Source organism: Tessaracoccus sp. MC1679 (genome assembly GCF_014164775.1).
GTDB lineage: Bacteria > Actinomycetota > Actinomycetes > Propionibacteriales > Propionibacteriaceae > Arachnia.
This window is the reverse complement of sequence record NZ_JACJGB010000004.1, coordinates 1-56,274: the sequence shown is the minus strand read 5'-3', so window position 1 is coordinate 56,274 and position 56,274 is coordinate 1. Positions and strand designations below refer to the sequence as shown.

At 69.1% G+C, this 56,274-nt stretch carries 53 protein-coding genes (1 of these 53 only partly in view); 16 read left to right on the top strand and 37 right to left on the bottom strand.

Annotated features, from left to right (window positions below):
• Nucleotides 1–2,579 carry the 5' portion of a translation initiation factor IF-2 gene (gene infB / locus H5398_RS07555; RefSeq protein ID WP_182783003.1) on the bottom strand. 352 nt of this gene lie to the left of the window's left edge, so only the first 2,579 of its 2,931 coding nucleotides appear in the window; the start codon lies at nt 2,577–2,579; its stop codon lies off the left edge, out of view.
• 198 nt (nt 2,580–2,777) lie between these two features.
• Entirely contained in the window at nt 2,778–3,011 is a 234-nt protein-coding gene (locus tag H5398_RS07550) for a YlxR family protein (RefSeq protein ID WP_182799601.1), read from the bottom strand.
• Nucleotides 3,012–3,138: 127 nt separating this feature from the next.
• Between H5398_RS07550 and H5398_RS07545 the strand changes: the two genes are divergently transcribed.
• On the top strand, nt 3,139–3,717 hold the full coding sequence (locus H5398_RS07545; RefSeq protein WP_182783005.1) for a hypothetical protein: 579 nt from the start codon (nt 3,139–3,141) through the stop codon (nt 3,715–3,717).
• 65 nt (nt 3,718–3,782) lie between these two features.
• Here the strand turns inward: H5398_RS07545 and H5398_RS07540 are convergent, their stop codons facing one another.
• From H5398_RS07540 to rimP, 4 genes are all read right to left on the bottom strand, one after another.
• Complete coding sequence (locus H5398_RS07540; RefSeq protein ID WP_182783006.1) at nt 3,783–4,925, bottom strand: resuscitation-promoting factor; 1,143 nt, start codon at nt 4,923–4,925, stop codon at nt 3,783–3,785.
• Between the two features lie 92 nt (nt 4,926–5,017).
• Nucleotides 5,018–6,892, bottom strand: a complete 1,875-nt coding sequence (locus H5398_RS07535) for an LTA synthase family protein (RefSeq protein WP_182799600.1) — start codon at nt 6,890–6,892, stop codon at nt 5,018–5,020.
• A gap of 12 nt (nt 6,893–6,904) precedes the next feature.
• Nucleotides 6,905–7,879, bottom strand: a complete 975-nt coding sequence (gene nusA / locus H5398_RS07530) for a transcription termination factor NusA (protein WP_182783122.1) — start codon at nt 7,877–7,879, stop codon at nt 6,905–6,907.
• Nucleotides 7,879–8,364, bottom strand: coding sequence for a ribosome maturation factor RimP (rimP, locus tag H5398_RS07525; RefSeq protein WP_182799599.1), 486 nt, complete (start codon nt 8,362–8,364; stop codon nt 7,879–7,881). Before rimP ends, nusA begins: the two co-directional genes overlap by 1 nt.
• Nucleotides 8,365–8,429: 65 nt before the next feature.
• On the opposite strand from rimP, the gene H5398_RS07520 reads away from it, so the two are divergent.
• Complete coding sequence (locus tag H5398_RS07520) at nt 8,430–9,359, top strand: hypothetical protein (RefSeq protein ID WP_182799598.1); 930 nt, start codon at nt 8,430–8,432, stop codon at nt 9,357–9,359.
• A gap of 3 nt (nt 9,360–9,362) precedes the next feature.
• On the opposite strand, the gene H5398_RS07515 is transcribed toward H5398_RS07520, so the two are convergent.
• From H5398_RS07515 to dxr, 5 genes are all read right to left on the bottom strand, one after another.
• Nucleotides 9,363–11,132: a proline--tRNA ligase gene (locus H5398_RS07515; RefSeq protein ID WP_182783010.1), complete on the bottom strand. Its 1,770-nt coding sequence runs from the start codon at nt 11,130–11,132 to the stop codon at nt 9,363–9,365.
• Nucleotides 11,133–11,346: 214 nt separating this feature from the next.
• Complete coding sequence (locus tag H5398_RS07510; RefSeq protein ID WP_182799597.1) at nt 11,347–12,183, bottom strand: GNAT family N-acetyltransferase; 837 nt, start codon at nt 12,181–12,183, stop codon at nt 11,347–11,349.
• Nucleotides 12,184–12,193: 10 nt separating this feature from the next.
• Nucleotides 12,194–13,336 (bottom strand): flavodoxin-dependent (E)-4-hydroxy-3-methylbut-2-enyl-diphosphate synthase, encoded by a 1,143-nt coding sequence (gene ispG / locus H5398_RS07505; protein ID WP_182783012.1) that lies wholly within the window; start codon nt 13,334–13,336, stop codon nt 12,194–12,196.
• A gap of 71 nt (nt 13,337–13,407) precedes the next feature.
• The gene (locus H5398_RS07500; RefSeq protein WP_182783013.1) at nt 13,408–14,694 is read right to left on the bottom strand and encodes an RIP metalloprotease; all 1,287 of its coding nucleotides are present in this window, start codon (nt 14,692–14,694) and stop codon (nt 13,408–13,410) included.
• Entirely contained in the window at nt 14,691–15,890 is a 1,200-nt protein-coding gene (gene dxr, locus H5398_RS07495) for a 1-deoxy-D-xylulose-5-phosphate reductoisomerase (protein WP_182799596.1), read from the bottom strand. Before dxr ends, H5398_RS07500 begins: the two co-directional genes overlap by 4 nt.
• Before the next feature lie 64 nt (nt 15,891–15,954).
• Between dxr and H5398_RS07490 the strand changes: the two genes are divergently transcribed.
• Entirely contained in the window at nt 15,955–16,647 is a 693-nt protein-coding gene (locus H5398_RS07490; RefSeq protein WP_182799595.1) for a phosphotransferase, read from the top strand.
• 82 nt (nt 16,648–16,729) lie between these two features.
• Here the strand turns inward: H5398_RS07490 and gdhA are convergent, their stop codons facing one another.
• From gdhA to rpsB, 7 genes are all read right to left on the bottom strand, one after another.
• A complete protein-coding gene (gdhA, locus tag H5398_RS07485; protein WP_182799594.1) occupies nt 16,730–18,067 on the bottom strand; it encodes an NADP-specific glutamate dehydrogenase in 1,338 nt (445 codons plus the stop codon).
• Between the two features lie 87 nt (nt 18,068–18,154).
• Nucleotides 18,155–19,276 (bottom strand): 23S rRNA (adenine(2503)-C(2))-methyltransferase RlmN, encoded by a 1,122-nt coding sequence (gene rlmN, locus H5398_RS07480; protein ID WP_182799593.1) that lies wholly within the window; start codon nt 19,274–19,276, stop codon nt 18,155–18,157.
• Nucleotides 19,277–19,300: 24 nt separating this feature from the next.
• Nucleotides 19,301–20,161 carry a phosphatidate cytidylyltransferase gene (locus tag H5398_RS07475; protein WP_182799592.1) on the bottom strand — a complete coding sequence of 287 codons (861 nt, stop codon included), beginning with the start codon at nt 20,159–20,161 and terminating at the stop codon, nt 19,301–19,303.
• The gene (gene frr, locus H5398_RS07470; protein WP_182799591.1) at nt 20,161–20,718 is read right to left on the bottom strand and encodes a ribosome recycling factor; all 558 of its coding nucleotides are present in this window, start codon (nt 20,716–20,718) and stop codon (nt 20,161–20,163) included. The genes H5398_RS07475 and frr overlap by 1 nt, the downstream gene beginning before the upstream one ends.
• Nucleotides 20,719–20,746: 28 nt before the next feature.
• Nucleotides 20,747–21,454, bottom strand: a complete 708-nt coding sequence (gene pyrH / locus H5398_RS07465; RefSeq protein WP_182799590.1) for a UMP kinase — start codon at nt 21,452–21,454, stop codon at nt 20,747–20,749.
• 108 nt (nt 21,455–21,562) lie between these two features.
• The gene (tsf, locus tag H5398_RS07460) at nt 21,563–22,372 is read right to left on the bottom strand and encodes a translation elongation factor Ts (protein ID WP_182783021.1); all 810 of its coding nucleotides are present in this window, start codon (nt 22,370–22,372) and stop codon (nt 21,563–21,565) included.
• Between the two features lie 30 nt (nt 22,373–22,402).
• Complete coding sequence (gene rpsB / locus H5398_RS07455) at nt 22,403–23,368, bottom strand: 30S ribosomal protein S2 (protein ID WP_182799589.1); 966 nt, start codon at nt 23,366–23,368, stop codon at nt 22,403–22,405.
• Between the two features lie 287 nt (nt 23,369–23,655).
• On the opposite strand from rpsB, the gene H5398_RS07450 reads away from it, so the two are divergent.
• Nucleotides 23,656–24,570, top strand: coding sequence for a M23 family metallopeptidase (locus H5398_RS07450; protein ID WP_182799588.1), 915 nt, complete (start codon nt 23,656–23,658; stop codon nt 24,568–24,570).
• Between the two features lie 23 nt (nt 24,571–24,593).
• On the opposite strand, the gene H5398_RS07445 is transcribed toward H5398_RS07450, so the two are convergent.
• A complete protein-coding gene (locus H5398_RS07445) occupies nt 24,594–25,499 on the bottom strand; it encodes a tyrosine recombinase XerC (protein WP_220489240.1) in 906 nt (301 codons plus the stop codon).
• 101 nt (nt 25,500–25,600) lie between these two features.
• Between H5398_RS07445 and def the strand changes: the two genes are divergently transcribed.
• The gene (gene def / locus H5398_RS07440) at nt 25,601–26,218 is read left to right on the top strand and encodes a peptide deformylase (protein WP_182799586.1); all 618 of its coding nucleotides are present in this window, start codon (nt 25,601–25,603) and stop codon (nt 26,216–26,218) included.
• 11 nt (nt 26,219–26,229) lie between these two features.
• Here the strand turns inward: def and H5398_RS07435 are convergent, their stop codons facing one another.
• Nucleotides 26,230–27,081, bottom strand: a complete 852-nt coding sequence (locus tag H5398_RS07435) for an RNA methyltransferase (RefSeq protein WP_182783026.1) — start codon at nt 27,079–27,081, stop codon at nt 26,230–26,232.
• Here H5398_RS07435 and H5398_RS07430 point away from each other — a divergent pair.
• Together H5398_RS07430 and H5398_RS07425 are read left to right on the top strand one after the other, a co-directional pair.
• Nucleotides 27,080–28,801, top strand: a complete 1,722-nt coding sequence (locus tag H5398_RS07430; protein WP_182799585.1) for a chorismate-binding protein — start codon at nt 27,080–27,082, stop codon at nt 28,799–28,801. The genes H5398_RS07435 and H5398_RS07430 overlap by 2 nt on opposite strands.
• Nucleotides 28,798–29,754 carry a bile acid:sodium symporter family protein gene (locus H5398_RS07425; RefSeq protein WP_182783028.1) on the top strand — a complete coding sequence of 319 codons (957 nt, stop codon included), beginning with the start codon at nt 28,798–28,800 and terminating at the stop codon, nt 29,752–29,754. Before H5398_RS07430 ends, H5398_RS07425 begins: the two co-directional genes overlap by 4 nt.
• Here the strand turns inward: H5398_RS07425 and H5398_RS07420 are convergent.
• From H5398_RS07420 to H5398_RS07400, 5 genes are all read right to left on the bottom strand, one after another.
• Nucleotides 29,745–30,926 (bottom strand): SPFH domain-containing protein, encoded by a 1,182-nt coding sequence (locus H5398_RS07420; RefSeq protein ID WP_370585754.1) that lies wholly within the window; start codon nt 30,924–30,926, stop codon nt 29,745–29,747. The two genes, H5398_RS07425 and H5398_RS07420, sit on opposite strands and share 10 nt — an antisense overlap.
• A 69-nt stretch (nt 30,927–30,995) precedes the next feature.
• Nucleotides 30,996–31,472 (bottom strand): NfeD family protein, encoded by a 477-nt coding sequence (locus H5398_RS07415; protein WP_370585748.1) that lies wholly within the window; start codon nt 31,470–31,472, stop codon nt 30,996–30,998.
• Nucleotides 31,469–32,254 (bottom strand): ABC transporter ATP-binding protein, encoded by a 786-nt coding sequence (locus H5398_RS07410; RefSeq protein ID WP_182783030.1) that lies wholly within the window; start codon nt 32,252–32,254, stop codon nt 31,469–31,471. Before H5398_RS07410 ends, H5398_RS07415 begins: the two co-directional genes overlap by 4 nt.
• A gap of 259 nt (nt 32,255–32,513) precedes the next feature.
• A complete protein-coding gene (gene fabI, locus H5398_RS07405; RefSeq protein WP_182799584.1) occupies nt 32,514–33,287 on the bottom strand; it encodes an enoyl-ACP reductase FabI in 774 nt (257 codons plus the stop codon).
• 14 nt (nt 33,288–33,301) lie between these two features.
• Nucleotides 33,302–34,015 (bottom strand): beta-ketoacyl-ACP reductase, encoded by a 714-nt coding sequence (locus H5398_RS07400; RefSeq protein WP_370586087.1) that lies wholly within the window; start codon nt 34,013–34,015, stop codon nt 33,302–33,304.
• A gap of 67 nt (nt 34,016–34,082) precedes the next feature.
• Here H5398_RS07400 and H5398_RS07395 point away from each other — a divergent pair, with 67 nt between their 5' ends.
• Genes H5398_RS07395 through H5398_RS07375 form a run of 5 tightly spaced genes read left to right on the top strand, consistent with a single transcriptional unit; the run spans nt 34,083 to nt 39,338 of the window.
• Nucleotides 34,083–34,403 carry a DUF3099 domain-containing protein gene (locus H5398_RS07395; protein WP_182783032.1) on the top strand — a complete coding sequence of 107 codons (321 nt, stop codon included), beginning with the start codon at nt 34,083–34,085 and terminating at the stop codon, nt 34,401–34,403.
• Entirely contained in the window at nt 34,400–35,215 is an 816-nt protein-coding gene (locus tag H5398_RS07390) for an SURF1 family protein (protein ID WP_182799583.1), read from the top strand. The genes H5398_RS07395 and H5398_RS07390 overlap by 4 nt, the downstream gene beginning before the upstream one ends.
• Entirely contained in the window at nt 35,212–36,003 is a 792-nt protein-coding gene (locus H5398_RS07385) for a putative RNA methyltransferase (RefSeq protein ID WP_182799582.1), read from the top strand. The genes H5398_RS07390 and H5398_RS07385 overlap by 4 nt, the downstream gene beginning before the upstream one ends.
• A 25-nt stretch (nt 36,004–36,028) precedes the next feature.
• Nucleotides 36,029–37,393, top strand: coding sequence for a glycoside-pentoside-hexuronide (GPH):cation symporter (locus tag H5398_RS07380; protein ID WP_182783035.1), 1,365 nt, complete (start codon nt 36,029–36,031; stop codon nt 37,391–37,393).
• Nucleotides 37,371–39,338 (top strand): alpha-glucosidase, encoded by a 1,968-nt coding sequence (locus H5398_RS07375; protein WP_182799581.1) that lies wholly within the window; start codon nt 37,371–37,373, stop codon nt 39,336–39,338. Before H5398_RS07380 ends, H5398_RS07375 begins: the two co-directional genes overlap by 23 nt.
• A 34-nt stretch (nt 39,339–39,372) precedes the next feature.
• On the opposite strand, the gene H5398_RS07370 is transcribed toward H5398_RS07375, so the two are convergent.
• The 11 genes from H5398_RS07370 to H5398_RS07320 form a co-directional block, all read right to left on the bottom strand.
• Nucleotides 39,373–40,971 (bottom strand): ABC-F family ATP-binding cassette domain-containing protein, encoded by a 1,599-nt coding sequence (locus H5398_RS07370; RefSeq protein WP_182783037.1) that lies wholly within the window; start codon nt 40,969–40,971, stop codon nt 39,373–39,375.
• 46 nt (nt 40,972–41,017) lie between these two features.
• The gene (rarD, locus tag H5398_RS07365; protein ID WP_182799580.1) at nt 41,018–41,896 is read right to left on the bottom strand and encodes an EamA family transporter RarD; all 879 of its coding nucleotides are present in this window, start codon (nt 41,894–41,896) and stop codon (nt 41,018–41,020) included.
• 55 nt (nt 41,897–41,951) lie between these two features.
• Nucleotides 41,952–42,779: an alpha/beta fold hydrolase gene (locus H5398_RS07360; RefSeq protein ID WP_182783039.1), complete on the bottom strand. Its 828-nt coding sequence runs from the start codon at nt 42,777–42,779 to the stop codon at nt 41,952–41,954.
• Nucleotides 42,780–42,837: 58 nt separating this feature from the next.
• A complete protein-coding gene (locus tag H5398_RS07355) occupies nt 42,838–43,236 on the bottom strand; it encodes a metal-sulfur cluster assembly factor (protein ID WP_182783040.1) in 399 nt (132 codons plus the stop codon).
• Nucleotides 43,237–43,298: 62 nt separating this feature from the next.
• Complete coding sequence (sufU, locus tag H5398_RS07350; RefSeq protein ID WP_182783041.1) at nt 43,299–43,745, bottom strand: Fe-S cluster assembly sulfur transfer protein SufU; 447 nt, start codon at nt 43,743–43,745, stop codon at nt 43,299–43,301.
• Nucleotide 43,746: 1 nt separating this feature from the next.
• Nucleotides 43,747–44,997 (bottom strand): cysteine desulfurase, encoded by a 1,251-nt coding sequence (locus tag H5398_RS07345; protein WP_182783042.1) that lies wholly within the window; start codon nt 44,995–44,997, stop codon nt 43,747–43,749.
• A gap of 90 nt (nt 44,998–45,087) precedes the next feature.
• Entirely contained in the window at nt 45,088–45,852 is a 765-nt protein-coding gene (sufC, locus tag H5398_RS07340) for a Fe-S cluster assembly ATPase SufC (RefSeq protein WP_182783043.1), read from the bottom strand.
• A gap of 60 nt (nt 45,853–45,912) precedes the next feature.
• Nucleotides 45,913–46,242, bottom strand: coding sequence for a non-heme iron oxygenase ferredoxin subunit (locus H5398_RS07335; RefSeq protein ID WP_182783044.1), 330 nt, complete (start codon nt 46,240–46,242; stop codon nt 45,913–45,915).
• Nucleotides 46,239–47,417, bottom strand: coding sequence for a Fe-S cluster assembly protein SufD (gene sufD / locus H5398_RS07330; protein WP_182783045.1), 1,179 nt, complete (start codon nt 47,415–47,417; stop codon nt 46,239–46,241). The genes H5398_RS07335 and sufD overlap by 4 nt, the downstream gene beginning before the upstream one ends.
• 64 nt (nt 47,418–47,481) lie before the next feature.
• Nucleotides 47,482–48,924: a Fe-S cluster assembly protein SufB gene (gene sufB, locus H5398_RS07325; RefSeq protein ID WP_182783046.1), complete on the bottom strand. Its 1,443-nt coding sequence runs from the start codon at nt 48,922–48,924 to the stop codon at nt 47,482–47,484.
• Nucleotides 48,925–48,935: 11 nt separating this feature from the next.
• Complete coding sequence (locus H5398_RS07320; protein ID WP_182799579.1) at nt 48,936–49,616, bottom strand: metalloregulator ArsR/SmtB family transcription factor; 681 nt, start codon at nt 49,614–49,616, stop codon at nt 48,936–48,938.
• A gap of 149 nt (nt 49,617–49,765) precedes the next feature.
• Between H5398_RS07320 and H5398_RS07315 the strand changes: the two genes are divergently transcribed.
• The 4 genes from H5398_RS07315 to H5398_RS07300 are packed head-to-tail and all read left to right on the top strand — an operon-like array spanning nt 49,766 to nt 54,063.
• Nucleotides 49,766–50,467 carry an ABC transporter ATP-binding protein gene (locus H5398_RS07315; RefSeq protein WP_182799578.1) on the top strand — a complete coding sequence of 234 codons (702 nt, stop codon included), beginning with the start codon at nt 49,766–49,768 and terminating at the stop codon, nt 50,465–50,467.
• Complete coding sequence (locus H5398_RS07310) at nt 50,464–51,222, top strand: ABC transporter permease (protein WP_182799577.1); 759 nt, start codon at nt 50,464–50,466, stop codon at nt 51,220–51,222. Before H5398_RS07315 ends, H5398_RS07310 begins: the two co-directional genes overlap by 4 nt.
• Nucleotides 51,210–52,136: a heme A synthase gene (locus tag H5398_RS07305; RefSeq protein WP_370585750.1), complete on the top strand. Its 927-nt coding sequence runs from the start codon at nt 51,210–51,212 to the stop codon at nt 52,134–52,136. Before H5398_RS07310 ends, H5398_RS07305 begins: the two co-directional genes overlap by 13 nt.
• Nucleotides 52,087–54,063, top strand: coding sequence for a M3 family metallopeptidase (locus H5398_RS07300; protein WP_182799576.1), 1,977 nt, complete (start codon nt 52,087–52,089; stop codon nt 54,061–54,063). Before H5398_RS07305 ends, H5398_RS07300 begins: the two co-directional genes overlap by 50 nt.
• A gap of 622 nt (nt 54,064–54,685) precedes the next feature.
• Here the strand turns inward: H5398_RS07300 and H5398_RS07295 are convergent.
• A complete protein-coding gene (locus H5398_RS07295; protein ID WP_182799575.1) occupies nt 54,686–56,122 on the bottom strand; it encodes an HNH endonuclease signature motif containing protein in 1,437 nt (478 codons plus the stop codon).
• Nucleotides 56,123–56,274 lie beyond the last annotated feature (152 nt).

Here is a 56,274-nt window from a genome sequence, read left to right as displayed (position 1 = left end):
TAGATGACCGAGTAGAACCGCATGTCCACGTTCTCGCGGTCCGCCATCTGCGCCGCGTGCGGCGTGGGCCGCACGTTGAAGCCGATGATGACAGCCTTCGAGGCCGCAGCCAGCGAAACGTTGGTCTCGGTGATGGCACCGACACCGCGGTCGATGACACGCAGCGACACCTCGTCGTTGACCTCGATCTTGGACAGTGCATCCTCGAGCGCCTCGACCGAGCCCGCGCCGTCGCCCTTGAGGATGAGCAGCAGCTCCTGCGCCTCGCCCTTCTCCAGCTGCTCGAACAGCTGGTCGAGGGTCTTGCGACGGCTCGTCTTGGCCTGCTGGGCGGCGCGCATGCGGGCCTCCCGCTTGTCGGCGATCTGACGCGCCATGCGATCGTCCTCGACGACCAGGACGTTGTCACCGGCCCCGGGCACGGACGTGAGTCCGAGTACCTGAACGGGCATCGACGGCGGGGCGGAGTCCATGATCTCGCCCTGATCGTTGATCAGGGCGCGGACACGCCCGTGAGCCGAACCGGCCACGATCGAGTCGCCGATCCGCAGCGTGCCACGGTGCACCAGCACCGTCGCCACGGGACCACGGCCCTTGTCCAGGTGCGCCTCGATGGCCACACCCTGGGCGGGCATGTCCGGGTTGGCACGCAGGTCCAGAGCGGCATCCGCGGTCAGGACGATGGCCTCGAGGAGTTCGTCCAGACCCTGGTGCGTGATGGCGGAGACGTCAACGAACTGGGTGTCGCCGCCGTACTCCTCCGGCACGAGGCCGTACTCGGAGAGCTGCCCGCGAACCCGCGTGGGATCCGCCGCCTCCTTGTCGACCTTGTTGACCGCCACCACGATCGGCACGTTCGCCGCCAAAGCGTGGTTGAGCGCCTCGATGGTCTGGGGCATCACGCCGTCATCCGCCGCCACCACCAGCACGGCGATGTCGGTGGACTTCGCGCCGCGGGCACGCATGGCGGTGAACGCCTCGTGGCCCGGGGTGTCGATGAACGTGATGGGACGGACGTTGCCGTCCACCTCGGTGACCACCTGGTAGGCGCCGATGGCCTGCGTGATGCCGCCGGCCTCCTTGGCCACGATGTTGGTGTCACGCAGGGCGTCCAGCAGCTTGGTCTTGCCGTGGTCCACGTGACCCATCACCGTGACGACGGGGGGACGGGCTTCAAGGTCGTCCTCGTCGCCGATGTTCTCGCCGAACTCCAGATCGAAGCTCTCCAACAGCTCGCGATCCTCGTCCTCGGGCGAGACGACCTCGATTCGGTAATCGAGCTCGGCACCCAACACCTCGAGGGTGTCGTCTGCCACGGACTGGGTGGCCGTGACCATCTCACCGAGGTGGAACAGCACCTGCACCAGCGACGCGGGCTCGACGCCGATCTTCTCGGCGAGGTCCGTCAGGGATGCGCCGCGGCGCAGGCGCACGGTGGCTCCGTCGCCCTTGCGCAGACGCACGCCGCCGATCGCCGGCGCCTCCATCTGGTCGAACTCTTGCCTACGCTGCTTCTTCGACTTGCGTCCACGGCGACCGGCCGCGCCACCGCGACCGAAGGCTCCCTGCGTACCGCCGGTACGGCCGCGACCGCCACCGCGACCGCCACCGCCTCCAGCCGGGGCACCCATGCCGCCGCCCATGCCGGGACCGCCGGCTCCACCGGCTCCACCGGGCCCACCCGGACGGCCACCACCGGGGCGACCACGGCCGGGGCCGCCAGGCCCAGCGGGCCGACCGCCACGGGCGGCGGGGGCGCCGAGCTGGGTGTTGGATGTCTTGGGCATCATCGCCGGGTTGGGGCGGGGCATGCCCGGCACCCCTCCGGTGCCGCCGGGACGCGGCATCCGGTCACCGGCACCGGCAGGTGCGCCTGGGCGGGCACCTGGAGCGCCTGGGCGTGCGCCGGGCGCGTCGGGGCGACGACGCTGCTGCGTGCCCATCCCCTGGGCGGGAGCGAACGGGTTGTTACCGGGCCGAGGGGCGCCCGGCTTGCGGGAACCGGCCCCTGGTGTGGGGGCTCCGGGCCTGGGACCAGGGACGCCTGGGCGGGGGGCTGACGAGCCGGGTCCGGGACGCTGTCCGGGGGCGGCAGGCCGCTGCGGGGCCGGCGTAGCCGGGCGGGCCGCCTGGGGCGCCGGAGTCACGGGCGCCGCGGGGGGCGTCGTCGGCCGAGGGCCAGGGGCCGGCGCGGGTGCTGGGGTGGGCGCCGGCGGGATGGGTGCCGGTGCCGGGGTGGGCCTTGGTGCCGCGGGGCGCGGGGCATCCGTGGACGGGGCGGGCGCGGGGGCTGCCGGGGCCACGGGAGCTGACGGGGTGGCGGCGGCGGGCGTGGCGTCCGACGCAGCCGGGGCGGGCTTCGGGCGCGCTGCCGGAGCCGGGGCGGGCTTCGGAGCGGTCGTCGGGTCGGCGGGGGCGGGCGCGCTACCCAGCGCTTCCCGGATGCGGCGCACGACTGGTGCCTCCAGCGTGGAGGACGGTCCGCGAACGTACTCGCCGTTCTCTCCCAGCCAGGCCAGAAGGTCTTTGCTTGTCTTACCGATTTCCTTGGCGATCTCGTGGACGCGAGGCTTTGCCACTACTCTCCTTTGCGGCCCGACCTCCAAGGGGCGAACCTTTAGTTGTGCTGAATCATCGTTGGGTTCTCATCGAGTGGTCATGAGCGTGAGCCCACCTTCTGGTTGTCGCCCTGTCGGGCGTGGAACGATGCGGCCACGACAAAGACGTGGGCCGCTGGACATCATATCCTCCCGAAGAGGCTTGATCCAGCCAGAGTGTCAAGCCGCAGGCCAGTGCGCAGCCGGGTCCAGCTCGACGGCTGCACCGAAGGCCCTCCGGACCGCCCGGCGGCGGATCGCCAGTTCCAGGCAGCCGGCGTGAACGTAGGCTCCGCGTCCCGGGAGGCGCGGTCGGGTGCCGTCGACGGCGAGGTCGCCTCGTCGGACGAGCCGAAGGAGCCGGTCCTGATCGTCACGGCCTCGACAGCCGATGCAGGTGCGTTGGGGAGTCATCGGACCCAAGCCTACGGCCACATTGCCAGCAACACCCCAGGCACCGCACAGCGTCCTGACAGGGGGCGGCGGGAAGGTTGATCCATCGGGCATCAGGCCCGAGATCTACTCACCATCAGGAGGACACATGCAGAACAAACTGATCGCCGGCATTTCCGCCGCCGCCATGGCCGCGGGCCTGGGCTTCGGCGTCTCACAGATCGCCACCGCCGACACCACCACCCCCACCCCGAGCGCGTCGGCATCGGCCAGCGAGGACTCCTCGGCCCCCCTCGGATCACGCGAGGGCAAGGGCCGCCACGGCGACCGCGGAATGCCCGGTGCCGACGCGGCCACCCTCGCCGAGAAGCTCGGCGTGGAGGAGGACGCGCTCGAGGTCGCGATGGATGCGGCCCGCGAGGGCCTGGAGTTCGTCCAACCCTCAACGGATGCCACCGACGAGGAACGCGAGGCGGCGCGGACGGAGCGGCAGGCTGCGTACGTGAGCGCGCTCGCGGGCGAACTCGGCATCGACGAATCGAGGGTGCAGGCCGCCCTCGACGAGATCCAGGCCACCCGCACAGCCGAGCGGGCAGAGGCCGACACTGCGATCCTGGACCAGGCTGTCACGGACGGGAAGCTGACCCAGGCCGAAGCGGACACAGTGCAGAAGGCGATCGACGCCGGCATCGTCTCCACCCGCGGCGGTGGGCACCGGGGCCGCTGATCGACACAGACAAGACCCGGTGGCTCAGGCCACCGGGTCTTGTCTGTGCGCCGAGGCGCAGGGTGTCAGGCGCAGCTCCACGGCTGGGTGCCGCGGATCGCGTAGAGGCGGTTCGCCACGGTGATCTGCTCCGCGCGGCTGGCCTGGTGGGGGTAGGACGCGAAGTCCTGGCCGTTGACCGAGCGCCAGGTGGCAAGGTTGAACTGCAGGCCCCCGTAGTAGCCGTTGCCCGTGTTGATGTCCCAGCGGCCGCCCGACTCGCACTGGGCGATCCGGTCCCACATGTCCGCACGGGCGAGGTTGATGGCACCGCCGGATGACGACGTCGAGGAGGACGTGGACGAGGATGACGTGGACGAGATGGCAGGGGCGGACACCTTGGTGCCCACCGTGGTGACCTGCGTCACGGGCTTACGGGTGACCACCCGCTCGTCGAGGGCGGAGCTGACCAGTGTGCCGTCCTCATACACCTCGGTGTAGGTCTCGCTGGCGAGGCCGTTGACTCCCTTGGTGGTGATCTTGCTGGTTCCCTTGGCCAGGTCCGCGGACTTCACCGAGGTCTTCTCGAAGGGCACCGCCACCTCTTTGGTGGCCTGCTTGACCTCAACAGCGACCACGGTGATGGCTAGTCCGTCCTCCAGAACGGTGCCGGCCGCGGGGGTCACCTTGTCGTCGGAATCCGGCTTGACGCCGGCCTGGGCCAGCGCATCCGCGACAGTACCGGCCACGGTCAGCTGGGCGGGCGTCCCCGCCACCGTCAGCGTGACGTCCTTGGCGGTGGCCAGCTCCATCGTCAGCCCCTGGCGGGAGATCGTGGTGGAACGGGACGTGGAGAGCTTCGAGTCGGCGGCGCCCAGGTTGAGCATCGACAGCGCCTCGCCAACGGTGCGGGCGGTGGTCCAGACGGTCCGCTTCTCGCCGTCGACCGTCACTTCAAGCTCGCGGCCGAAGGCGACGCTGATCTCCATGTCGTCGTCGACCTCGGTGTCCGGCCCGGGCAGGACCACATCATGCCGGCCCAGCTCGATGTTCTCCAGCTGCAGCACCTCGGCGACTGTGTCCTCACGCACCGCAATGGTGCGAGAGACGCCGTCGACGACGAGGGTGACGTCGTTCTTGTGCAGGGCTGTCGCGACTCCCGCCGCGGTCACGAGCGCGAGCGCGCAGCCGCCGGCCGCCACGGGGATCCAGAACTTCTTCGCCTTCAACACGAACTCCTCAAGTTTCAGCAGTGTGCTATCAGGCTAACCCGGAAGTTGAGAGAAAACCAAAAATAACCTGAGATTCTCTCAGTAGTGGGCTACTGTCCGGCGCGGTGTGCCTCGTACATCGCCTCGGTGTCGACGTACCACGCCAGCGCGACGTCGCGGAACTCGCCCATCCACGCCTCATCCGCCGTCGCGGCGAGGTCGTTGAGCTCGAAGGGGTCCGCCGCGAGGTCGAAGACCTCGTCGCGCCGGTCTCCGAAGTGGTGGATGAGCTTGCGGTCACCGTCGATGACCGCCGTGCAGCGCCCCCGCGCGAGGCAGGTGGCCACCAACGGACCTTGGGGCTCTCCGCTGTAGAGCGACGGCTGATACGCGTGCCCGGAGACCAGGTCGAAGCCGAGAGCGTCGACGGCGGTGGGCAGGACTGCCAGCTGGTTCGCCGGCTGCCCCAGCTGCTCTCCCTCCCGCTGGGGGTCGTGCACCAGGAAGGGGATCCTGACGCCCTCGTCGTAGATCGTGTTGTCGTGCTGGAAGACGCGGTGCTCGCCGAAGCCCTCGCCATGATCGCCTGTCACCACGAAGACGGTGTCCTCGTAGAGTCCGAGCTCCTTGAACATGTCGATCACGCGGCCGACGAAGGCATCCTGGTAGTGGATGCCGTTGAGGTACGAGTTGAGGAGCGGATCCTCCACGAAGTCGATCGGCTCGTGGCCCTCGAGCACGTAGTCGTGGTGCCCCGTGACTGTCAGCATGCCGAGCATGAACGGCTCGCCGTCGGTGGTGGCCAGCCAGTCACGAGCGGGTCCGAGCATGATGTCGTCTTCGTAGCCGAAGTAGTTGGCCTTCCCGAAGCCGACCTTCGGCATGCTGTCCACGGAGCGGAAGAAATCGAAGCCGAGGTTGTCCACCGTCCCGCGCCTGCGCTCGAAGTGTTCGGTGGCCGACTGGAGGAACGCGGTCTCGTAGCCCTGGTCCCCCAGCAGTTCGGCCAGGCACGGCATCGGCATGCTGCCTGCCTCGGCCTCGGTGTTGTCGTGGTCAGGAGGTGCGGCGACCCCGCAGTGGACGGCTGTGAGGGCCTTCGAGGTGTGCGGAAGGAGCGAGTAGCCGCGCGACGGCGTGAGGCTGGACTCCGCAAGCGCATCGAGGACAGGGGTCACGGGTTGGCTCGTGGGAGGCAGCGTCGAGGTGGCGCGCTGCGACTCGAGGGTGATCACCACGAGGTTGCGCCCGGAGGCATCGGGCCGGGGCACCAACCGGGTCTCACCGACAGCCTGAGCGACGGCGACCGCACTGGCCGGCTCCGGATAGGCGTCCGCCTCACGGATCGGGGCGACGACGAGCTGAACGGGCGGCGCGAGCGCGAAGGCGGCCGAGACGGTGGGCGCGCTCCAGGCCGAGGCGGCCAGCAACAGAGCGGCCACTGCCACCACCACGAGCCGACGCACCAGCCGCGAGGGCTTCCTCAGGGCCCGCGAGACCAGGGGCCCCAGCAGCAGGGGCGCGACGAGGGTGTTCACCAGCACCCCGACGGCCAGGGCGATCATGCCGGGGGTGATCTGGGATTCCAGGAGACCGTGCAGCTCTCCCCCGCCGCGCCACGCGTACTCGATCTGCATCCAGGTGAGCGGGTTGCCAGTCGTCATCACATAGCTGTGGCTGACCACCAGGAAGAGCCCCAGCACCAGCGTGGCGGCGTGGGCCAGATAGAACGCGATGGTACGCAACCACCCTGGGCCGACCGCCGACAGCACCCCCCACAGGAGCACCCATGCGGACCCGAAGGCCACATCGGACCACACGCGGGCGGCCACCTCGCCGAGGTCGGCGTCCGGGAAGTACGCGCCGGTGCGCGCGAACTTCAGCCACACCCCCATGAGCGCGACGGGCAGCAGGAGCACGACGAGGCGGCCCCACTTGTGGCGGGGCTTGAGTAAACGGGAACCAAACGGGCGGTGAACAGGCATCGTTGGGACATGTTACGCCCCCGGTGCGGTATCGGGCTGAATGTCGATTCGCCACCCGGTGAGGCGGGCGGCCAACCGCGCGTTCTGCCCCTCGCGCCCGATGGCCAGCGAGAGCTGGTAATCGGGAACGATCGCGCGGCAGGCGCGCGCCTGGAGATCCATCACCGTCACCGACAGGACCTTGGCCGGCGACAGGGCCGCCGCGACAAACTTCGCCGGGTCCTCGGAGTAGTCGACGATGTCGATCTTCTCCTCCCCCAACTCGTTGGTCACGGCGCGGACGCGTTGTCCCATGGGTCCGATGAAGGCGCCCTTGGCGGAGACATCCGGGTGGTTCGAGCGCACCGCGATCTTGGTCCGGTGCCCGGCCTCGCGCGCGATCTCCATGATCTCCACCATCCCCTGCCCGAGCTCGGGCACCTCCATGGCGAAGAGCTTCTTGACCAGGTTGGGGTGCGTGCGCGACACGATCACCTGGGGACCGCGCAGTTCACGGCGGACCGCCACCACGTAGACCCTGAGCCGACGGCCGTGCGAGTAGTCCTCCCCCGGAACCTGCTCGGCCAGCGGCATCATCGCCTCGAGCGAACCGAGGTCCACCCGCACCGCCCTGGTGTCGCGGTCCTGCTGGATGGTGCCCACCACGATGTCGCCCTCGGTGCCGGCGAAGTGGCCGTACTTCTGATCATCCTCGGCCTCCCTGAGCCGCTGGAAGATCACCTGACGAGCAGTGGCCGCCGCGATCCGGCCGAAGTCATCAGGCGTGTCGTCGAAGTAGCCGATGATCTTGTCGTCGTCGTCGAACTCGGGGGCGAGCACACTCACCTTGCCGGTCTTGCGGTTGACCTCGACCTTGACCCCGCGCAGGGCGTGCGGGGTCTTGTTGTACGCGTTGAGCAGTGCGTCTTCAAGGGTCTTGATGAGGTAGTCCTCGGAGATCTCCTTGTCCCGCTCGATTGCGCGCAGCGCTGCCAGATCGACGTCCATCATGCTTCCTCTCCGTCATCGTCGGCCAGGGAGCGGTTGAGCTCCACCTGGACGACGGCCTTCCTGATGTCGCTGAGCGCGACGGTGCGGTGCGTCCCCTCGACGTCCAGAGTGACCCCCTCCTCGGTGACGTCGACGATCCGGCCGGTGGTGTCCCCCTCCGCCAGCCACAGCTTGACGAGCCGGCCGGTGTTTCTGCGGTAGTGCTTGGCGGCGGTGAGGGGGGTGCTGACGCCACGCGAGCTCACCTCGAGGGTGTAGGGACGTGTGCCCACGGCGTCGCTCTCGTCGAGCGCCGCCGAGATGGACGAGGCTGCGCGGGCGATGTCGTCGAGCAGCGGTCCCCGACCCAGCGGTCCGTCGCCGTCGACGCTGATCCGTAGTACGGAGCGCTTGCCGAGAGGTGTGACCTCCATGCTGTCGAGCTCGAGTCCGTGCTCCGCGAGGATCGGTTCAATGACCGACGCGAGCGTGTTCTCCTGCATCTTCGGCTCCATATCCGGTTGTTGGCCTAATTGTGAAGACCAAGCATACCGATAGGCTGAAGTCCATGAGATGTGGCAGGCGCGCGGTCCTGGCGGCCCTGCTCGTTGCGGGCTGCGGCCTGGACCCCACCATTTCCCAGCCGTCGCTCCCTGCGCCCGAGCCGGATCCGACCCCCAGCCAGACCGCCGAGGCCGCTGAGGCCGCAGCCGCGGTGGCGGGGCTGGTTGCCGCCATCGAGGCGGGTCGTTCCGCCGAGGGCGCCCCGGCGACTTATCCCGCCTGGGCCGACGCCGCCGTAACCGCTCTGGGCGCCGTGCTGGACCGCCTGCGGGCAGCTGACCCGGTGGCGGGGGGAGAGCCCGTCTTCGACCTGCCACCGCACTCCCCCGCGACCCCGCCGCCCGCGGGGCTTGAGGAGTCGCTGGCGGCGGCGTCGACGGCGGCGGAGACCTCGCTGCGCCGCGCCGCGCTGGCCGCACAGGCCCAGCCGCTCAGGCTGCTGTACGCCTCCGCGGCGTGCACGTCCCGCGGATTGACGACGGTGGGGGCAGCACCCGTCGAAGGCGAGGCGGAGCCGCGTCACTTTCAGGGCACCACCGTGGCCGCGTCGCTCCCCATCGCCCTCAGCCACTCCTGGGCGCTGATCTACGGGCTCGGCGTGGGGATCGGCCGACTCGACGGCGACGACCCCCTGCGCGACCTCGGAACAGCCCGGCTGGCCACCGCGAAGGAGTTGCGCAACGAGCTGCGCAACGCGCTCCCGGCGGTCGCACCTGTGCAGCCCGCGACGTTCGAGCTGCCCACGGCGATGACCACCAGCGAGGAGATCCGGGCGGGATGGGGGGCGCTGGAGCTGGGGCTCCTGGAGGGCCTCGGCCGGCTGGTGGCAGCGGGAGGGCCGGGCCGTGAGCGTTGGCTGGAGCTCATGGTCGGGGCCGCCGATTCCGTGGGGGCCATGGGCCGGCCCCTCCCCCACTGGCCAGGCTGGGTCTGAGGCTCAGCGCCCGGCTGCCAGCAGAACCTGGGCAACGATCTCGGCCACGGGCAGCTCCTGCCGCCCGCCGGTTCGCCGGTCGCGCAGCTCCACCACACCGTCGGCCAGTCCGCGACCCACCACGACGATGATGGGCATCCCCATGATCTCGGCGTCGGCGAACTTCACGCCCGGGCTTGCCTTGCGGTCATCGAGGAGGACGTCGACCCCGCGGCCCGACAGCTCTCCCGCGATCCGCTCGGCCTCGGCGAACACCGCCGCATCCTTGCCTGTGGCCACCACCTGTACCTGGAACGGCGCCAGCGCCAGCGGCCAGCAGAGGCCCTTGTCGTCGCAGGTGGTCTCTGCCACCGCGGCCACGGCTCGCGAGACGCCCACGCCGTAGGAGCCCATCGTGACCGTGACCAGCTTCCCGTTGGAATCCAGGACCTTCAGACCCAGCGCGTCGGCGTACTTGCGCCCGAGCTGGAAGATGTGGCCCATCTCGATTCCCCTGGCCAGGGTCAGCGGCCCGGAGCCGTCCGGCGCGGGATCGCCCTCTCGGACCTCCGCCACGTCCAGGACCCCATCGGCCACGAAGTCGCGGCCCGCGGTGACGCCCACCAGGTGCGTGTCCTTGAGGTTGGCGCCGGTGGCCCAGAACGTGCCCTCCACCACCCGGGGGTCCACGAGGTACTCGATGCCGGTGGCCGAATCCTTGCCGAGCACCCGGGTCCCGTCCAGCGACACCGGGGAGATGTAGCCCACCACCAGGTCTGGGAACTTCGCGAAGTCCTCGGCGCCGAAGGGCTCGGCGACGGACGGCTCGAGGGCTGCGGCCAACCGCTTGAGGTCCACCTCCCGATCCCCGGGGAGCCCGACGGCGAGCGCGCGCGTGGACCCGTCGGCGTCAGTGACCCGGAACAGGATGTTCTTGAGCGTGTCGGCACCGGTCCAGGAGCGATCGGGACGGTCGCGGTTGAGGATGTCGACAACGGCGGCGATCGATCCGGCGTCCGGGGTGTCGATCGGCGCCATGGCGGGTGCGTCCTCGACCGGCAGCGGCGCGGGAGCGGCGAACCGCACGGCCTCCACGTTGGCCGCGTAGCCGGCGGGCGAGCGGACGAAGGTGTCCTCGCCGTTGTCGGCCACTGCCAGGAATTCCTCCGAGCGTGAGCCGCCCATGGCGCCCGCCATGGCGGAGACGATGACGAATTCGAGGCCGAGGCGCTCGAAGATCCGCTGGTAGGCGTCGCGGTGCCGGAGGTAGCTCGCCTCGAGGCCGGCGTCGTCGACATCGAAGGAGTAGGAGTCCTTCATGATGAACTCGCGACCCCGGAGCAGGCCGGCCCGCGGGCGGGCCTCGTCGCGGTACTTGGTCTGGATCTGGTACAGCGACAACGGCAGGTCCTTGTAGGAGCTGTAGAGGTCCTTGACCATGAGGGTGAACATCTCCTCATGCGTGGGGCCGAGCAACAGATCCGCGCCCTTGCGGTCCTGCAGCCGGAACAGGTTGTCGCCGTAGTCAGACCAGCGGCCGGTGAGCTCATAGGGCTCACGGGGCAGCAGCGCCGGGAAGCGGACCTCCTGGGCGCCGATGGCGTCCATCTCCTCCCGGACGACGGCCTCCACCTTCTGCAGCACCTTCAGGCCCAGCGGCAGCCAGGAGTACACCCCGGGGGCGGCCCGGCGGATGTAGCCGGCGCGCACCAGCCAGCGGTGGCTGGGCACCTCTGCGTCGGCTGGGTCGTCGCGGAGGGTGCGGACGAACAGGCTCGACAGGCGAGTGAGCATGGGTGGCGCCTTTCTCGGGGTGGACCGGGGGTCAGCCTAGACCATGGCCCTAGGGAACCACTGACCAATCATGTCCCGGCTGCGGCGCACCGGATCGGGCGATCTGCCACCCCTCCATCTGGATATGGACGTCGAGTACACGCACCAGATGTAGTGGCGCCATCTCTTCCCGCCCGGCACGTCCTCACCGAGAACAGCATTGATCAGTGGTTCCCTAGAAGTGGACCGTGGCCAGTGCCCCCACCTCGACGAACCCCAGCCGCTCGTACGCCCTGATTGCGGGGGTGTTGAAGTCGTTGACGTAGAGGCTGATCCGCGGGAAGCGCCGCATCGCCAGGTGGAGCATGCCGGAGAGCGCGGGGACGCTCAGCCCCTGCCCGCGCAACTCCGGATCCACCCAGACCCCCTGGAGTTGCGCCTGTCCCCCCAGCTTGGGGCCGAGGTCCGCCTTGAAGATCACCTTGCCACGCTCGTCGACGATGCCGTAGGCGTCTCCCTCGACGAGGCGCTGCCTCACGAAACGCTCATAACCGGATCCGTACTTGAACGGCGAGCTGCCGATCTCGTCGGTGTACATGTGGACCGAGGCGTCGAGATAGCTGGCGTAGTCGTCGACGGTCAGCTTCCGGACCCGCTCATCCGCGGCAACCTGCGGGTCGGCATCCAGCAGCATGAGGGGTTGGCGCGCCCTGATGTTGGCGACGGGGCCCCACGAACCACGCCAGCGCTCGGTCAGGCCGAGGTGGAGCCCGAGCACCGAGATGGCCGGACCCAGAATGGAGGTGCAGCGACGCACCGGGCCGAGCTGCCCCACGAACGCGGGCAGGGCCCCGGGATCGAAGCCGGCGACGAAGACGGTGCCGCCGTCCAGCAAGAGGGCTGAGACCTCTCCGCCGCGCTGATAGGCGTAGACAGTTCCGAGGCGACGACGGTCTATCCCGTAGGTGGCCACCTTGGAGGCGAGGAACAGGTTCTCCACCGGGCTCCGGGCGAGGAACTCCAGGGCCTCATCCCGGTCGGCGCTGCCCAACGCGCGCACCCGGGAAGCCATGGGCGACAGCTTAGGAGACGGAGACGCTCGGCGCGCCCACCTCGCCCATCTCTGCGGCCAGGCGCTGCGCCTCGATGATCAGGGTCTCGACGATCTCGTCCTCAGGTACCGTCTTGATCACCTCGCCCTTGACGAAGATCTGGCCCTTGCCGTTACCCGAGGCCACACCCAGGTCCGCCTCGCGGGCCTCGCCCGGGCCGTTGACGACACAGCCCATGACCGCCACGCGCAGCGGCGCCTGCATGCCCTCGAGCCCCTTGGTCACCTGCTCGGCGAGCGTGTACACATCCACCTGGGCCCGGCCGCAGGACGGGCACGACACGATATCGAGCTTGCGGGGCTTGAGGTTGAGCGACTCGAGGATCTTGAGGCCCACCTTGACCTCTTCCGCCGGAGGGGCGGACAGCGAGACGCGGATGGTGTCGCCGATGCCGCGGCTGAGCAACGCCCCGAACGCGACCGACGACTTGATGGTGCCCTGGAAAGCCGGCCCGGCCTCCGTGACGCCGAGGTGCAACGGGTAGTCGCACTTCTCCGACAGCATCTCGTAGGCGCGCACCATCACCACCGGGTCGTTGTGCTTGACCGAGATCTTGAAGTCGTGGAAGCCGACGTCCTCGAACAGCGAGGCCTCCCACAGCGCCGACTCGACCAGCGCCTCCGCGGTGGGTGCGCCATGCTTGGCGAGCAGGCGCCTGTCGAGCGAGCCCGCGTTGACGCCGATCCGCAGTGACACCCCGGAGTCAGCCGCCGCCTTCGCGATCTCCGCGACCTTGTCGTCGAACTGCTTGATGTTGCCCGGGTTCACGCGCACCGCGGCGCACCCCGCGTCGATGGCCGCGAACACGTAGCGCGGCTGGAAGTGGATGTCGGCGATGACGGGGATCTGCGACTTCATCGCGATGATGGGCAGCGCCTCGGCGTCGTCCTGGCTGGGCACCGCGACGCGGACGATGTCGCATCCCGTGGCCGTCAGCTCCGCGATCTGCTGGAGCGTGGCGTTGATGTCCGTGGTTTTTGTGGTGGTCATCGACTGGACGCTGATCGGCGCGTCGCCGCCAACCATGACCTTGCCCACCTTGATCTGCCGGGTCTTGCGGCGGGGGGTGAGAACGGGGGCCGGCGCGGGGGGCATACCGAGGTTCACGGGCATGGCGCACAGCCTACCCGCATCGCGCACACCGCTGGTCGCACGGCGATGCGGTCCGGATCACCGCACCCCTCCTAGAGGATCTGGATCGGCGAGATGATGTCTGCAAGGATCAGCACCACGCCGCCGAGCAGGAGGAAACCGCCGACGAGGTAGGTGACGGGTAGGCCCTTGGCCGTGTCCGTGTGGCCGGGGTCCGGCCGGCCCATCAGGCGGGCTGTGTGCCTGCGGAGCCACTCCCAGATAGCCGCGGCCACGTGGCCGCCATCGAGTGGCAGCAGCGGCACGAGATTGAGCAGCGCGACGAACAGGTTCACAGATCCCAGCAGCGACAGCCAGGTGGCCGCCTTGTCCGCCACCTCGAGCTCGTCGCTGGCACCGATCTCCCCTGCCACGCGGGAGGCGCCCACGATCGACAGAGGCGAGTTGAGGTCACGCGGCTGCCCGGTCACCAGGTCAGCCGCAACGTTGTAGACCCGCACGGGGAAGCTGGCGAGTGCGACGACCGACTGTTTCGTCATGGTCCACATCTGGGCGGCCGTCGCCGCCACACCTCCACGCCGCTGCTCGATGGTTGGGCTCACCCCCAGGAACCCGGCCTCGACGGTGCGGGAGGGGTCCAACCGGTCAGGCACGAAATTCAGGACGGTGCGGACCTCTGGCAGCTCGATCCGTTGGCCATCGCGCTCGACGACGACGCGCGCCGCGCCGTCGCGGTTGTCCCGGATCAGGTCGCCCATCTGCTCCCAGCCGGTGAGCTCGGCGCCGTTGAACGCGAGCAGGATGTCGCCCGGCTGCACCCCGGCCAGGACAGCGGGGGTCTCCGGGTCACCGGGGCGGCAGGTGCGGTCCGCGCGGTCCACCGGGACGGCGCATTCGGAGACCGAGGCCACCGTCAGGGTTGCCGTCGGGACCCCGTAGGCCAGGTTGATCCCGAGGAAGATGGCGAAGGCGATCAGGATGTTCATCAGTGGCCCGCCCAGCATCACCACGATCTTCTGCCAGGTCTTCTTCTCGTAGAGCAGCCTGCCCTTGTCAGCCGCGGTGATGTCCTCGTACTCGACGGCGCGGGCCTCATCAGCCATCCGGGTCAGCCACCCACCCGGCTTGGCTGAGGGACGCCGGGGCGGGTACATGCCCATCAACCGCACGTAGCCGCCGAGCGGGATGGCCTTGATGCCGTACTCCGTCTCGCCCCGGGTGGTGGACCACAGCGTCTTGCCGAACCCGACGAAGTACTTGCTGACCCGGACCCCGAACAGCTTGGCGGGCACCAGGTGCCCCACCTCGTGGAGAGCGATCGAGGCCATGATGAGGGCGAAGAAGAGGATGGCGAACAGGACCGTGAGCACGGCGGTCATCGCGCGACCGCCAGCTCGGACGCCCTGGTGCGCCCCCACCGGTCCGCGGCGAGGACCGCCGGCACCGTGAGCGCGTCGTCGCCCACGTGTCCGGTCTGCAGGTGCTCCTCGACGCACGCGGCCACGATCCTGGTGATGTCCGGGAAACCGATGGTCCCTGCGCAGAAGGCGTCGACGCACGCCTCGTTGGCGGCGTTGTACACGGCGGGTGCGGTACCGGCCGCCTTGCCGGCCCTGCGAGCGAGCTCGACGGCGGGAAAGGTCTCATGGTCCAGGGGCTCGAACGTCCAGGTGGCCGCGCTGGTCCAGTCGCACGGGGCGGCGGCGTCAGCGAGCCGCTCCGGCCAGGTCAGCGCGATACCGATGGGCAGGCGCATGTCCGGCGGCGACGCCTGGGCGATCGTGGAACCGTCGTGGAACTCCACCATCGAGTGCACGATGGACTGCGGGTGCACGGTGACGACGATGTCGTCGAAGCCGACGCCGTACAGCAGCGCGGCCTCGATCAGCTCGAGGCCCTTGTTGACCAGGGTGGCGGAGTTGATGGTGATCACCCGTCCCATGTTCCAGGTGGGGTGCGCCATCGCCTGCTCCGGAGTGACCTCAGCGATCTGCTCCTGGTTCCAGCCTCGGAACGGGCCGCCGGAGGCGGTGAGGATCAGCCGGCGCACCTCGTCTGCCCGTCCGGCTCTCAGCGCCTGGGCGAACGCCGAGTGCTCGGAATCCACAGCGACGATCTGGCCTGGGGCAGCGGCCTGCACGACCAACCTGCCGCCGATCACCAGCGACTCCTTGTTGGCCAGCGCCAGCGTGCTTCCCGCGGCCAGCGCCGCGAGCGTGGGGCCGAGACCGGCCGCCCCGGTGATGGCGTTGACCACGACGTCGACGCCCGCCCCGGCGAGCTGCGTGGAGGACTCTGGGCCGAGCAGCAGCTTCGGCAGCTGGTACTGGCCGGTGCTCCATCCGCGACGGTCCGCCTCGGCATACAGCGCACGTTGGAGCTCCTGGGCGGCGCTGGCCCTGGCCAGCCCCACGGTCTCCGGCTCGAACTCGATGATCTGGCGTGCGAGCAGCTCCAGATTGCCTCCCGAGGCCGAGAGCGCCAGCACCCGGAACTGGTCCCTCCTGCTGGAGATCACCCCCAGGGTCTGGGTGCCGATGGATCCGGTGGAGCCCAGCAGGGCGATGGTGCGCACCAGGTAAGTCTATGCGCCCGCCGTCGGCTGAGATCCGGCGGCGATGTCGTGCCAAGATCGTCCCATGCCCCTTGCCACCCCTCCCCCCGCCGGAACCCCGGTCCCGTTCGCCATCACCCGATGGGCCGCGCAGAACCGGCGCCGCGTCGACGAGTTGGTCTGGCTCAACGAGCTCGGCGGGCTCACCGCCCGCGTCGTCGGTCCTGACACCACCCCCTTGTTCGCCAAGTGGAGCCCTCAAGACCTCCTCCCGGAGGCCGAGCGGCTCTCGTGGTTGGCCAGCCGGTTCCCATCCCCCCGGATGGTGGAATACGAAGAACTCGACGCCGGCTGGTTGATCGTCACCATGGGGCTGCCCGGTCACTCCGCGGTGGACGCGCGTGGGCAGGCACACCCCGACCGTGCGGCGGCCGCCATCGGGGAGGGGCTGGCGATGCTGCACAGCCTTGATCCGAGCGACTGCCCCTTCGGTCCGGCCGACTGGATCGGTGTGCAGGACGACGTCGATGTGCTGGTGGTGGCTCACGGCGACCCGTGCGCCCCGAACACGCTGGTCGCCGACGACGGAAGGTTCGTAGGCATCGTCGACGTCGGCGACCTGGGCGTGGCGGACCGCTGGGCTGATCTCGCCATCGCGTCATGGTCGCTGGAGTGGAACTTCGGCCCCGGCCACGAAGACGCGTTCTGGGCCGGGTACGGCGAAGCGCCGGACCCTGAACGGATCCGGCGCTACCGCACCCTGTGGGGCGAGCCGTGACTGGGGAACCACTGATCAATCATGTCCTGGCTGCGGCGCACCGGCTCGGGCGATCTGCCACCCCTCCATCTGGATATGGACTTCAGACCAGACCGAAGGCCTGCATCGCTGATGCGACGCGCTCGAAACCCGTGATGTTGGCGCCCAGGACGTAGTCCCCGGGCGAACCGTAGGATTCGGCCGTCTCGGCACACAGATCGTGGATGTTGCGCATGATCGCCGTCAGACGCTCCTCGGTGTACTCGAAGCTCCAGGAGTCACGCGAGGCGTTCTGCTGCATCTCCAGCGCCGAGGTGGCCACGCCACCGGCGTTGGCCGCCTTGCCCGGCCCATAGAGGATCTTCGCTTCCTGGAAGGCGCGGATGCCATCAGGAGTGGTGGGCATGTTCGCGCCCTCGGCGACGGCCTTGACACCGTTGCGGATCAAGGTCACCGCGTGCTTACCGTTGAGCTCGTTCTGGGTGGCCGACGGCAGAGCGACCTCCACCGGAACATCCCAGATGGAGCCGTCTGCCACGTAGGTGGCCGAGCTGCGGCGCTCGGCGTAGTCGCTGACGCGTCCGCGCTCAATCTCCTTGATCTGCTTGAGCAGGTCGAGATCGACGCCCGCCTCGTCGATGACATAGCCCGTCGAATCGGAGAACGTGATGACCTTTCCGCCGATCTGGTGAACCTTCTCGATGGCGTAGATGGCCACGTTGCCGGAGCCGGAGACGCTGACCAGCTTGCCGTCGAACGACTCGCCCCGTGTCTTGAGCATCTCGTCGGCGAAGACCACTGTGCCGTAGCCCGTGGCTTCGGTCCGCACCAGCGATCCGCCCCAGGCGATGCCCTTGCCGGTCAGGACGCCTGACTCGTAGCGGTTGGTGATGCGCTTGTACTGGCCGAACATGTAGCCGATCTCGCGACCGCCGACGCCGATGTCTCCTGCTGGGACGTCGGTGTATTCGCCGAGGTGGCGGTACAGCTCGGTCATGAAGGACTGGCAGAAGCGCATGACCTCGGAGTCGGACCGGCCGCGCGGGTCGAAGTCGGAGCCGCCCTTACCGCCGCCGATGGGCAGCCCGGTGAGCGAGTTCTTGAAGATCTGCTCGAAGCCCAGGAACTTGATCACGCCGAGGTAGACGCTCGGATGGAAGCGCAGGCCGCCCTTGAAGGGGCCGAGGGCGGAGTTGAACTCCACGCGGAAGCCGCGGTTGACGTGCACCTCGCCCTTGTCGTCCATCCACGGCACGCGGAAGATGATCTGGCGCTCAGGCTCACAGATGCGCTGAAGGACCTTGGAGTCGAGGTACTCAGGGTGCCGCTTGATGACGGGCTCGAGGCTCTCGAAGACCTCGCGGACGGCCTGGTGGAACTCGGCCTCCCCGGGGTTGCGGGCTACGACACTCTGGAAGACGCCCTCCAGTTGTTGCTCCATCGTTACTCCTTCGGATTGAGTTCAGCGGGACGATAGTAGCCACCCAGGAGGTGCGTGTGGGGGCGGGTCCCCCATCTGGTCATCGAGCTACTGGCTGACCGAGGCGGCCAGCTGGCCGCAGGCGCCGTCGATCTCGGAGCCGCGGGTGTCGCGGAGGGTGACCGGGACGCCTCGCCGCTCCAGGGTCTGCATGAAGGCGCGTTCGTCCTCCTTGCGGGAGGCCGTCCACTTCGAGCCCGGCGTGGGATTCAGCGGGATGAGGTTGACGTGTACCCAGCCCCAGTCGCCGCGCTTCTTCAGTAGCGTGGCCAACAGGTCGGCCCGTGCGACGGAATCATTGATGTCGCGCATCAGCGCGTACTCGATCGACACCCGACGCTTCGTGGTGCGCGCGTACTCCCACGCGGCGTCGACTACCTCGCCCACCTTCCATCTGGTGTTGATGGGCACGATCTCGTCGCGCAACTCGTCGTCCGGGGCATGCAGCGACACGGCAAGGGTGAGGGGCAGCCCTTCGGCCGTCAGCTGTTGGATCTTGGGTACCAGGCCGACGGTGGAGACCGTGATGCCGCGGGCGCTCATCCCGAATCCGTCCGGGCTGGGTGCGAGGAGGGTACGGATGGAGCCCAACACCGCCTTGTAGTTGGCCAGCGGCTCCCCCATGCCCATGAACACGATGTTGTTGAGACGTCCTGACGCCCCGGGCACCACGCCGGATGCGAGCATCTGGTTGGCCGCGAGGGCCTGCACCGTGATCTCGGCCTGGCTCAGGTTGCGCTGCAGGCCTCCCTGCCCAGTGGCGCAGAACGGGCAGGCCATCCCGCAGCCGGCCTGCGACGAGATGCACAGTGTTGAGCGGCCTGGGTAGCGCATGAGCACGGACTCGAGAAGGGAGCCGTCGTGCAGGCGCCACAGGGTCTTGATGGTGGTGCCGCGGTCCGCGGTGCGCTGGGTCACCTGCTCGAGCAGGCGCGGGAACAGCTGCTCCCCCAGATCGTCACGGATGGCGGCCGGAATGTCGGAGAAGCCGGCCACGCTGTCGTCGAGCCTGTCGAAGAGGTGCCGCGAGATCTGGTTGGCACGGAACCTGGGCAGGCCGAGCCTCTGGGTGGCATCGATCCGCTCGTCGACGCTCAGATCCAGCCAATGCTTGGGGGCCTTACCCCTGGCGGGCGCATCGAAGACGATGGGCAGCTGTGTTCCGGACATTGGTCACCTTTTCGATGGAGAGCCTCAGCCGCCGAGGGCGAGGTGGAGAACGAGCCAGCCGACGGGGACGGCCACGAGCATCGAGTCCAGACGATCCATGACACCCCCGTGGCCAGGGAGGAAGTTGGACATGTCCTTGATCCCGGCGTCGCGCTTCAGCAGGGACTCGACCAGATCACCGACGGTGGCTGCCAGACTCACCAGTACTCCGAGCGGGACACCGACCCACCACGGCGCTCCGAGGAGGAACACCGAGGCCAGGACGGCCACTGCGGTGGTCACCGCGACACCGCCGGCCAGGCCTTCCCAGGTCTTGCCCGGGCTGATGTGCGGGGCGAGCTTGTGCCGTCCGATGAGGGAGCCGACGCCGTAGGCGCCGGTATCTGAGGCGACGACACATGCGATGACGGTCAGGATCCGCAGTTGACCATCCGGCGCCGCCATCAGGAGCGGCACGAACATGCCCAGCAACGGGATGTACGCGATCACAAGGGCGCTGGCCGCGACGTCGCGGATGAAGCCCTCGGCCCCGCGGAACAGCCGCCATGCCAGAGCGACGATGGTGGTGGCGCCCAGGCAGATGATGACGAACGAGGTCGGGGTGACCCGCATGTCAGTGACGGCCGCGAGGTAGCCGCCGACCACGCTGAGGGCCGTGCCCGCCACGATGGGCAGGATCTCGGCGCGCATCCCCTTCCTGAGGAGCGCCCGATGAACCTCGACGGCCGCGGCACTCAGCCCGACGGCGACCAGCCCGATGAACAGCCAGGGGAACCAGATGAGCCCCACGGCGAAGGACACGAACAACGCGACGCCCACCCCGATGGCCACCGGGAGGTCCCGGCCCGCCTTCGGGGTGTGCGTCTGGTTGTCGCTGGTGGTCATCAGACCTCGAGCAGCTCAGCTTCCTTGTGCTTGAACAACTCGTCGATGCTCTCGACGAACTTCTTCGTGGTGGCGTCGAGCGCCTTCTCGGCGCGCGCCAGGTCGTCCTCGCTGATCTCGCCGTCCTTCTGGGCCTTCTTCAGATGGTCCATAGCGTGCCGACGGACGTTGCGCACCGCGATGCGGCCGTCCTCGGCCTTGGCCTTGGCCATCTTGATGTACTCGCGGCGACGCTCCTCAGTCAGCTGGGGGACGAGGATACGCACGGAGTTGCCGTCGTTGCTGGGATTGACGCCGAGGTCCGCGTCGCGGATGGCTCGCTCGATGGCGCCGATGGCGCTCCTGTCGAAGGGGGTGATGACCATGGAGCGCGGGTCAGGTGAGGTGAAGCTGGCCAGCTGCTGCAGGGGCGTGGGCGCTCCGTAGTAGTCCGCGGTGATCTTGTTGAACATGGCGGGATGGGCCCGCCCCGTGCGGATCGTGGACATGTCCTCGCGGGTGTGGTCCACGGCGTGCTGCATCCTGGTGGACGCGTCGTTCTGGGTTTCGACGATCATGACAGTGCTCCTGAGGTGACTGGGGTGGCTAGCGCGAGACCAGGGTGCCGATCGGCTCCCCGGCGACGACTCGCCCGATGTTGCCCGGTGTGGAGAGGTTGAAGAAGACGATACTGAGGTTGTTGTCGCGCGCCAGCGAAATGGCTGTGGCGTCCGCGACCTTCAGGTCCTCCATGAGGAACTGGTCGTAGGAGAGGCGGTCGAACTTCGTGGCCTCTGGGTGGGTCTTGGGATCTTTGTTGTAGACGCCGTCGACGCCCTGCTTGCCCATCAGCAGCACCTCCGCCCCGATCTCGAGGGCCCGCTGGGCGGCCACCGTGTCGGTCGAGAAGTAGGGCATGCCGGAGCCGGCGCCGAAGATGACCAGCCGCCCCTTCTCCAGGTGTCGTTCGGCGCGCCTCGGAATGTAGGGCTCCGCCACCTGGGCCATGTTGATCGCCGACTGCACGCGGGTCTCGATGCCTGCCTTCTCGCAGAAGTCCTGCAACGCGATGCTGTTCATCACAGTGCCGAGCATGCCCATGTAGTCCGCCCGGTCCCGCGCCATCCCGTTCTGCGACAGCTCGGCGCCGCGGAAGTAGTTGCCGCCGCCGACGACCACCGCCACCTGGGTGCCGGAACGCACCACCTCAGCGATCTGCTCAGCGATGTTGGCCACCACGATGGGATCCACGCCGAGCTTTCCTCCACCGAACACCTCCCCCGACAGCTTCAGAAGGACTCGTCGATAAGCCACTGGGCCTCCTCGTTCTGGCTGGGTCGCCTCATGCGCGTGCGCCGCGACCCGAGCGGGTCGCGGCGCACGTCACTCTACTTCACTGTGCAGCGGGCTGCTTGTCCTGGGTCAGGCGCCGACCGCGAACCGCACGAAACGCACGATCTCGGTGTTGCCGGCCTTGAGCGCGTCACCGACGGACTTCTTGTCCTCCCACACGGCAGCCTGGTCGACCAGGACGACGTCCTTGAAGAAGCCACCGACGCGACCCTCGACGATCCGCGGGAGGGCACCCTCGGGCTTGCCCTCCTCCTTCGCGGTGGCCTCAGCGATCCGCCGCTCGTTCTCGACGACATCCGCCGGCACCTCGTCGCGAGTGACCCACTGGGGCGACATGGCGGCGATCTGCATCGCGACCTGGTGCGCCAGCGCCTCGTCGCCCTGGTACTCGACCAGGACGCCGACCTGCGGAGGCAGATCCGCGGCACGGCGGTGCAGGTACAGGTGGGTGGCGCCGTCGAAGTTGGCCGCATTGACCACGGAGAGGTTCTCTCCGATCTTGGCACCCAACTCCTGGACCGCGTCCAGGACCTTGGCGCCCGATGCGAGGGACGCATCGTTGGTGGAGGCGACGTCCGTGGCACCGGAGGTGAGGACAGCGGAGAGGATGTCGTCGGCGAGGGAGACGAACTCGGCGTTCTTGGCGACGAAATCGGTCTCGGAGGCGAACTGGATGAGTGCCCCGTCGCGGCCTGCGACGATGCCGTTGGTGGCCTCGCGGTCTGCCCGCTTGGCGGCCTTCGCCAGGCCGGAGATGCGCAGCAACTCGATGGCCTTCTCGAAGTCGCCCTCGGCCTCGGTGAGGGCCCTCTTCGCGTCCATCATCCCCGCGCCGGTGGCGTCGCGGAGCTTCTTCACGTCAGCGGCAGCAATTGCCATGAGTGGTGTTTCCCGTCTTGTTGGTGTGGATCAGTTGGCGGCGGTGGTGTCGTCAGAGGAGGGAGCCTCGGCGTCGACAGCAGGGGCCTCGGACTCGACGACGGGGGCAGCCTCAGCCTCAACGGCCGGGGCCTCCTCGACTGCGGGGGCGGCGACCTCGGCCTCGGCGACGGGGGCCTCGGCCTCGACGACGGGGGCCTCGGCCTCGACGACGGGGGCCTCCGCCGGGGTGGCCTCGGCGCCGAGGAGCTCCAGCTCCCAGTCAGGCATCGGCTCTGCGGCGACCTGCTCGCCACTGCGGCCGGCGGAGCGCTCGATGAGGCCCTCGGCGACGGCGTCGGCGATGATGCGGGTCAGCAGCGCGACGGAACGGATGGCGTCGTCGTTGCCCGGCACCGCGAAGTCCACCTCATCGGGATCGCAGTTGGTGTCCAGGATGCCCACCACAGGGATGTGCAGCTTGCGGGCCTCGTCGACGGCGAGGTGCTCCTTCTTGGTGTCCACGATCCAGACCGCCTGCGGGGTCTTGGCCATGTCGCGGATGCCGCCGAGGGTCTTGTCCAGCTTGATCTTCTCGCGCTCGAGCTGCAGGAGCTCCTTCTTCGTGAGCCCGGAGCCGGGGACGTCGGCGAAGTCCATGCCCTCCAGCTCCTTCAGGCGCTGGATGCGCTTGGTGACCGTGTGGAAGTTGGTGAGCATGCCGCCCAGCCAGCGCTGGTTCACGTACGGCATGCCGACGCGGGTGGCCTGCTCGGCGATGGCCTCCTGGGCCTGCTTCTTGGTGCCGACGAAGAGCACCTGGCCGCCGCGTGCCACGGTGGACTTGACGAAGTGGTACGCCTTGTCGATGTAGCTTAGCGAGAGCTGGAGGTCGATGATGTAGATGCCGTTGCGCTCGGTGAAGATGAACCGCTTCATCTTGGGGTTCCAACGACGGGTCTGGTGCCCGAAGTGAACGCCCGACTCGAGCAGCTGGCGGGTGGAGACGACGGCCATGGCCGGTCCTTTCGCGGCAGGGCTCCGCCCCGCCTGACTTCGGTGGGCCGAGGCCCACGGTGGTTACGATGACCCCAGCGGGGCCAATGCCTGATGCGCCCGGCGCCGCACCCGCTCCGGAGATCGGGACCACGCGGCCACCGGCGGTCCCCCGCGCGGCGCATGCGATGTCAACCCAGAGGTTGCAGGGTCATCTTAGACGGGTGCGTCCAACCGCGACAAACGCACCTGTCCACAGCTGGCAGCGCCAGCGGGAGATCGGGGCGACCGCTGACGAACAAGAAGGCATGCGCCCACTTCTGGTCTCCTTCGCCCTGTTCGCCGTGCTGCTCACCTGCGTCTCCCCCGCGGCCGCTGCTGCCGGCCTGCTCCTGGAGCCTCCGGTTCAGGGACGCCTCGTCCGCGGCTTCGACGCGCCCGCATCGCCCTACGCTGCCGGTCATCGCGGGGTGGACCTGGCAGGCACGGCTGGGACGGCTGTGAGGGCCGCGGCGGCTGGGCGCGTGCACTTCTCGGGCTTCGTGGCCGGCCGCGGCACGGTCTCCATCGACCATGGGAACGGCTGGCGGACCACGTACCAACCGGTCTCCCCAGGGGTGGGCGAGGGCGAGGTGGTCGCCGCCGGGGACCGCATCGGCACGCTCGCCTCCGGGCATTGCGACGGGGAATCGTGCCTGCACTGGGGACTGACCGACGGCGAACGCTACCTCGACCCTCTGCTCTACCTCGAGACTGCGGTGGTCAGGCTGCTGCCCGCCGGTTCGGAGCCCAGGCCGATGCCGGAGCTCCCCGCGGCCCGTGCCAGCACCGTCGGGACCCTGCCCGTGGACGGGCCCGTGTCGTCTCCGTTCGGGATGCGCCGCCATCCCGTCACGGGCGTGGTCAAGCTGCACGACGGCGTGGACCTGGCCGCCTCCTGCGGCACCCCTGTCAACGCCCCCAGCGGCGGCGTGGTGGTGGACGCGTCCTTCCACGTGGCCTACGGCTACCGGGTCAGGATCGATCACGGAGGAGGGCTGACCATGTCGTACACCCACCTGCCGGGGCTGGAGGTGCGTGAGGGCCAGCAGGTGGCCGCCGGGGCGCGCATCGGGCGCGTCGGCAACACCGGACTCTCCACCGGGTGTCACCTGCACTGGATGGCGTGGCTGAACGGCAGCCTGACCGATCCGCTTACATTGCGCTCCGGCTCCGGTGGGTGACCGGCTCACCGGCCCGCCATGAGTCAGGCGCGCGGATGCGCCTGACGGAAGGCGTCGCGGAGGCGCTCGGAGGTGACATGTGTGTAGATCTGGGTGGTGGCCACCGACGCGTGGCCCAGCATCTCCTGCACGCTGCGCAGGTCAGCTCCGCCCTCGATGAGGTGGGTGGCCATCGCGTGGCGGAGCCCGTGGGGTCCCACGTCCATCCCTGGGCCGGCGGCCGAGGTGAGGTCATGGACCACCCTGCGGGCCACCCGCGGATCCAGCGCCCCGCCCCTTGCGCCCAGGAACACGGTCTCCGGGCTGCCCACCCGTGCCAGCTGCGGACGCAGGTCGAGCCAGGAGTCGATCGCGCGGAGGGCGGGCAGCCCCACCGGCACTGTGCGCTGCTTGCCGCCCTTGCCCAGCACGCTCAGGGATTGACGCTCCCGGTCGACGTCGCGCAGCAACAGGCCGCACGCCTCCGAGACGCGCAGGCCGCTGGAGTAGAGGACCTCCACCAGCGCGAGATCCCTTCTCGCGAGCGGAGAATCCTCCCCGCCTACGCGCGCCTCCGCCCCGAGGATGCCCGCCTCCACGGCACCCACAGGCAGCACGGTGGGCAGCAGCTGCCTCCGCTTCGGCGCTCGGAGCCGCGCGGCGGGATTCATCGCCACGGGCACCTCGCGCTGCGCCCAGGCGAAGAAACCCCGCGCGCACGCCACCCGGCGCTGCACTGTGGCGGTCGCGGCCCCATCGTCGGTCATCCGGGCGAGCCACCCACGGAGCCGCCCGAGGGTGACGCGGCCCACCTCGACGTCGACGAAGCGGGCCAGATCGGCCAGATCGGTGCGGTAGGCGCGCACCGTGTGGGGCGACAGGCCACGCTCGGCGCGAAGGTGCGCCGAGTACTCGTCCAGCAGGGCGGACCACCCCGGGGGAAGCTCCATACCTGTCAGTGTCGCGCACCGCGCACGCGGGGGCGCAGCACGACACCCGTGCGGCATACTGGGCACCCGAAAGAGCGTGGACGAGCACTGCTGGAGGACACATGGCGCAGGACGATCTCACCCAGGGCGGCTCCGTCCGCCCGATGACCAGGTGGGGAACCCCCGTCATGCACGCCAGAACCGAGCCGGTGACCGAGTTCGGCGAGGAGCTGCACACGCTCATCCGTGACATGTTCGCCACCATGCGCGCCTCGGAGGGCGTGGGCCTGGCCGCCACCCAGGTGGGAGTGGGGCTCGCCGTGTTCATCTACGAATGCCCAGACGGCGACGACCGGCTCCAGACCGGCGTCGTGTGCAACCCGGTGGTCACCATGCCCGAGGGAAGCGACCGCCAGCTGGACGCAGCGGACGAGGGCTGCCTCTCGTTCCCAGGCGGCTACGCCATGCTGGCGCGGCCGGACAAGGCCCGTTGCGTCGGTCAGGACCCGTGGGGCAACGAGATCGTCGTGGAGGGCACGGGTCTGCTCGCCCGCTGTCTCCAGCACGAGACCGATCACCTCAACGGAACGGTCTTCGGCGATCGCCTCTCCGCGCGCTCCCGCAGGCAGCTGGACCGCAAGGTGGCCGAGTTGGCCTGGCGCTATCCGGATGACTGGCCGATCTCCCCGAAGGCCGCCCACGCCACTCCTGTCGGAGAGACTGAGCCCCCGCGGACCTGAGCTCTTCCCCTTCACCGGGACTGGACGCCCGGGCGCAGTCCGTAGGCCAGGATCGCGGCGGCCGCGGCCACGTTCAACGAGTCCACGCCCTGGGCCATGGGAATGGTCACGTGGTGATCCGCGGCGGCCTGCCACGCGTCGCTCAGGCCGCGGCCCTCGGTGCCGAGCAGGAGGGCCACCCTCTCGGGCGTCTCGAACTCGGCCAGGTCCACAGCAGCGGTCGACAGCGTCGAGGCGACGAGCGAGAAGCCGGCCTCGCGGAGGCCGATGAGGTCCGCATCGGAGTCCATCCGGCGCCACGGCAGCGCGAGCGACGCTCCCATCGAGGCCTTGATCGCCCGCCGGTAGAGCGGGTCGGCACTGCCTGGGGAGACGATGACCGCGTCCCAGCCGAGCCCGGCCGCCACCCTGATGATTGCGCCGATGTTGGCGTGATCGACGATCTCCTCGCACACGATGACGCGCCGGGACCCGGCGATCTGCTCCCATGACGCCTCCGCCGGGCGGTCGAAGGAGCCGAGCGCTCCCCTGTGGACGTGGAAGCCGCTGATCCTCTCGATGAGCGCCTCCGTCGACACGTAGACCGGCACCTCTGGCCAGCGCTCCAACAGCGGCTCCACGCCCGGCAACCATCTCGGCTGCACCAGGAGTGACCGGGGGCGGCACCCGGCAGCGAAGGCCCGCTCGATGATCTTGACGCCCTCGGCGATGAATCGCCTCTCATCGGAGCGCCTCAACTGGGCGTCACGGAGGCCCGCGAAGTCCAAGAGCCGTTCGTCGGCGGGGTCGGTCACGTCGATCAGCACGGCCCGACGATACCGCCCGACACCGGGGAGGCCGATCGGGATAGCCTTGTGCGCCATGGACCCGTTCGTGCTGCTCGACGACGCCCGTCGGGGCAGCGCGACCCTCCTCACCGGACTCCGTCGGGTGGACCCGGTCACGCTGGAGAGCCTCGACGAGACGCTGCGCCACGGCTGGGCGGAAGGGCTGCACGCCTTCGCCTGGCTCCCCTACGACCTGGGCGAGGCACACGCCGGGCTCCAGGACACCGCGCCGGGCGCTGTCTACTGGTTCCAGGATCGGGCGGCCGCGGACCCCGTCGACGTGCTGCCCGACGATGGCCACGCATGGCTGGCCGATGTTGCCCACGACGTGGACCGCGCACACTTCGGCCTGGCGGTGGCTGACCTCCAGGAGGTCATCGCCGCCGGCACCAGCTATCAGATCAACTACACGCATCGGGTCACCGGACGCCTCGTCGGCGACCCGATGGCCCTCTACGCCAGGCTGCGCCGGCGGCAGCCGGCCGCGTACGGGGCACTGGCGCGCCTTCCCGCGCCGGCGGCGCCCTGGACGCTCAGCCTCTCCCCCGAGTTGTTCATCCGCGTGGCCGATGGTTCGGCGGTGGCCAGGCCGATGAAGGGCACGGCGCCGGCCTGGACGGACCCCGTCGCCCTGCGCGAGGACCCCAAGAACCGGGCAGAGAACCTGATGATCGTCGACCTCCTCCGCAACGACCTCAGCCGCGTCGCGGTGCCCGGAACAGTGGCGGTGTCAAGGTTGTTCGAGGTGGAGCGGGTCGGTGACCTGTGGCAGATGACCAGCACGGTCAGCGGCCGCCTGGTCCCCGGCACGACGCCGGCGGACCTCCTCGCCGCCACCTTCCCCTGCGGGTCGATCACCGGGGCGCCCAAGCTGGCCAGCATGCGCCTCATCCGCGGCGCGGAGCTGGACGGTCGCGGGCTCTACACCGGTAGCCTCGGCCTGATCGATCCTGCCACCGACGAACTGGGCTGGGCCATGAACCTCAGCATCGCCATCCGCACCCTGGAGGTCGACGGCGAGGGCAGGGTGCGGCTCGGCATCGGCTCCGGGGTGGTCGCGGACAGCACCCCTGACGGCGAGTGGGCCGAGTGCCTCGCGAAGGCCGCCTTCGCCACCGGCCTGAGACCCACCGTGACATTGAAGGAGACCCTGCGCGTGGTCGATGGCGTCGCGCCGCTCGGCACCAGGCATCAGGCACGGCTGACCGCCTCGGCCCGCGAGCTGGGCTTCGGCCCCGTCGAGGCGGTGGTGGAGGCGGCAGTCCGCGACACTCCAACCGGTGCCTGGCGGGTGGCCATCGACGTGGCCCCCACGGGCGCGGCGTCGGTGACCCGGACCCCGCTGGAGCCCCCGCTCTCCCAGGTGCGGCTCAGGCTGGCCGAAGCGCCGTGGGTCCCCGGGCCGCTGGCCAGGCACAAGACCTCGGCGCGCGGACTCTACGACGACGCCGTGCGTGCGGCCTCCGCGGCTGGGGCCTTCGACACCATCGGTTTCGACGCCCATGGCCGCATCCTGGAAGGGGGACGCACTTCGGTGTTCGCTCTCCTCGACGGCCGTTGGGTCACCCCGCCGCTCGACCTGAGAATTCTCGACGGCGTCCAACGCTCAGCGGTCCTCTCCGACCCCGCGCTGCTCGGAGCAGGGTCTGTGGCGGAGTACCCCGTGACGGTGGCGGAACTCCGCCGGGCCGACGCCATCACCGTCACCAACGCCGTGCGCGGGGTCCTGGCGGCCCGTCTGGAGGAGAGTCAGTGAAACTGAAGGTCGACCCCATCCTCGTGATCATCCTCGGCACCTTGGCCCTCGGCCTGCTGCTGCCGGTGAGCGGGCGTCCCGCCGAGATCCTGGACCTGGTCACCCGGGTGGGCGTCTTCGTGCTCTTCTTCGGCTACGGCGCGCGGCTGTCCGCTGCCGAGACCCGATCGGGGTTGAAGAACTGGAGGCTGCACCTGGCCATCCTCAGCACCACGTTCGTCGTCTTCCCACTGTTGGCGGTCCCCGTGCTGGCCATCCCCGACGCCGTGTTGTCGGCCCCCATCCGGGTTGGGCTGATCTTCCTGTGCCTGGTGCCCTCGACTGTGCAGTCGTCGATCACCTTCACCTCGCTGGCCGGCGGCAACGTGGCCGCCGCCATGGTCTCGGCGACGGCCTCGAACGTCCTGGGGGTGGTGATCACCCCGCTGCTGGCCATCGTGTTCATCCCCACAGCCAGCGGCGGATCGATCGGCTTCGAGCAGGTGTGGGGCGTGGTGGTGCAACTCTTGCTGCCCTTCGTGCTGGGGCAGCTGTCGCGGGTGGTGACGGCCGGATTCATGGCCCGGCACAAGGCGCGCCTCAAGTTCCTGGACCAGGCGGTGATCATGCTGATCGTCTACGGCGCCTTCTCCGAACTGCGCGTCTCCGGCGTCTGGCAGCAGCTGGCGCTCACCGAACTCCTGCTGCTGGTTCCCCTTGCGCTGGCACTCCTAGCCCTGATGTTCTCCTACACGTGGGCGCTGGGCGGGTGGCTCGGCTTCCCGCGCGAGGACCGGATCGCGCTCATGTTCTGCGGCACCAAGAAGTCGCTGGCCACGGGCGTGCCCATGGCCAGCGTGCTGTTCCCCGGCGCCACCGTCGGTGTGCTGGTGATCCCGCTCATGCTGTACCACCAGGCGCAACTGCTGGCCAGCTCGGTGCTGGCCACGAGGCTACGCGAGGCTCAGGACTGAGGCCCCCACGGGCTGGACTGCTCCTCGCCGGCCTGCTGGGGTGAGGAGGACGGCTGGGGTGAGGAGGACGAGTTACCGTCCCCGATGGACAGCGGTTCCTCACCGGAGGGCGCCAACGATCTGGGCGTGGTGCTGATGTGCGCCCGCCTCGACGCGGCGCGCCCCGCATCAAGGGCCTGCGCATCGGCGATCGCCTGCTCGACGGTGGCGTTGGAACGCTGACGATCACGCACGGCCTGTTCCTCGATCTCCGCCTGCACGTCCACCATCTCGGGTGCCTCGAACTTCTGCGCGGCCTGAGACACGTAGTCGCGGACCCCGCCAGTCTCGGCCACCTGGCCCAGGCCCTTGAGGGCATCGTTGAGCTCGCTGGGGATGACCCACACCTTGTTCGAATCGCCCTTGGCGAGCTTCGGCAGCATCTGCATGTACTGGTAGGCCAGCAGCGCCTGATCGGGTTCTGCGGCGTGAATGGCGTTGAACACCTTGGTGATGGCCTGCGCCTCACCCTCGGCGTGCAGCATCTGCGCCTGCCTGTCGGCCTGGGCACGCAGCACAGCGGCCTCACGGTCGCCCTGTGCGCGCAGGATCGCCGCCTCCCTGTCGCCACCCGCAGACAGGATCTGAGACTGACGCTGCCCCTCGGCGATGAGGATGGAGGCCCTCTTGTCGCGCTCGGCGCGGGCGCCCTTCTCCATCGCGTCACGGATGGTGGGAGGCGGCTCGATGGCGCGCAGCTCCACCCGGTTGACCTTGATGCCCCACTTGCCGGTGGCCTCGTCGAGCACGGCACGAAGCCGCTGGTTGATCTCCTCGCGTGAGGTCAGCGCCGCCTCGAGGTCCATGCCGCCGATGATGTTGCGCAGCGTGGTCATGGTGAGCTGTTCGATGGCGGCGCGGTAGTTCTGCGCCTCGTAGGCGGCGCGCACCGGATCGACGATCTGGAAGTAGATGACCGAGTCGATGGAGACCATCAGGTTGTCCTCGGTGATGACGCCCTGCGGCGGGAACGGCACCACCTCCTCGCGCATGTCCAGCACGTAGCGGACCTGGTCGAAGAACGGGACGACGAGGTGGGGGCCCGGCTCAAGCGCCTTGCGGAACTTGCCCAGCCGTTCGACCAGCGCAACCTTCTGCTGCCGGATGATCTTGAGCGTGGCCGCCAGCGTCATGACGATGAGGATGACGAGTGCGATGAGTACCCAGAGAGTGATGTCGGGCATGGTTTTTCTCCTAGGAGGTTAGCTGCCGAGCTGACGATGGGTGGGATAGACGATGAGTGTGATGCCGTCGAGGCCGAACACCTCGACGTCCTCGTCGGGGCCGATCACGACGTTCGGGTCGAAGGAGCGCGCCTCCCAGATCTGACCCTCGACCTTCACCTCGCCCCGGCTGCCGGTGATCTCTCCCTGCGAGCGTCCAGATGCCCCCACCAGCTTGTCCAGCGAGGAACGGTAGCCGGGGGCCCGCCGGACGCGTTCGAGGAGGGTGGGGCGCAGCACGAACAGGGTGAGGACGGCGGTGGTGAGCGCGACGAGGACCTGCAGCCAGACGAGACCGGGAAAGATCAGCGCGGTGACGCCGCCCATCACCGCCCCCGAGGCGAGCATGAGGAGGGTGAGGTCCATGGTGAGGAGCTCGGCCGCGGCGAGGAGGGCGGCCAGAATGCCCCAGCCTGCCCACAGGTTGGTCCGGATCCATTCCAGCCACTCGTTCACATGCGGCTCCTCGCGCTCCAGCGTCCGCCGTCGTGGGTGACGCGCAGCGGCATGTCGAAGGTGCGGCTGAGGTTTTCGTCGGTGAGCGTGGAGCTGATCGGCCCGTCGGCCACGATGCGCCCGTCGCGCATCAGGAGGCAGTGCGTGACACCCTGCGGGATCTCCTCCACGTGGTGGGTGACCAGCACCGTCGCCGGGGAGTCGGGGTCCACGCAGAGGGCGGACAAGGTGTCCACCAGCGCCTCCCGCCCGGCGAGATCCAGGCCGCCAGCGGGCTCGTCCAACAGCAGCAGCTCGGGGTCCGTCATCAGCGCCCGGGCGATCTGCACCCGCTTGCGCTCGCCCTCGCTGAGGGTGCCGAACGTGCGCTCACGAAGGTGGGCGACGCGCATCGACGACAGCAGGTGGTCCGCCTGGGCCACGTCGTACTCGTCGTACTCCTCGCGCCACCGGCCGACGATGGCGTAGGCGGCCGAGAGCACCACGTCGCTGACCCGCTCGTCGGCGGGGATCCGGTCCGCGAGCGCGGAGGACGTGAGCCCGATGCGGGGCCGAAGCTCGAACACGTCGACGGTGCCCACCACCTCCCCGAGGATGCCGACGATGCCGTCGCTGGGGTACAGCTGGGCCGACAGGAGCTGGAGCAGCGTGGTCTTCCCGGCGCCGTTGGGGCCGATGACCACCCAGCGCTGCGCCTCGCCGATCACGAGGCTCACATCGTCGAGGAGGGTGGCCCCGCCACGCTTGATCGTCACGCCCGCTAGTTCTGCCACCGCTGCCATGCCACCCAACCTACCGGACGCCGGCGGCGCCCAGAGCCTGGCCGTGAGTGGTGGGGGGTGCGGGCCTGGCCGGGTTGGTCGGGCCTGCGCGAAGAAGCGGACGATGAAGCGCGCTGGGTGGTGGGGGCCGGGGCAGGTTGGGTGGGCGTTGATGACGGGCCGGCAGCGCGTAGCGCCGCGGCCGGAATCATGGGCGGCCCGGCCCCCACCACCCAGTGCGGACACAACCCGCCACCCGCGACCCGCGACCCGCGACTGCTCAGGCTCCGGTGGAGTGCAACCCGCCGTCGACGTGGATCATCTCGCCGGTGGTGGCGGGGAACCAGTCGCTCAGCAGCGCCACGACGGCCTTCGCGGAGGGGACGGCGTCCGAGGTGTCCCAGGGCAGGGGGGAGCGCGTCGACCAGGTGTCGTTGAAGGACGATGCTCCCGGGATGGCCTTCTTCGCCACGGTGTCCAGGGGGCCTGCGGCCACCAGGTTGCAGCGGATGCCGTCCGGGCCGAGGTACCGGGCCAGGTAACGCGAGGTGGACTCCAGCGCCGCCTTGGCCACGCCCATCCAGTCGTAGGTGGGCCAGCTGATCCGGGCGTCGAAGGTGAGGCCCACCACGCTGGCGCCGCGGTTGAGCAGCGGCTTGCAGGCCATGGTCAGCGACTGCAGCGAGTATGCGGAGATGTGCAGGGCGGCTCCGACCGTCTCCCAGTCCGTGGTGAGAAACGCGCCCCCCAGGGCCTTCTCCGGGTGGGCGTAGGCGATCGAGTGCACGATGCCGTCCAGGCCGCCGTCGAAGTGCTCGGCCAACACGCCCGGAAGCGCAGCGAGGTGCTCGGGGGCCGTGACGTCCAGCTCAATCAGCGGCGGCACCGGGTCCAGCTTGGAGATGGCCCGCTGGGCCGGGCCGATGGCGCGACCGGCCGCCGAGACCACGATCGTGGCGCCCTCGCGCTGCGCGATCTCTGCGACCGCGTACGCGATCGAGGTCCGCATGGTCACGCCGGTGACCAGGATGTTCTTGCCTTCAAGGAGACCCATCGTCAGGTCCTTTCTCAGTGACCCATGCCGAGGCCGCCGTCAACGGGGATGACGGCGCCGGAGATGTAGCCGGCGTGCTCGCCGGCCAGGAAAAGAGCGGCCTGGGCCACGTCGTCGACGCTGCCGAGGCGACCCGCAGGGATCCGCTTGGTGTAATCCGCGATGGCGCCCTCGGGCAGGACGGCGGTCATGTCGGTCTCGATGAACCCCGGCGCGATCACGTTGGTGGTCACGTTGCGGGACCCGATCTCCCGGGTCAGGCTGCGGGCCATCCCGACGAGAGCCGCCTTCGACGAGGAGTAATTGATCTGCCCTGGCGAACCGAGAAGGCCCACCACGGACGAGATGAGGATGATCCGGCCGAAGCGGGACCGCATCATGGGGCGGCTGGCGCGGCGCACCACACGGAAGGTGCCGGTGAGGTTGGTGTCGATGACCGACTGCCAATCCTCGTCCGACATGCGCATGAGCAAGGTGTCCTTGGTCACCCCTGCGTTGGCCACCAGGATCTCCACCGGGCCGAGTTCGGCCTCGACGGTGGTGAACGCCTGGTCCACCTGTCCCTGATCCGTGATGTCGCACGGGACGCCGAGGACGCCTTCCGGTACGCCGCCTGAGCGGTAGGTGGCGGCGACGCGGTAGCCGGCGTCGCGGAACGCCTCCGCCATCGCGCGCCCGATGCCCTTGGATCCGCCGGTGACGAGGACCACTCTAGATTCTGAAACCACGGGAGCAACCTACCGCACGCCCCCCGTTTCGAGGGGGTCTCCCGCGGCCCGGACTATGCTGGCGGGCATGGCCAAGGGAGACGACTCGACGCTGATCACCAGCGCCGGTCGCGGACGCACCCTTGAGCTGGAGGAACGCCAGCGGCGTTATCTCATCACCATGGCGGTGCGCACCGCCTGCTTCCTGTTGTTTCTGGTGGTGCCGGGCTGGTGGAAGGTGGTGGCGCTGGGCGCGGCCGCCCTCCTACCTGCCTTCGCGGTGCTGTTCGCCAACAGCGCGGATCATCGCCCCCCTCCGGTGGTGGCGGCAGACGACGACAGGGGTGAGGTCCGGGGCGCCATCACGGGCGGGGACGTGGTGCCCGGCACCGTCGAGGAGGATCATTGAGCAGGCAGGTCAAGCGGTGGATCGCCATGGGCGTCTTCGCCGCGGTGCTGGCCACCGTGTTCGTCATGCTCGGACAGTGGCAGCTGCGGCGGCTCGACGAGCGACGCGAGAACAACGCCGTCGTCGAGGCCCATCGTGCGCTACCTGTGGTGTCCTACGACGAAGTGATGACCGGCGCCATCGACGACGCGGACCAGTGGTACCGGGTCACGGCCACCGGCACCTACACGGGCGAGCAGTTCCAGGTGCGCTACCGCTCGCTCGACGGCGCCTACGGCAGCGAGGCTGTCGCGGTGCTGGACACCACCCAGGGCGAGTCCCTGCTGATCAACCGCGGCTTCCTGGTGCGGCAGCCCGGGTATCCGGACGGGGCGCTGCCTGCCCCGCCCGAGGGTGAGGTCACCGTCACCGGCTTCGTGCGCCGCAACGACCGGGGCGACGAGGGTGCGATGACCCCGCACGAGAACCAGATCCGGCTGATCAGCTCTGAGGCACTCGGCACGGCGCTCGGGAGGGACGTGGTCAACGGCTACGTGGCCCTGCTCGAGTCCACTCCGCCCGAGACGGACGTCCTGCGGCCTCTGGGTGAACCGGACCTGGATGAGGGACCGCATCTGAGCTATGCGCTGCAGTGGTTCGCGTTCACGCTGATCGGGGTGGTCGGGATGGTGGTGCTGGTGCGGGCGGACCTCCGCGACCGCAGGGAGGCACGCGGACAGACGCCGCAGCAGACAGAGACGCAACCTCTCGAGTCGCAGCACGCGCCTCCCGCGACAGCGGCCCCTCAGGGGCAGGAGACGCCCCCTCAGTGAGCGGTCTCGACTGGCTGCGCTGCCCACATTGCGCGCTCCCGTTGGCTCGCACCGACCAGACCCTCCGCTGCCAGGCCGGGCATTCCTTCGACATTGCACGCCAGGGCTACGTCAACCTGCTGGGCCGCGCCGCGCCGCGCAACGCCGACACCCCGTCCATGCTGGAGGCGCGAGCACGGTTTCTCGGCGCCGGCCACTACGCCCCGCTGGCGGAGGCGGTGGCAGCCCAAGTCTCGGGCGCAGCCCGCATCGCAGAGGTGGGCGCCGGGACCGGCTACTACCTCAGCCGGGCGCTGGACGCGAACCCTTCCGCTGAGGGCCTGGCCACCGACGTCTCCGCGGCGGCCGCCCGACGCGCCGCCAAGGCGCACCCCCGGGCGTCGTCGATCGTGGCCGACACCTGGGCGGGTCTCCCCCTCCGCGACGGCGCGGTCGACACCCTCCTCTGCGTGTTCGCCCCTCGCAACCCGGCCGAGTTCACCCGTGTCCTCGCCCCCGGCGGCCGGCTCGTCGTGGCTGTGCCGACTCCCGCCCACCTCGGCGAGGTGCGCGCAGAGTACGGCCTGCTCGGGGTGGCCGACGACAAGGCCGACGCCGTCCTGGCCTCGCTGCCCGGCTGGAGCCTGGAGGCTCTCGACACCCTCGTCCAGCCACTCCACCTGGCGCCCGAGGAGGTGGCGGACCTCATCGCGATGGGCCCTAATGCGTTCCACGGCCGACACGGCGTCACCGTCGCGGCGTCGACCACCCTCGCAGTGAGCATCCTGACTCTGACGCACCCTTCGTGATCTGAGTTGGCCCTAGGGTGGGCCCATGACCGCGACACGCTGGGGTTTCGGGCTCGGCACTCTCGGCCGCGACATGCTTGCGGCGCTGGTGTCGCTGTACCTCATGTTCTACCTCACCGACGTGCTGGACGTCTCTGGCGCGCAACTCGCCGCCGTCACCGCCATCCTGGTGGCGATGCGCGTCTTCGACGCCGTCAATGATCCCGTCATGGGGGTGGTGGTGGACAACACACGCAGCCGGTGGGGGAAGTTCAAGCCGTGGATCCTCGTGGGTGCGGTGCTGTGGGGGGCGGCAAGTCTGCTGATGTTCGCGGACCTGGGCGTCGACGGGTGGGGCTACGTGGTGCTATTCACCGCGGTCTACCTCGTCTACGAGGTGGCCTACACCATCAACGACATCTCCTACTGGTCGATGCTGCCGTCTCTGACGCAGGATCAGAAGGAGCGAGAGAAGATCGGGGTGGTGGCCCGCATCTGCGCCAACATCGGCCTCTTCGCGATCGTGGTGGCGCTGGTGCCGATCACGGCGTGGCTGACGGGCGTCTTCGGCGATGCCCGGACGGCGTGGTTCGTGCTTGCGGCCGGGCTGGTGGTTCTCATGTTGCTGTTCCAGTCCGTGACCCTGGTATTCACGCGAGAACGTGTGGCGGGCCACCGGGAGACCACGCCGCTGCGCGAGCTGTTCTCCGTGATCGCCCGCAACGACCAGCTCCTGTGGGTGACGTTGGCGATGGTGGCGTTCATGGCCGGCTACCTCACCACCGCGTCGTTCGGGCTGTACTACTTCAAGTACTACTTCCTCGATGAGGGCGCCTACGCGATCTTCGCCGCCATCCTGGGCATCTCCCAGATTGCGGCCCTTGCCCTGTTCCCCCTGGCGTCCAAGGTGCTGACTCGGTCGCAGATCCACCTGCTCGCCACGGCGCTGTGCGCCGCGGGCTACCTCGTGTTCCTGGTGTCCGGCAGATCCCTCCTGGTGGTGGGTGTCGCGGGGGTGCTGCTGTTTGCGGGGCAAGGAGCCATCCAGCTGCTGATGGTGATGTTCATCGCGGACTCGGTCGAGTACGGCGAGTGGAAGCTGGGCCGTCGCAACGAGTCCGTCACCTTCTCGCTGCAGCCCTTCATCTACAAGCTCAGCAACGCCATCGCCAGCGGCGTGGTGGGCGTGACGCTGATCTGGTCCGGCATCGACGTGGCGACAACCCCAGATGACGTCACCGAGGAAGGGCTCGGCATCCTGCGCATGTCCATGCTGGGCCTCCCCCTGGCGCTCGTCCTCGTCAGCTACCTTGTGCTCCGCGCACGGTACAAGCTGAACGAGGAATTTTACGCCACCGTCGTCAAGGACCTGGCCGAGAGGAACGCACGTGCCGAACAAGCTGTTGACTAAGAGCCACACCGTCCGCCAGCTGTACAAGCATCCCGTCGGACGCGACGTCATCGACAAGCTGCTGCTGCAGACCGCGCTGCCCCGCCGTCTCGTCTACACCGTGGAGTGGATGCAGCTGAAGTGGATCGAGCGGCTGCTGCAGCCCCTCACCGGCCCTGGGATGTTGGACGTGATCCTGGACCTGGTCAACTCGGAACGCGACCGCCCCCTGGATGGCCGCGCCCCGCACCCCACGCCCTGGTGGCGCGAGGCCGTGTTCTACCAGGTCTATCCGCGCTCCTTCGCTGACGCCTCAGGCGACGGCGTGGGCGATATCCAGGGCGTGATCGGGAAGCTGGACTACCTCCAGAAACTGGGGGTGGACTGCGTCTGGCTCTCCCCCATCTTCAAGTCCCCCAACGAGGACATGGGCTACGACGTCAGCGACTACCGCGACATCAACGACGAGATGGGCACCCTGGAGGACGTCGACCAGCTGATCGCCGCCTGTCACGAACGCGGCATGCGGCTCATCCTCGACCTCGTCGTGAACCACACCTCGGCGGAGCACGAGTGGTTCCGGAAGGCGGTGGCGGATCCCACCGGCCGGTACGGCGGCTACTACTTCATGGTGGAGGGGGACCCGGACACCCCACCCAACAACTGGACCTCCTTCTTCTCGGGCTCCGCCTGGTCGTGGGTGCCGGAGGCTGAGCGGTGGGTGCTGCACCTCTTCGCCGACGGGCAGGTGGACCTCAACTGGGACAACGAGGACGTGCGCGACGAGGTGGCCGACATCGTCCGGTACTGGATGCAGCGCGGCATCGACGGCTTCCGGCTGGACGTCATCAACTACATCTCGAAGAAGCCCGGTCTGCCGGACGGGCACCCATTCATCGGCAAGCTGTTGGAGTTCGTCGGTGTGGAGCACTACTTTTACGGCCCGCGGCTGCACGAGTTCCTGCGCGGCCTGCGTCGCGACGGGTTCACGCGCCGCGAGCAGCCCGTCTCGAGCCCCCGTCGACGCCGGCCCGACGGCACCCTCGACGAGCCACTCCCCCCGGACATGATCGGGGTGATGGTGGGAGAGACCCCCGGCATCGGCATGGAGCTGGGGCGACTGTTGAGCGGATACGGTCGCGGGGAACTGGATCTGATCTTCAACTTCGACGTGCTCGACAACCCGGGCCACGTGCGGTGGGACTCCTACAGGTACCAGCTCTACTACCTCAAACGGTTCTACCGCGCCTACGACTCGCACCTGGCACCCAGCGACTGGATCGCGGTGTTCCTGGACAACCACGACAATCCCAGGATGCTCAGCAAGTTCGGCATGGGCCTGGAGAAGGACCCGGCGGTGCGCAGCGCGATCGGCAAGATGCTGGCGACCATCCAGCTCACCATGCGCGGCACCCCGTTCCTGTTCCAGGGGCAGGAGTTGGCGGCCATCAACCAGTCGTTCGCAGGCGTCGAGGAGCTCCGCGACGTGGAGTCGATCAACCGCCACCAGGCGCTCATCGACGGTGGGATGGCGCCCGAGACGGCATGGGCACAGATCCTGGCAGGGTCGCGGGACCACTCCCGGGTGCCGATCCGGTGGAGTCCCGACGGCGGCTTCACCGAGGGCACCGCGTGGCTGATGGGCACCGACACCGAGCCGGGGTTCTCCGCCGAGGAGCAGGTTGCGGACCCCGACTCGGTGTTCTCGTGGCACAAGGCGCTCATCCGGCTGCGGCGGAACCACCGCGCCCTGACCATCGGGGCGTTGAAGTGGGTGCACCCGCACCACAAGTTCTACTTCGCCTACTACCGCAAGCTGGCCGGTGAGGTGTTCCTGATCGAATGCAACACCTCGGCCAAGCAGCGACCGCGGCCGCATGTGGGCGGGACGATCGTGCCGGTGATGGGGGGCCCCCGCCGCCCCGTGATGGAGCCGTGGGAGGCGACCGTCAGCCGCGTGTTCTGAGCGGCGCTCCTCCGGGGCGTACCGCTAGACCTCGCTAGGCCAGGTCGATCAGCTCGGCGTACTCGTCGCTCCAGAGGTCTTCGACGCCGTCGGGCATCACCAGCACCCGGTCCGGCTCCAGTGCCTCGACCGCTCCCGGATCGTGGGTGACCAGGATCACGGCACCCGCATAGGTGCGGATCGCGTTGAGCACCTCGCCGCGGGAGGCCGGGTCCAGGTTGTTCGTGGGCTCGTCGAGCAGCAGGACGTTGGCGGCCGACACCACCAGCATCGCGAGCGCCAGGCGCGTCTTCTCGCCGCCGGAGAGCACGCCCGCGGGCTTCTGCACGTCGTCCCCGGTGAACAGGAACGAGCCGAGGACCTTGCGCACCTCGGTGTCGTTGAGGTTGGGCGAGGCGGACTTCATGTTGTCCAACACGCTGCGCTTCACGTCCAGGGTCTCGTGCTCCTGCGCGTAGTAGCCGAGCTTCGCGCCGTGCCCCAGCTCGACCCGCCCGGCGGACGGGTCCTCCATCTTGGCCAGAAGGCGCAGCATGGTGGTCTTTCCTGCGCCGTTGAGGCCGAGGATCACCACCTTGGATCCCTTGTCGATGGCCAGATCGACGGCGGTGAACACCTCCAGGGATCCGTAGGACTTACTGAGGTCATGGCCGCGGAGCGGGGTCTTGCCGCACGGGGCGGGCTCCGGGAAGCGGATCTTGGCGACGGCGTCGACCCGACGCTCACCCTCGACGCCCGCCATGAGCTTCTCGGCGCGCTTGGCCATGTTCTGCGCGGCGACGGCCTTGGTGGCCTTGGCGCGCATCTTGTCCGCCTGCAGCATCAGCTGGGAGGCCTTGCGCTCGGCGTTGGCGAGCTCACGCTTGCGTCGCTTCTCGTCGGTCTCGCGCTGGAGGAGGTACCGCTTCCAGTTCATGGAGTAGATGTCCAGTTCAGCACGGTTGGCGTCGAGGTGGTACACCTTGTTGACCACCGCGTTCAGCAGTTCGGTGTCGTGGGAGATCACGATCAGGCCGCCGGGGAAGGCCTGAAGGTAGCTGCGCAACCAGACCACGGAATCCGCGTCGAGGTGGTTGGTGGGCTCGTCGAGGAGCAGCGTCTCGGCGTCCGAGAAGAGGATCCGCGCCAACTCGATGCGGCGTCGCTGGCCCCCGGAGAGTGTCTTCAACGGCTGGCCCAGCACCCGGTCCGCCAGGCCCAGGTTGGCCGCGATGCGCGCCGCATCGGCCTCCGCGGCGTAGCCGCCCGCCGCCACCAGGTCGGCCTCGGCGCGCGAATAGGCCGCCATGGCATCCTCACGCACCGAATCGCTGTGGCTGCCCATGCCCTCCTCGGCGCGGCGCATCCGCTGGATCACCTGGTCCAGCCCGCGGGCGCCCAGAATACGGTCGCGGGCGATCTGTTCCGGGTCCCCGGACCGCGGGTCCTGCGGCAGGTAACCCAGCTGACCGGCGCGCGTCACGGTGCCCGCGGCCGGCAGCGACTCGCCGGCCAGGATGCGGGTGAGGGTGGTCTTCCCGGCGCCGTTGCGGCCCACCAGGCCGATCCGGTCTCCCCCGATCACCTGGAAGGACACCGGCGACAGCAGCAGCCTGGCGCCCGCGCGCACCTCGATGTCCTTGACCTGTAGCACCTTGACAGTCTCCCTGCCAGGCGCGCGCAGGGCAAACCGAGGATGGTCAGCGGCGCCTACGGCTGGCCAGGAGCGCATCGGCGATGAACAACGCCACCGCCGCCCACACCAGGGTGAAGCCGGCCCAGCGCGCGGCCGGCATCGGTTCGTCGAAGGCGAGCCAGCCCACCAGGAACTGCCCGATGGGGGCCAGGTACTGCAGGATCGCGATGGTGATCATGGAGATGCGCCGGGCCGCGGCGGCGAACAGCAGCAGCGGGATCGCCGTGACGATGCCGGTGGTGGCGAGCAGCGCTCCGTAGCCACCGGTCGCGGTCGATCCCCCGGTCGCCGCGAGGTAGGTCAGGTAGGCCGCTGCCACCGGGGCGACGGCGGCGGTCTCGATCGCCAGGCCCGGCAGGGCACCCACAGAGCGTCCTGCGAGCTTCTTCACCAGCGAATAGAGCCCGAACGAGCCCGCGAGAGTCAGGGCGATCCAGGGAACCTGCCCGTACCCCACCACCATCACTGCGACGGAGGCCACCCCGAACGCCATGGCCACCCGCTGAAGGCGTCGCAGCCGTTCCCCCAACACGAGGATGCCGAGCCCCGCCACCGCGAGTGGGTTGATGAAGTAGCCGAGAGCCGTCTCCAGGGTCCGCTCAGTCATGACCGCGAAGACGTAGGTGGTCCAGTTGACGACGATGAGGCCGCCCGCCAGGGCGAGCGCCGCGACCGTGCGCCTGTCCGCCAGCGCGGCGCGCAGCAGCCCCCACTGCCGCAGCAGCGCGATGAGGAGCAGGCAGAACCCCAGCGACCACAGCGCCCGGTGCGCCACCACCTCGAGCGCGCCGGAGCGGCCGAAGAACTGGAAGTACAGCGGAAACAGGCCCCACAGGATGTAGGCCGCCAGCCCGTAGCCCAGTCCGGCCCTGTTGTCGCGCACCGGCTGAGCCTATCGCGGGCTGCCCGGCCGGACCCCGGCAGTCGACGCCTGGCGGCTAGAGCATCCCGATGAACCCGATGATCTCCCGCTCCCAGTGCTCGGCGTGCGAGTCGTTGACGCCGTGTGGGCCGCCGTGGATGACCACGAGCTCGGAGTCCGGCACGAACTCGGCCATCCGACGGCTCGACTTGTCGATGGGAACGTTGATGTCTCCGTCGCCGTGGATGACGAGCGTTGGCACGTCGATGGCGCGGCAGTCGTCCCGCAGGTCGGTTGCCCAGATCAGGATCGTCTGCGCCGCGGCATGGGGGCTGGACTGGTGGGCTATCTTCAGTGCCGCCTGACGGGTGTCCTCATCGACCTGGAGGCCGCCGTCGGCGGTGCTGTAGAACCAGGTGATGAACTGGTCGAGGAAACCGTCGCGGTCCGTTGCGCACTGGTCGGACATCCCCTGGAAGCCGTCCATGGGCATAGCGCCGTCCGGGTTGTCGTCGGAGATGCACAGCGCGGGTGTGATGGAGCCGGAGAAGATCGCGGCGGCGATGCGCTCGGAGCCGTGCCTGCTGAAGTAGCGCGCCACCTCGCCGCCACCCATGGAGAAGCCGAGGAGGACGGCGCCCTGCAGGTCCAGGTCCTGGATGAGCGCCTCGAGGTCGTCGGCGAGGACGTCGTAGTCGACGTCGCCGGCGGGCTTGTCGGACTGTCCGAACCCCCGCCTGTCGTAGGTGATCACGCGGTGACCGGCCTCGACGAAGGCCGGGAGGTTGCGTGCGAACGCCTCCCCCGAGAGGGGCCAGCCGTGGACGAGGACCAGGGGTCGGCCCCGGCCGCCCGTGTCGGTGTAGTGGAGCGTCACGTCATCTGCGGTCGTGAACGTGGGCATCGTCGCCTCCTGGTCTCAGTGATCCTTGATCTGAGGCTAGCCCGCGGGAGGCCCGCCGTCAGAGGTTGTAGCCGATTGCGCGCAGCTGCTCGCGGCCGTCCTCGGTGATCGCCTCGAGCGACCACGGCGGCAGCCACACCCAGTTGATGGTCACCGACGACACGAGGCCATCGAGCACGTACTTGGTGTCGTACTCGATCTTGTCGGTGAGGGGGCAGGTGGGTGAGGTGAGCGTCATGTCGATCGTCGCGTTGCCGTACTCGTCGACCTGGACGCCGTAGACGAGGCCCAGGTCGACGACGTTGACCATCAGCTCGGGGTCGACGACGTCCTTCATCGCCTCGAGGACCTCATCCTCCGTGGCCGCGGCTGACGCCGGGGCTGCGGGCTGGGACAGGTCCACGTCGGGGAGCTGGTCCTTGACCAGATCGCTGGGCCGCTGTTCTGGGGTGTACATGGTTCTCCTTGAGGTCGAGGGGGTTTCGACACGATGATCCGGGCTCGAGCCGGATCGTCGGCTCAACCAGCGGGGTGGGCGGTGGCTTGCAGGGTGGCGTCCCGGACCGCGGACCAGCCGAGGAGCGCGCACTTGACGCGTGCGGGGAACTTGGAGACTCCGGCGAACGCGATGGCGTCTTCGAAGATGTCTTCGTCGGGCTCGATGCGGCCTTGACTCTGCATCATCTCCAGGAACTTGTCGTGCAGGTCCAGGGCGTGACTGGCGGGCTTGCCGATCAGCAGGTCCGTCATCACCGAGGTGGAGGCCTGCGAGATCGAGCAGCCTTCGGCGTGGTAGGAGATGTCGGTGATCGTGTCGCCGTCGACGTGCACACGCAGGGTGAGCTCGTCGCCGCACGACGGGTTCACGTGGTGCACCTCCACCTCGTACGGCTCGCGCAGCCCTGAGTGATGCTTCTCGCGGTAGTGGTCGAGGATGATCGTCTGGTACAGCTCGTCGATGTTCACGTCAGCCTCCGAATCGTGGCGCGAAGTAGTTGCGGGTGAACACCAGGGCGTCGGCCAGCGCGTCGATCTCGGCGGGTGTGGTGTAGAGGTACGACGACGCCCGCGTTGAACTCTGGTGGCCGAGCCGCTTGTGAAGGGGGCGCGCGCAGTGATGGCCGCCGCGGATCGCGACCCCGCGGGAGTCCAGGACCTGCATCACGTCGTGGGGGTGCACCCCGGCGATGTTGAACGACACGGCGCTGCCGCGGTCCACCGCCTCGCCCGGACCGAGCAGCACGAGGCCGTCGATGCTGGTCAGCTTCGCCAGGGCGTACTCGGTGAGCTGCTGCTCATGCGCGGCAACCCGCTCCATGCCGACGCCCATGAGGTAGTCGACGGCGGCGCCGAGCCCCACGGCCTGGGCGATCGGCGGGGTGCCGGCCTCGAAGCGGTGCGGCGGCGGGGCGTAGGTGGAGTGGCTCATCTCGACGACCTCGATCATCTCGCCGCCACCCATGTAGGGGGGCAGGTCGGCGAGGAGGTCGTAGCGGCCCCAGAGGACACCGATGCCGGTGGGCCCGCACAACTTGTGTCCTGTGAACGCCACCAGATCTGCCCCCAGTGCCGCGACGTCGGTGGCCTGGTGCGGGACGCCCTGGGAGGCGTCCACCACCATGACGGCGCCGACGGCGTGGGCCTGGGCCGCGATCTGCGCGATCGGGTTGCGGGTGCCGAGCACGTTGGACACCCACGTCAGAGACACCACCTTCGTGCGCTCGTTGATGAGCCCGTCCCGTTCGGCGGCCTCGCGGTCGAGGCGGCCCTCGTCGGTGACGTCGAACCACCGCAGAGTGGCACCGGAACGCTGGCAGGCGAGCTGCCACGGCACGATGTTGGAGTGGTGCTCCATCACGGAGACGACCACCTCGTCGCCCGGCTTCAGCCGGGATCCCAATGTGTGCGCGGCCAGGTTGAGGGCCTCCGAGGCGTTCTTCGTGAAGACGATTTCCTCGGTCCGCCCCGCCCCGATGAACCCCGCGACCTTGGACCGGGCACCCTCGAACGCCTCCGTCGCCTCAGCGCCGAGAAGGTGCATGGCGCGGGCAACGTTCGCGTTGTGCTGCAGGTAGTGCTCGGCGATCGCGTCCACCACCTGCCGCGGCTTCTGGGAGGTGTTGGCCGAGTCGAGGTAGACCAGCGGCCACTCCCCCACCCCGCGCTGCAGGATCGGGAAGTCCGCGCGGATCTCCTCGACGTCCAGGGCGTCAGTCATCAGCGATCAGCTCTCCAGCGGGGGACGTGGGTTTCGACGCAGCAGCGGGCGCTACGCGCCGCGGCTGGCTCAACCTGCGCGGGGGCGTCATCATGCGTTCGCGGACGCCTTCACGTAGGCCTCATAGCCGGTGGCCTCGAGGTCATCGGCCAGCTCCTTGCCGCCCTCGGCGACGATGCGGCCGTCGACGAACACGTGCACGAACGTGGGCTCGATGTAGCGCAGGATGCGGGTGTAGTGCGTGATGAGGATCACCGCGCGGTCACCCTGCTCGGAGTAGCGGTTGACGCCCTCGGCGACGATCTTCAGCGCGTCGATGTCGAGGCCGGAGTCGGTCTCGTCGAGGATCGCGGCCTTCGGGTTGAGCAGCTCCAGCTGGGTGATCTCGTGGCGCTTCTTCTCGCCGCCGGAGAAGCCCTCGTTCACGGAACGCGCCGAGAACGTCTTGTCGAGCTGCATCCGGCCGAGCGCGGCCTCGACCTCCTTGACCCAGGTGCGGACCTTCGGCGCGGCGCCGTCGAGCGCGGTCTTGGCCGTGCGGAGGAAGTTGGCGACGGAGACGCCGGGCACCTCGACGGGGTACTGCATGGCGAGGAACAGACCCGCTCGGGCGCGCTCATCAACCTTCAGCTCGGTGAGCTCCACGCCGTCGAGGGTGACGGAACCCTGCGTGATGACGTACTTGGGGTGGCCCGCGATGGCGTAGGCCAGCGTGGACTTGCCGGAGCCGTTGGGGCCCATGATGGCGTGGATCTCGCCCGGCTTCACGGTGAGGTTGACGCCCTTGAGGATGGGCTTGTTGCCCTCCTCGGTGATGACGTCGACGTGCAGGTCGGAGATGACAAGAGTGGACATGGGTGCTGGTTCTCCTGAGTGAATCGAGTTGGGGGTCCGCGGGGGGCTCGCCCCCGTGCGTCAGTAGGTGGTGGCGGGGGCGTCGACGTCGATCTGGACGTCGCCTCCCTCGATGCGGCACGCGAACACCCGAACGGGTGCGGTGGCGGGCAGGTTGAGCGGGCGGCCGGTGGCGAGGTCGAACGTGGAGCCGTGCAGATAGCACTCGATGGTGCCGCCGACGACGTCGCCCTCGCTGAGCGCGACCTTGCCGTGGCTGCACTGATCCTCGATGGCGTAGACCTCGGTGCCGTGGAGGACGAGGGCCACGGTCAGCTCGTCGTCGACGTCCACCGCGAGCGGCTTGGCCTGATCGAGCTGAACGACCTGGGCGACGGTGACGAAGCTCACTCGTGCTCCTTCGTCGCGGTGCTCCCGTGGACCAGCTCCAGCTCCCGCTCCACCTGGGCCAGCAGGCGCTGCTCGATGGCGGGAACACCGATCCGGCGGATGATGTCGTTGAAGAAGCCGTGCACGATGAGGCGCCGCGCCTCGTCCTCAGTGATGCCGCGGCTCATCAGGTAGAACAGCTGATTGTCGTCGAAGCGACCCGTGGTCGACGAGTGGCCGGCGCCGGCGATCTCGCCGGTCTCGATCTCGAGGTTGGGCACCGAGTCCGCCTGGCAGCCGTCGGTCAGCACCAGGTTCTTGTTGGACTCGTAGGTCTCGATCTGTTTGGCGACCTTGCGGATCAGGACATCGCCGATCCACACCGAGTGCGCGCCCTTGCCCTGCAGCGCGCCGCGGTAGTCCACGTTGCTCTTGGTGTGGGGCTCGTTGTGGTCGACGAACATGCGGTGCTCGACGTGCTGGCCGCCGTTGACGAAGTACAGGCCGAACTGCTCCACGGAGCCGCCCGGGCCGGCGAAGCTGGCGCGCTCCGCGATGCGGATGGCCTTGCCGCCCAGGGAGGTGTGGATGGTGCGGACGTGCGCGTCGCGGCCCACCTGGACGGAGATCTGGGCGCCGTGCACCGTGTCCTCGGCCCAGTCGTTGACGTAGACGAGGTTGATCTCGGCGCCGTCTGCGACGCGGAAGTCGTACTTGGCGGCGTACTGGGCGGAGCCCTCGAAGTGCAGCACGAGGGTGGCGCGGGAGTGCCGCCCGAAGTCCGCGATGAACGACTCGGCGGCGGGGCCGCCGCTGCCGGTGGCGGTGAACACGATGGGCTCGGCGATGACGGCCTCGGCGGGCACGTTCAGGTAGACCGCCTCGCCGGTGCGCTGCGCCGCGATAGCTGCGATCCGGTCGACGGGGGGCTCAATGGCGCGTTCCCGCGCCTCAGCCGCCGGGATTGCGCGCATCTCGACGCCGTCGGGAACCTCGCCCGCCCAGTCGAGGCCGCCCAGCGCGTCGCCCTCGGCCAGGAGCGGACGGAGAGCCTTGAGTGGTGAGAAGCGCCAGATCTCCTCGCGGCCGGTGGGCATGGGGTGCTTGGCCACGTCGAAGCTGGGCTCCGGGTGGAGGTGCGACTCGATGGTCTCGATGGCCCCGGCGACGTTGGCGGCGCCGTCGAGGGTGGGCATGGTTGCAGTGGTCAATGCAGCAGTCACTTTCTGGAAAGGTGGGGGTGCGGTCTGAGGGCGGGCGTCAGCCGACCGCGCCTTCCATCTGCAGTTCGATGAGCCGGTTGAGCTCCAGCGCGTACTCCATGGGCAGCTCGCGGGCGATGGGCTCGACGAAGCCGCGCACGATCATGGCCATCGCCTCGTCCTCGCCCATGCCGCGGCTCATCAGGTAGAACAGCTGATCCTCCGACACCTTGGACACGGTGGCTTCGTGGGCCATCGAGACGTCGTCCTCGCGGACGTCGACGTAGGGGTAGGTGTCCGAGCGCGAGATGTTGTCCACCAGCAGCGCGTCGCACTTCACCGACGACGCCGAGTGTGAAGCGCCCGGCTCCACCTTGACCAGCCCTCGGTAGGAGGAACGGCCGCCGCCTCGGGCCACGGACTTGGAGATGATCGAGCTCGACGTGTGCGGGGCGCAGTGGACCATCTTCGAGCCGGCGTCCTGGTGCTGCCCGGCGCCTGCGAAGGCGATCGACAGCGTCTCGCCGCGGGAGTGCTCACCCATCAGGTAGACCGCCGGGTACTTCATGGTGACCTTGGAGCCGATGTTGCCGTCGATCCACTCCATCGTGGCGCCCTCTTCGCAGATGGCGCGCTTGGTCACCAGGTTGTAGACGTTGGTGGACCAGTTCTGGATGGTGGTGTAGCGGCAGCGCGCGTTCTTCTTCACGATGATCTCCACCACGGCGGAGTGCAGCGAGTCGGAGGAGTAGATCGGCGCGGTGCAGCCCTCGACGTAGTGCACGTAGGCGCCCTCGTCGACGATGATCAGGGTCCGCTCGAACTGGCCCATGTTCTCGGTGTTGATCCGGAAGTAGGCCTGCAGCGGGATGGTGACGTGGACGCCCTTGGGCACGTAGATGAACGAGCCACCGGACCACACCGCCGTGTTGAGGGAGGCGAACTTGTTGTCGCCCACCGGGATGACGGTGCCGAAGTACTCCTGGAACATCTCCGGGTACTCCTTCAGCGCGGTGTCGGTGTCCAGGAAGATGACCCCCTGGCGCTCGAGCTCCTCGTTGATCTTGTGGTAGACCACCTCGGACTCGTACTGGGCCGCGACACCGGAGACCAGGCGGGCCTTCTCCGCCTCAGGGATGCCCAGGCGGTCATAGGTGTTCTTGATCTCGTCGGGAAGGTCCTCCCAGGTCTGGGCCTGCTTCTCGGTGGAGCGCACGAAGTACTTGATGTTGTCGAAGTCGATGCCGCTGAGGTCCGCGCCCCAGGTGGGCATGGGCTTCTTCTCGAACAGCTTGAGCCCCTTGAGCCGAAGGTCGCGCATCCAGTCGGGCTCGCTCTTGAGCCCTGAGATGTTGGTCACGACGCCCTCGTTGAGGCCGCGCTTGGCCGTGGAGCCGGCGGAGTCGCTGTCGTGCCACCCCCACTGGTAGTTGGACAGTGCCTCGATGTGTTCGTCCTGCGTGGACCCCAGTCCGGGGGCCAACGGTGCGGTCTGAGTCATATGAGTTGCCGTCACTTTCTTCTCGGGATTTGAGGGGTGGGCAGGCGGTGGGGCACGTTGGTGGTGCACACCCCGTCGCCGTGGGCAATGGTGGCCAGCCGCTGGACGTGGGTGCCGAGCAGCTTGGCGAAGAGCTGGGTCTCGATCTCACAGAGGATCGGGAACTCGGCCGCCACGTGGGCGATCGGGCAGTGGTGCTGAAGCAGCTGTTCGCCGCTGTGGAGCGGCCGGATGGAGGGCGCGTAGCCGTCCGCGGCCAGAGCTTCGACGAGGATCTCCACCGCCGGTCGCTCCGGGTCCGCCTCGCGGGCTGCGCTGAACCGCTCCTCGATGCAGGCGACCCGGTCCTCGGCGATTCCCCGGATGGCGCTGGGACCCGCGGCGACTGCGAGCCTCCTGAGTGCGGCGATGGCGAGGTCGTCGTAGGCCTGCCGGAACTCGGCGCGGCCTGCGTCGGTGAGCACGAACACCTTCGATGGCCGGCCTCGGCCCCGTGCGCCGAACACCCGCTGCTCATGGGAGGTCAGAGCGCCGCTGGTGAGGAGCACCGCCAGGTGACGCCGCACTGCGGCCGGGGTCAGGTGCAGGCGCTCCGCCAGCTGCTTGGCTGTCTGCGGGCCGTCGTTGAGGATGAGGTCCACGACGCGGCGACGGGTGGGAAGATCGACCGTCTCGATGGTTTCAACAGACATGACGCTCCTCCCGCTCGAATTACCCTACGTCAGTCTTTCCAATTCTCCTCCAAGTTTCAAGCAAGGACACCCTAAGTCCACTGTGCGAGACCCCCGGGGGGTGCGCACCGCGAAACAATCGGCTGTGTGGGCGGCGCTAGGCTGTCCCGGTGCCCGTCCTCGATGCCCGCGATCTCACGGTGTCGTTCGGCCAGACCCAGGCCCTTGCCGGCCTCACCCTGCAGGCCGACGCGGGGCGGATCACTGCCCTCCTCGGCCCGAACGGGGCGGGAAAGACCACGTTCATCCGCTGCTGCACGGGGCTCGCGCACCCCGACGCCGGCGAGCTGACGCTCTTCGGCGAGTCGCCCGGCTCGCCCCGGGTCCTGCCCCGGATCGGCCTGATGCCCCAGGCCACCGGCGCCTGGTCCGGCATCACCCCCGAGCACCTCCTGCGGTACCTCTCGAAGCTGTATGCCACGCCACAGCCGGTGGACGAGCTCATCGGCCTGCTGGGCATCGACGGCTTCGCCCGCACGCCCTACCGGCGGCTGTCGGGCGGCCAACAGCAGGCCGTCAACCTGGCCGGCGCCTTGATCGGACGCCCTGACCTGGTCTTCCTCGACGAGCCCTCGGCAGGCCTGGACCCGCGGGGCCGGCGCGCCACGTGGCAGCTGTTGGAGCGGCTCCGCGACGCCGGTGTCGCCGTGGTCCTCACCACCCACGACATGCACGAGGCCGAGGCGTTGGCGGACCACGTCTACATCGTCGACCGCGGGCGCGTCACCGCCCAGGGAACCGTGGCGGCCCTGACGGTCAACGGCAGCCTCGAGGACGCCTTCCTCCACCACACCACCGGAGACCGCCCATGACACTGGACTTCACCCCCTCAGCCGTCGCGGCACCGCTCGGGCACCGGGTGTGGGCGCACGCTACGACCGAGGCCTCGCTGATCCTGCGCAACGGCGAGCAGGCGCTGCTGGCCGTGGTCATCCCGGTGGCCATCCTGGTGGGCGGACGGTTCTTCGGCGACAGGCTGGGGCTGACCCTCCAGAACACCGCCCCCTCGGTGCTCGCGCTGGCCATGTGGAGCTCCTGCCTCACCACCCTGGCGATCGCCACCGGGTTCGAGCGCCGCTACAACGTCCTCGAGCGGATGGCCGCCACGCCACTCGGCAAGCCGGGCATCCTCGTCGGCAAGGGACTGGGCATCAGCCTGATCACCGCCGGCCAGGTGACGGTCCTGGCACTGATCGCCGCAGCCTTGGGGTGGCGGCCGGCGTTGACGCCCCTGTCGTTATTCGTGGCCCTCATCGTGACTGTCCTCGCGATGGGCGCCTTCGCGGGGTTGGCCCTGGCGATCGCCGGATCGTTGCGGCCCGAGGCCACCCTGGCGGTGGCCAACCTGCTCTACCTGGTCGGCATGCCGCTGGGCGTCCTGCTGCCGGTGTCGCGGTTCCCCGGTTGGGCCCAGCCAGTAGTTGCGGCGCTGCCGACGGGCGCCCTCGGCGAGACCCTCAGGGCGGCGGCACAGGGCCAGGCCCTAGGCTGGCCGGTACTGGTGGCCGCACTGTGGTGTGCGGCGGCCCTCGCGCTGGCGTGGAAGGTATTCAAGTGGACGTCCTGACCAAACTTGTCGACGGCGAGCGCGCGCTGCGCAGCTGGCTGTGGATCTCCCTCATCTGCAACATGGGCATCATCGTGACCGGCGCCGTCGTGCGGCTGACGGGCTCCGGGCTGGGTTGCCCCACCTGGCCGCGCTGCACCGACGAGTCCTACACCCCTCACGAGGCCTACGGGATCCACGGCGTGATCGAGTTCGGCAACCGGCTGCTCACGTTCGTCCTGATCGCTGCCGCGCTGGGCGCGTTCATCGCCGCCTGGCGCAACCGCGGGGCCCGCTCGAAGCTGTGGTGGATCACGCTCGGCGTGGGTCTCGGCATCCCGCTGCAGGCCATCGTCGGCGGGATCACCGTGCTCACCCAGCTGGATCCGGTGTGGGTGGCGCCGCACCTCCTGCTGTCGGTGGTTCTCATCGTGGTGTGCGTCTGGGCGCTGCGCGTGGGCTACGGGGTCTCCCCCACCCCCGTGGCGCCGGGTGCCCGCTGGTTGGTCGTCGCGACCTTCGCGGCCTCGATGGTCTCCATCGTTCTCGGCACCGTGGTCACCGGGGCCGGCCCGCACGCCGGTGACGCCGCCTCGCCGCGCAACGGCGCCGACATCGAGTCGGTGGCCCGCATCCATGCGCTGTCCGCGTGGCTGGTGGTGGCCCTCGTCGTGGCCTGTGTATGGCTGTTCACCCGCACCCGTCAGGCGCGCCCCGCCCGCGCGGCCAGGCTGACGCTGATCACGGTGGCCCTCCAGGGCGTCATCGGCTACCTGCAGTACTTCCTCGGCCTGCCCGTCGGCATCGTGATCCTGCATATGGTGGGATTGACCGTGCTCACGGCGGCAGTGTCGTGGCTACTGGTGTCGACGACGAGGAGATCCCATGCCCACCAATCCGGTCCTGACGAACGCGCTGCCGTTCGCGCTTCCTGACTTCGCCGCCGCTACCCCGACGGACTACCGCTCGGCCTTCGAGATCGGCATGGCCGAGCAGTTGGCCGGGTTGGCGCTCATCCGCGACGGCGAGTCGGAGACCACGGTCGAGAACGTCCTGGGCGCCTGGGACGATGCCGAGGCCACGCTGCGGCGCGCCCTCAACGCGTTCTACGCCGTGCACTCCTCCGATGGCTCCCCGGATCTGGACGCCATCGACGAGGAGATGTCGCCGAGGCTTGCCGCGCACGCAGACTCGATCTTCCTGGATAGGGCGCTGTTCGCCAGACTGGAGGGGCTGCGCGCACGCATCGACGGCGGCCTGACCCCCGCGGACGAGCAGGACCGCTACGCACTGGACGAGCTCCTCCGCAGCTTCCGCCGGGCAGGTGTTGAACTCGATGACGAGGCCCAGGCCCGGGTCCGGGCGCTGAACCAGCAGCTGGCGGAGTTGTCGACGAGATTCGAGCAGCTCAACCGGGAGGCCCGCAACGCCGGTGGCGTCGTCGTGACAGAGCAGGAGCTGGCGGGGCTGGCCGACGACGAGCGGTCCTCCCTCCGCGCGGGCGACGGCTACCGGATCGAGCTGGTCAACACCACGCAGCAGCCGTTGGCGGTGAAGCTCGCCGATGCGGGCGTGCGCCGTCGTCTCTTCGAGGCCTCCACCACGCGGGCCCTCGACGGCGAGTTCGACACTCGTGCCGTGGTGGTCGCCATCGCCCGCGCCAGGGCCGAACGCGCCACCCTGCTGGGGTACCCGCACCACGCGGCGATCGTCGCCGAGGCTGGGTGCGCCAAGCGCACGGACGCCATCCTGCAGATGCTGGTGCCGCTCGCGCAGGCAGCGCTCGCCAAGGCCCGCGAGGAGGCGGCGGACCTGCGGGCGCGCTACGCCGAGCTCGCCCCGGGGGCTGAGTTCTCCGCGGCGGACTGGGGCTTCGTCGAGGCCGTGGTGCGCCGGGAACGGTTCGCGTTCGACGAGGCCGAACTCGGCGAGTTCCTCCAGGTGGAGAAGGTGCTGGCGGCCGTGTACGCCGCCGCCACCGAGCTGTACGGCATCACGTTCGTCCCCGTCGACGGCGTGGTGGGGCACGCGCCGGACACCCAGGTCTTCGAGGTTCGGGACGCCGACGGCACCACCCTCGGGATGTTCCTCATGGACTTCTGGGCCCGCCCCACCAAGCAGGGCGGCGCCTGGATGAGCAACATCGTTGACCAGTCCACCCGTGACTCGACGCTGCCAGTGGTAACCAACAACTGCAACTACACCCGTGCCACCACGTCGATCTCCTGGGATGACGTGATCACGATGTTCCACGAGTTCGGGCACGCCCTCCACGGTCTGCTCGCGCAGTCGAAGTACGCGTCCCGCTCGGGCGCCAACGTGTCTCGCGACTTCGTGGAGTTCCCCAGCCAGGTCAACGAGCACTGGGCCTGGACGCCGGGGCGGGTGCTGCCGCCCGAGTGGGTGGCCAAGCTGGAGGACGCCAGCAGGTTCGGCCAGGGCTACGCCACGGCAGAGACCGAGCTGGCATCACTCCTGGACCTGGCCTGGCACATGACCCCCCTCGACGAGCTGCCGTCCTCGCCGGATGAGGTAGAGGCCTTCGAGCGAGCGGCCCTCGAGCGCTGGGGTCTGGTCGACGACCTGGTCCCGCCGCGCTACCGGTCGCAGTACTTCGCCCACATCTGGGGCGGCGGATACGCGGCCAGCTATTACGGCTACGCCTGGGCGAAGGTGATGGACGCCGACGCCGTGGCATGGTTCGACGAGCAGACCGGCCCTCTGCGCGAGGCCGGGAGCCACTTCCGCAGGACGCTGCTGGCCCCCGGCGGCTCGGTGGACCCGATGGAGACCTACCGTCGCTTCCGCGGCCGGGATCCGCAGCTCGCCCCGCTGCTGGACCGGTTGGGCCTGACCCTCTAATGGTTCGTCTTCGCTAGTTCGTCGGGGGTTCAGGTCCTGGCGGCGGTGCCGGTCTCCTGCCGCTCCCTGGGCGGAAGAGGGTCGCCCGCGAAGCCGGCGTGGCCTGGGTTCCTCGCTCCTTGAGGAGGGCCGGCCGCGGAGCGGCGTGGCCCGTCTCCTTCGCTCCCTGAGGAGGCGCGCCGCCGAAGGCGCGGGTGCCGTCTCGAAGGGTTGTGACTTCCATCTTCACGCGGTTTTTGTGGTCGGGTGTGGTGAGCCGTGAGCCGTGAGCCGATGCCCATGCGGCCGATGTCCATGTTCTTGAGGTCGTCAGGGCCAGGGTTTGTGGTCGGGTTGTTGAGGCCGCCCGGGCGTCGTCTCGCGTCTCCCCGCACTCGCCCTGCTTGTGGCGTTGCCAGGTCCCGGGTGCGGCTCGGCAGGGCGGCGTTGGGGTCGGGCCTGCTTGAGCGGGATGCCGGTTGGGCGATCCTCGGGTTGGGCACCGCTACGCAGTGCCGCCCTGCCGTCCCCCACCCTGGCTCTCAGGGGAGGGTTCTCGACCTGAACATCAATCCCTGACTGAGTCCGCTGCCCTGCACTCGTGAGCGGGTCGTCGGGCCCTGGTGAATCAGCGGGCTGACCTCTAGCCGGCGGAAGCCCAGACGGCGGAGCTGCGGCCGATGAGTTCGTCGAGATCCGGCGCACGGCGCTCAGGCACGACCGGCGAGACCGAGTCAGGCAGGCCGGGGTCGGGTGGGCAGGGTGGTCCCCCGACGCCGGGTGTGAGTTGCTGCAGCCGGTGGCGTTGATGCTGCCTCGGCCTGCGCGCCGGATCGATGTGCCGGGGTGGGGTGAACCACGGCATACCTGTGGCGAGGTCGAGGTGAACCTGCCATTGGGACTCCTCCGACTGCAACGGATCCGGCTCCACCAGCCGATGATGGAACGGGCAGAGCAACACGCCGTTGGCGAGGCACGTCGCGCCGCCTTGCCACCACGGAACGATGTGATGCGCCTCACAGCAGGCCGGTGTTGCGGCACAGCCGGGGAACACACAGCCCTGATCCCGCTCGACGAGTGCGGCCCGGAGGGCGGGGGTGAACAGACGATGCGTGCGCCCCACGTCCAGTGGCCGCGACCCGGTGCCCAGCACCATCGGGATCAGCCGCGCGTCGCAGGCCAGGCGGCGGGCCTCCCCCGCCGACAAACCATCGACCCCGCCCGCGCCGAGGACGCTGACCTCACCCAGCCCGGTGGTGAGGGTGTCGTAGTTGAGGGTGATGTGGACCTGGGGCCGGTCCACCCCATGCGAGGGCAGGGTGCCGCCACCTGAGGCGTGCTGGGTCAGCAGCACCAGGGCGTCGGCGCGGCGCGCGCCGCGGCTCGGGGTCTCGCCGGTGGTGCCGTAGGTGGAGGCGGCTGGCATCAGGGCGTCGAGTTGCGCGGTGAGGAGGGCGGCGTCGGCGACGGGGAGTTGGCCGGTGATCCGCATCGACCCGTGGAAATCGGGCGACAGGTGCAGGAACCTGTCCCGGTGCGCGGCGGCCTCTTCCCGGGCCAGACGTGTCGCGTCGTCGGCATCCGACCCGTGGGGGTCGATCACCTCGACCAGCCGCGATGCCAGAATCCTCAACTCTCCGGGGCCGAGGGTGTCGGCGTGGGCCAGGATCAATTCCTGGCATTCGATCAGCTGGGCGCGGGTCAGGCGCGCCGGGAGCCTCCGCAGCCCGGCGACGATCGCCTCCGCCTGCGCCACCGACACTGAGCCTTCACTCAACGCGGCGCCGATCAACGGGAACCGGTCCCCCAAATCCTGCGCGAGGCGCAGTGTCGCGGTGGCTTGGGCGGGGGTGGTGCGCACCGACTGCCGCACCCCGTCGATCACCGCGTCCGCGGCCGAGAGCTTGGCTTCGTGGAGCAGGTGCAGCCGCAGCCCGGCCAGTTGGGCCTCGGCCTCGGCGATGGACTCCACCAGCCCGGCCAGGCGTTGCATCGCGATCTCGTCTGCCCCGATGGATGCGGCGGCGTCCCACAGGGCGGCGATGTATCGCTGCCCCAGATCTGCCACCGTCTCGCTCATGTGAACAATTCTGTCACCGGCCACCGACAGAAACGGGCCCAGAACCCCGCCCCTGCAGAAGAAATTCAGGCAATTTCTGGTTGTCTCTGGGAGCATGCCGCGTAGGTCGAGGCCAGGAAGTGACATGCCTTGTCAACCGACAGTTGAGTCGG

What these genes read in the sequence shown, in the direction of transcription:
- H5398_RS07550 (WP_182799601.1), bottom strand. Translation starts at nt 3,011, where the DNA reads ATGACTCCCCAACGCACCTGCATCGGCTGTCGAGGCCGTGACGATCAG.
- H5398_RS07545 (WP_182783005.1), top strand. Translation starts at nt 3,139, where the DNA reads ATGCAGAACAAACTGATCGCCGGCATTTCCGCCGCCGCCATGGCCGCG.
- H5398_RS07535 (WP_182799600.1), bottom strand. Translation starts at nt 6,892, where the DNA reads ATGCCTGTTCACCGCCCGTTTGGTTCCCGTTTACTCAAGCCCCGCCAC.
- nusA (WP_182783122.1), bottom strand. Translation starts at nt 7,879, where the DNA reads ATGGACGTCGATCTGGCAGCGCTGCGCGCAATCGAGCGGGACAAGGAG.
- rimP (WP_182799599.1), bottom strand. Translation starts at nt 8,364, where the DNA reads ATGCAGGAGAACACGCTCGCGTCGGTCATTGAACCGATCCTCGCGGAG.
- H5398_RS07520 (WP_182799598.1), top strand. Translation starts at nt 8,430, where the DNA reads ATGAGATGTGGCAGGCGCGCGGTCCTGGCGGCCCTGCTCGTTGCGGGC.
- H5398_RS07515 (WP_182783010.1), bottom strand. Translation starts at nt 11,132, where the DNA reads ATGCTCACTCGCCTGTCGAGCCTGTTCGTCCGCACCCTCCGCGACGAC.
- H5398_RS07510 (WP_182799597.1), bottom strand. Translation starts at nt 12,183, where the DNA reads ATGGCTTCCCGGGTGCGCGCGTTGGGCAGCGCCGACCGGGATGAGGCC.
- ispG (WP_182783012.1), bottom strand. Translation starts at nt 13,336, where the DNA reads ATGCCCGTGAACCTCGGTATGCCCCCCGCGCCGGCCCCCGTTCTCACC.
- H5398_RS07500 (WP_182783013.1), bottom strand. Translation starts at nt 14,694, where the DNA reads ATGACCGCCGTGCTCACGGTCCTGTTCGCCATCCTCTTCTTCGCCCTC.
- H5398_RS07490 (WP_182799595.1), top strand. Translation starts at nt 15,955, where the DNA reads ATGCCCCTTGCCACCCCTCCCCCCGCCGGAACCCCGGTCCCGTTCGCC.
- gdhA (WP_182799594.1), bottom strand. Translation starts at nt 18,067, where the DNA reads ATGGAGCAACAACTGGAGGGCGTCTTCCAGAGTGTCGTAGCCCGCAAC.
- rlmN (WP_182799593.1), bottom strand. Translation starts at nt 19,276, where the DNA reads ATGTCCGGAACACAGCTGCCCATCGTCTTCGATGCGCCCGCCAGGGGT.
- H5398_RS07475 (WP_182799592.1), bottom strand. Translation starts at nt 20,161, where the DNA reads ATGACCACCAGCGACAACCAGACGCACACCCCGAAGGCGGGCCGGGAC.
- frr (WP_182799591.1), bottom strand. Translation starts at nt 20,718, where the DNA reads ATGATCGTCGAAACCCAGAACGACGCGTCCACCAGGATGCAGCACGCC.
- tsf (WP_182783021.1), bottom strand. Translation starts at nt 22,372, where the DNA reads ATGGCAATTGCTGCCGCTGACGTGAAGAAGCTCCGCGACGCCACCGGC.
- rpsB (WP_182799589.1), bottom strand. Translation starts at nt 23,368, where the DNA reads ATGGCCGTCGTCTCCACCCGCCAGCTGCTCGAGTCGGGCGTTCACTTC.
- H5398_RS07450 (WP_182799588.1), top strand. Translation starts at nt 23,656, where the DNA reads ATGCGCCCACTTCTGGTCTCCTTCGCCCTGTTCGCCGTGCTGCTCACC.
- H5398_RS07445 (WP_220489240.1), bottom strand. Translation starts at nt 25,499, where the DNA reads ATGGAGCTTCCCCCGGGGTGGTCCGCCCTGCTGGACGAGTACTCGGCG.
- def (WP_182799586.1), top strand. Translation starts at nt 25,601, where the DNA reads ATGGCGCAGGACGATCTCACCCAGGGCGGCTCCGTCCGCCCGATGACC.
- H5398_RS07430 (WP_182799585.1), top strand. Translation starts at nt 27,080, where the DNA reads ATGGACCCGTTCGTGCTGCTCGACGACGCCCGTCGGGGCAGCGCGACC.
- H5398_RS07435 (WP_182783026.1), bottom strand. Translation starts at nt 27,081, where the DNA reads ATGGCGCACAAGGCTATCCCGATCGGCCTCCCCGGTGTCGGGCGGTAT.
- H5398_RS07420 (WP_370585754.1), bottom strand. Translation starts at nt 30,926, where the DNA reads ATGACGCTGGCGGCCACGCTCAAGATCATCCGGCAGCAGAAGGTTGCG.
- H5398_RS07410 (WP_182783030.1), bottom strand. Translation starts at nt 32,254, where the DNA reads ATGGCAGCGGTGGCAGAACTAGCGGGCGTGACGATCAAGCGTGGCGGG.
- fabI (WP_182799584.1), bottom strand. Translation starts at nt 33,287, where the DNA reads ATGGGTCTCCTTGAAGGCAAGAACATCCTGGTCACCGGCGTGACCATG.
- H5398_RS07395 (WP_182783032.1), top strand. Translation starts at nt 34,083, where the DNA reads ATGGCCAAGGGAGACGACTCGACGCTGATCACCAGCGCCGGTCGCGGA.
- H5398_RS07380 (WP_182783035.1), top strand. Translation starts at nt 36,029, where the DNA reads ATGACCGCGACACGCTGGGGTTTCGGGCTCGGCACTCTCGGCCGCGAC.
- H5398_RS07360 (WP_182783039.1), bottom strand. Translation starts at nt 42,779, where the DNA reads ATGCCCACGTTCACGACCGCAGATGACGTGACGCTCCACTACACCGAC.
- H5398_RS07355 (WP_182783040.1), bottom strand. Translation starts at nt 43,236, where the DNA reads ATGTACACCCCAGAACAGCGGCCCAGCGATCTGGTCAAGGACCAGCTC.
- H5398_RS07345 (WP_182783042.1), bottom strand. Translation starts at nt 44,997, where the DNA reads ATGACTGACGCCCTGGACGTCGAGGAGATCCGCGCGGACTTCCCGATC.
- sufC (WP_182783043.1), bottom strand. Translation starts at nt 45,852, where the DNA reads ATGTCCACTCTTGTCATCTCCGACCTGCACGTCGACGTCATCACCGAG.
- sufD (WP_182783045.1), bottom strand. Translation starts at nt 47,417, where the DNA reads ATGCCCACCCTCGACGGCGCCGCCAACGTCGCCGGGGCCATCGAGACC.
- sufB (WP_182783046.1), bottom strand. Translation starts at nt 48,924, where the DNA reads ATGACTCAGACCGCACCGTTGGCCCCCGGACTGGGGTCCACGCAGGAC.
- H5398_RS07320 (WP_182799579.1), bottom strand. Translation starts at nt 49,616, where the DNA reads ATGTCTGTTGAAACCATCGAGACGGTCGATCTTCCCACCCGTCGCCGC.
- H5398_RS07310 (WP_182799577.1), top strand. Translation starts at nt 50,464, where the DNA reads ATGACACTGGACTTCACCCCCTCAGCCGTCGCGGCACCGCTCGGGCAC.
- H5398_RS07300 (WP_182799576.1), top strand. Translation starts at nt 52,087, where the DNA reads ATGCCCACCAATCCGGTCCTGACGAACGCGCTGCCGTTCGCGCTTCCT.
- H5398_RS07295 (WP_182799575.1), bottom strand. Translation starts at nt 56,122, where the DNA reads ATGAGCGAGACGGTGGCAGATCTGGGGCAGCGATACATCGCCGCCCTG.